This window comes from Marinilabilia salmonicolor JCM 21150, from assembly GCF_000259075.1.
GTDB lineage: Bacteria > Bacteroidota > Bacteroidia > Bacteroidales > Marinilabiliaceae > Marinilabilia > Marinilabilia salmonicolor.
The window spans coordinates 1-57,671 of the sequence record NZ_AJKI01000061.1 but is presented as its reverse complement, the minus strand read 5'-3'; the positions used below and the strand labels follow the sequence as shown (position 1 = coordinate 57,671).

Genomic DNA, 57,671 nt, shown 5'->3' with positions numbered 1-57,671 from the left:
GACAATTCCATCCATTTCACCAATTTCGGTTTGTTCGATGGTTGTGGGGAGGGTTACGGATGGCCAATTTGCTGTATTGGTTGCAGGATCGCTGCAAAATTCATCGAAAGCATCCAGGTCTTTATAGGGTTCCTTATTCCCGGCAGTGGGAAGAATATTTACAGATTCGTTGGTTGCAAGCCATCTGTCGTAGGCTTCAGCCTGTGGGGCTAATTTTTCCAGGTCTTTAATAATGTCTGAGAAGTCTTCATTTTCCGTGAGCTCTTTTGACCCTATCCAGGCTTCAATGGGTGTTCCCCCCCAGCTGCTGTGGATAATTCCGATGGGGACATTCAGTTCTTCATTGAGCTTCCGTGCAAAAAAGTAGGCAGTAGCACTGAAGTTCCCTGAATTCTCCGGATTAGCCTGAGTCCATGTTCCTGCAACATTTTCGAGCGGTTCGGACGACATATTTCTGGCAACCGTAAACATCCTGATGGCTTCATTATCAGAGTTGGCAATTGTTTGGGCTGAATTAAGGATGGTGTCGTTGGGAGGCCAGCCTTTCAGTGGCATTTCCATATTTGATTGTCCTGATGCCAGCCAGACTTCGCCCAGCATTACATTTTTAATGGTGAGCGTGGTGTCCGGGGAGCTGAATGACAATTCGTAAGGTCCGCCGGCTTCAGTGGTGGCTAGCTCTGCCTGCCAGGTGCTGTCTTCGCCCGCAGCCGCAGTCGCTGATTTGTCCCAGCTGCCCGAGATTGTTATTTCCGTTCCAGGGGTGGCTTTTCCCCAAATGGCGATGTTGCTGTTTTGCTGAATCACCATATTGTCAGAAAAGATTGCCGGAAGAGAAAGCTTTGTCTCTTTACTACACCCCGTCAGTGTTGAAATGGTGGCAATCAATAATGTCATTTTGAAAATGGTTCTCATTTTATTGCTGTTTTATTGTTGTTCAAAAAAAGGCCGGCCATTTGTGCGGCCGGCCTTCATTGATGTGAGTATTTGTATCAAAGATTATTTATCGTTTTTCCCTTTATCGTTGGACTTGTCATCTTTGGATCGTCCTGACGATTGTTGGGGTTTTGCGATAGAGTCACGCATTTGCGTATCGGCATCTATGTTTTTATACTTCATGTAATCCATGATTCCGATATTTCCTGACCTGAATGCTTCGGCGATGGCTTTGGGTACTTCTGCTTCCGCTTCGATTACATGAGCCCGTGCTTCCTGAGCTTTGGCTTTCATTTCCTGTTCTTCGGCTACGGCCATGGCACGACGCTCTTCTGCTTTGGCTTGAGCGATATGCTTATCTGCCTCTGCCTGATCGGTCTGCAGTTCAGCACCAATGTTTTTACCTATGTCAATGTCAGCTATGTCGATGGAAAGAATTTCGAAAGCTGTACCGGCATCCAGTCCTTTGCCCAAAACTACTTTTGATATGGAGTCCGGATTCTCAAGTACTGCTTTGTGTGAACTGGAAGAGCCAATTGAGGAAACAATGCCTTCACCAACACGGGCCAGCACTGTCTCTTCTCCGGCACCACCTACCAGCTGTTTGATGTTGGCACGAACGGTTACCCGGGCTTTGGTAATCAACTGAATTCCGTCTTTGGCTACTGCTGCAACAGGGGGTGTGTCAATGACTTTTGGGTTTACAGACATCTGTACTGCCTGGAAAACATCTCGCCCTGCCAAATCAATGGCAGTACCCATCTGGAACGTGAGCTCAATATTTGCTTTTGATGCTGACACCAAGGCATGCACAACATTGTCGATGTTGCCGCCTGCCAGAAAGTGAGCTTCAAGTTCATCACGTTTGATGGTTTGCAGGCCTGCTTTATGTGCCTCAATCATGGCCCTTACAATGACAGATGGTGGTACTTTACGGATGCGCATAAGCACCAGCTGAAGAAGTGAGATGCGAACACCGGTTACCAGTGCCGAGAACCATAATATTACGGGAACATAGTACAGTATTACAAAAAAGAGAACAATGATGACTGCAATGAGCCCGAGTGTTCCGAAAACTTCCATAGTAATTATTTTACTGGTTTAACAATAATGTAGGTTTTATATACTTCGGTTACTTCAATTTCTGTTTTAGGATCAAGGAACTGACCGGGACAACGGGCCTCCACATCCTGTCCGTTGATTCTCGCTTTTCCAATGGGGTTCAGGCGGGTAATTGTTTTTCCCGTATCGCCAATATTGATGGAATTTTCCACGATGGTATCCACATTGCTGTTGATGCTTGAACTCAGCATCAGTTTTTGCCAGGTTTTGGTTCTAAGCGCGTAGAAAAGGATGATTAGCGTAAAAAATATGGTAAGTGCCAAAGTGATGTGGCCTGTTGCAGTATCCAGCCCGTAGGCCATGAAAATACCACCGACAATCATTCCGAGTCCTCCAATGCCGGCAATGGTAATTCCGGGAACTACAAAAAATTCCAGAATGAGCAATAGAAGACCGGTGATAATCAGTAAGATAATAATTGTCATTGTATAGGGTTAATCAATGGTGACATTTAAGGATTTTCCGGTTAATTGTTTTTGCAAATCAGCAAGTTCGTTGAACGAACCTTTCTTTATTTCACAGTAACCCCTGTAATGGGTGAGGGTGGCACATTGTTCGGCCTGCAATGTGTCATGATTGCAGTGTTCTATTAATGCATCAATGACGTCATCGAAAGAATGGATGTCATCGTTGTGCAATATCAGCAGATGGTTGCCAATGCTTTCTTTGCTGGAACCTGAATTTTCTTTCCTCTTGTCGTAAGGTGCCATAGTTCAAAAATTTGTTGTAAAATAGGAAAATATTTCATTCCAAACAAGAGTTTTCGCCTATTCTGTGCTTCTTGTCATTCTGAACTCAGTTCCCTTGCCTTTTCAATGGATGTTTTTTCTCCATCAATGAATGCTACAATAAAAGCACCTGGAAAGCCATTGTTGCGGACTCTTTCGATGTTTTGTGCGGCTTCTGCATATCCCGACCATGCTCCGCTATAGTACCGGGTCAGATCTTTTCCCGGCACTGCCTGAGAGGTTACTTGAGGTATGCGTGACAGCGCTTCCGAATCAGGAGAATTGCGGAAAACACCAATTTGAATTTTGTAAACAGGCTTCAGGCTTGCTGCTTTTTTATCAGGTTCCCCTAAAGCTGTTTTTACAATGCTGTTTGCGTTTTGTTGTTTAGCTTTGGTTATTGATGGCTGATTATCAACGGAGCCGGGTTCCGGTTTTCGGTTGATGCTTTCATTGTTGGCTGTTGATGATGTTGCAGAAACCGTCAAATTACTTCCCTGACTGTTGAGGAGACTATGCTCAATCATCTCAATTGCCTGGCGCTTTAATCCTCCCAGATTTTCATATTGTCCCGGGTTCCAGACAGCCATTTTTTCGATGCCGTTATTGGCTTGTTCGAATCTGCTCTGTGCCTCTCCCAAAAGATTTTCCCAGTGCCCGTTGCCCTGGTTTTCGGCCATTCGCTTAAGAACCGGCTTGTAAATGTTAAACTTTTTGTCCAGGGCTTCATGATACATCGATAAAGCCTGTTGTTGCATGTATCTGCTCTTTTTGGAAACCGACTCCCCACTTTCTTCCTGGTTGTTTTTTGACAAAGAGTCAAGGTTTTTAACCCTTTGAAGAAGACTTTGTTGTTGTTCTTCTTCTGTTTCTGATGTTACAGAACTTTCCAACAGTTTAGAGGCTTCCAGTTGCATGATTTTGGCCCAGGTGTACATACTGTCGGTTTGTTGAAGTACCTGGACTTGTGACGGTGAAAAATAACTTTTATACATCGGATTTAAACGCTCCTGTCGGGTCATGAACTCTTCATCAGAATAAAATGAAAAATTGCCTGATTTCAGAGCCGGAGTAGTCAGACTATTGTTGGATGACGCCCCGGGTGCCGGTTTTTGCGCTTCATTATACATTCCCCGGCTTTTAAGTTCCGATATTTTGTCCATCTCCAGTTGCCGGGCTCTGATGTAATGTCTTTTTACCTGGTCGTCGTGGCCGTAAACTTTCTTTTCCAGTTCAAGAATCTCGTCCATAAGTCGGCTCAACTCTTCCTGATTGTAGCTTTGCGCATATTGTTCCCTTTTGTTGCGCATGACTTGTTCAAGGCTGTCCTTTTGCATATCTACGCTGCGTCCTCGCTTAAACTCCTGGCGGGCAACATCACTCAGAAACTGATCAAAGTTGGTGTAAACCAGTGTGTCATTGATGTAAAACTGAAATTGCTGTTCACTGTTTCGTTTTGCTGCTGATTGTTTTTCCTGCTCTTGTTTGATGCCATCTTCCCAGAAATTGCCTTCACTCATGGGAAGCAGGGCAAGCTCACGTACCTGGTTGACATCTTCTGTCAGGTTTTTGAAAACTTTGTTGTCCCAAACGATCTTAACAACAACTGCACTTCCGGGTTCAACTCCCCGATTGGTAGTAAACCAGGCTCTTTCTCCAAACGAATCGGCAGCAAACAGGAAGTCATCATCCGGTGAATTAAAGGGAGGGCCCAGATTTTCGGGTGCAGAGAAAGTGTCGCTCTCCGGATCAAAAATTGAACGATAAATATCCAGACCTCCCATTCCTCCGGGACGATCCGATGCAAAGAAAAATGTAGTTCCGTCCACCATCAGGAAGGGGTGACGATCATCAAAATCAGAATTAACAGGCTCTCCCAGGTTTTTGCTTCCACTCCAGCGGTCAAGCAATTGCTCCATGAAGTAAATATCATGAAGCGCGGTGTCGGGCTCTTCTAAAACAAAGTAAACATCATCACCTTTTTCGGTTCGGTACATGATTTTCTCGGGTGGGACACCTGTTTTGAAAAAGGTTTTGTTTTTGGCAATTGTACCGGCCTCTTCAGGCAAGTTGTATTGCGAGAGATATGCAGACTCCGGAACGGTGTCTTTGTCAATAACCTGAATGCTAAAGTGTTTGTTGATTAGTGTGTTGGCTCTTTTACAATCCTCGACAGCTCTGAGTGCTTTGGCTCTTCTCGGGTCATTGTTGGTTGCGTATTTCAGGAAATTGTTAAACTCCTGTTCGGCCGGTTCGAATTCATAAGCTTTTTGGTAGGCTTTTCCCAGATAGAAATGAACGTCACGGTTAACTCTTCTTGACTGCGCAAATTTTAATCTTTTGATGGCTTCACTGAGGTTTTGGCGCTGCTCAACAAGACAAACACCCAGGTAATAGTTGTATTTTGCTTCCCTTTCATATCGCTCAATAAGCTGCTCGTACATAGGGAGAGCCTCGGCATAGTTCCCTTGTGTGAACAACTCCAGTGCCCGGTCGGGAGATACGACTGATTCTTGCCCCGTGATGTGGAGAGAGAGTATGCTGAGAATAATTATGGTAAAAAACTGCTTCATGCCTTCCTGAGTTTTGTTGTTGTTTTATTATGAAAAGGGACTTGTTTTTTATTTGTGATATTCGTATATCGTTTGTTTATAGATGATTTAAGGTAGCCCATCATTAGCTGTTTGAATCCTCATGTTAATGATTTTCTAACGATATCCTTTCACCTATTCACTATTAGCTATTCACTAATACAATTTCCGGCATCAAATTTAATCATTCGAGGTGAAATCCCTAAAAGGATTTTTGATGTTCATCAAAATTTCCCGGTGGGTGGTTGGTCAATTATTTAATAATTGGTAATATTGTTCGATTTTGTTAAAAAAACACAACCCTTCCCGGTTCGATCTTTAACAAAACCGAGTCAGCAGAATAACAGAACTTGGTTACTTGTTTGTTCATAAGGTGGGGTGAATTGTAACTTTTTAGACCCCGATTATGAAGCACTTTTACCTTGTCTTTTCATTGATTCTGGCAATTTCTTTTTCTGAATTAAAAGCCGATATCCTTTATGTAAAGCCGGGTGCGGTGAGTACCGCCTGGCAAAATCAGACCAATGTTTATTCCGATTTACAAACTGCCCTGGCTGCTGCTGTGGCCGGTGATGAAGTCTGGGTGGCTGCCGGTATTTATAAACCTACAACAGATGGAGACCGAACCATCGGTTTTGATCTTAAAGATGGAGTTCATTATTATGGCGGGTTTGCTGGTAATGAAACAGAACTTTCTCAGAGAGACTGGCGCCTGAATGAAACAATACTGAGTGGTGATATTGGGGTTGAGGGGGATAATAGTGATAACAGTTATATTGTCATTAAAAACAGAGGTACAGAGAGTGAACCAATTCAATCAAATGTGCTTGATGGTTTTATAATAGAGCATGGGAATGCTCTCTACGATGGGGGAGGTCTCTATATTCGTTACTGTACAACTCAAATTAGAAATGTCTTGTTGAGAGACAATCAGGCTACACGCTGGGGGGGCGCTGTTTATACTCAAAATGGCAGTAATCCGGAATTTTTCAATGTGTTGTTTGTGAATAATAGTTCCGGTTCTGCCGGAGCTGGCGTTATGGCTTCGTCTGATGCCACTTTTGTAAATTGTTTGTGGTACGGTAATTCTACTACAGATTTGGCCGGGGCAATTTATAAAAGTACAAGCGTAGTTGTTCAGGTTTATAATTCTATAGCATGGAACAATGCTTCGAGTGATGGTAATGATTTTAATTTCAGTGCTGTAATAGAGAATTCTATTTTTAAAGATGCTAATGGTTCCAATGGAAATATTTCTCAGGATCCTGTTTTTGTTGCTCCTGATAAAGGTGTTTTTAGCCTTGGTGACGGCAGTCCAGGGCTGAATGCCGGGAATAATGAGGTAGTGCCGGAATGGTTGACAACCGATTATTCCGGTAGAGAACGCATTCAGGGAGGTATAGTAGATATAGGGGTGTTTGAGGGAGTCGTATTGAGTCCTGAATTATTCAGCCCCGCGAATGATGCCGGTTTTGAAGCAGATCAGAATAGTGTAGTTCTGGAATGGGGATGGAGCGGGACTCAACCGGATGGAGTGGAGAGTTATACTTTAGAATATCGTATCAATGAGGATGATCCTGTTTCTGTTGAAGATCCTGGAAGTTTTAGTTATACTTTAACCGGTTTGAATCCCAATAGTGTTGTTCAATGGCGTGTAGCTGGGGTGGATGCATCCGGGAATCAGAGCTGGTCACAAACTTTTTATTTTTGGATTTCACGCGGACATCCTTTGTATGTAACCCCGAATGGAACCGGGAATGGTAGTTCGTGGAATGATGCCATGAACCTTCAATCTGCTCTTGATGAAGCCAGAAGGGGAGATGCTATTTGGGTGGCTGCAGGAACTTATTATCCAACCAATACATCAGAGAGATATTCCCGATTTAAATTAAAAGAACAGGTTAAGCTATTTGGTGGATTTGCAGGAGGGGAATCAACCCTTGCTGAAAGAAACTGGAGTCTCAATGAAACAATTCTGAGTGGGAATATAGGAGATAAAGAATCAAAGACCGATAATAGCGAACTGGTTGTAGAAGCCATAGGAACTTCGGCAAATCCTCTTACTGAGGAAACTGTTTTGGATGGGTTTATTATAGAAGATGGTTATGGTAATCAAACCTCCGGAATCTTTATGGAGGATGCTTCAATTATAGTTCGGAATGTATGGATTCGGGATAATTACTCTTCTACTGCGGGTGGAGCTGTTCGCAGTAGTTATGGAAGTAATCCTAAGTTCGGAAATGTTTTGTTTACAAACAACATTTCCATGGATAATGGGGGGGCGGTTTATATATCCGGAACTGCCGAATTTTATAATTGTACATGGTTTGGGAATTATGCACGACGGGAGAGGGCTGCTGTTGTGGGAAATGCTACCATTACTAATTCAATTTCCTGGGATAATTATTCGGGTATTAATAGTAATGATTTCTCCTATACGGTAAATGTACGAAATTCTATTTTTGAAAGTTCTGATGGAACTAATGGCAATATTTCTCAGGATCCTATGTTTGTTGCTCCCGATAAAAATGATTTTAGATTACGGGTTGGGAGTCCGGGGATAAATGCCGGAGTGAACGAGGATGTTCCTGAGTGGTTGACAACGGATGGCCTAAATAATGATCGGATTCTGGAAAGTGTAGTGGATCTTGGTGTTTTTGAAGGGGGAGTCGAAAGTCCAAAGTTGTTATCTCCTCTTGATGGCGAGACTCTTGAGAGTGAAATTCTGGAAGTACTTCTGACCTGGGAGGATGGTGTTCCGGAGGATGTGAGTCATTACATGCTGGAGTATTCTATGAATGAGGGAGATCCTGTTTTGGTTGAGAATCTTCAAAATACTGCTTATAATCTCTCCGGGCTTTCTTCTGCAAGAAAGGTTGCCTGGAGGATTTGCAGCGTGACAGATGACGGTCAGCAAGTGTGGTCTGAGCAATATCACTTCTCTGTCTTGAGAGGACGTTCGGTTTTTGTTACCCCTGATGGAACTGGCAATGGTGCTTCATGGAGTGATGCAATGAGCTTGCAGGATGCATTAACTAATGCTATGGATGGAGACTCTGTTTGGGTTGCTGCAGGGATCTATAAACCAACTGAAACTACTTCTCGTGATATCTCTTTCTCATTGCCGAAGAATATAAAGATGTTTGGGGGATTTGAAGGAACAGAAACTGAGTTTAGTCAGCGGAATCATGTAAAAAATAAGACTATTTTAAGTGGGGATATTGGTGAGGAAAATGTTTCTAATGATAATAGTTATCATGTGTTATCTGCAGTTGGAACTTACAATGAGCTTGATGACTGGCGTACAGTGGTTGATGGCTTTATCGTTGAAAATGGATATGCAGATGGATATGGCCATGAAAATGGAGGAGGAATATACTTGGAGTGTGCGTCTCCTTTGTTGGTGAATATGCATTTTAAGAATAATTATGCGTTCTATAATGGTGGTGCAGTTTATGACGCAGCAGGAAGCCAGGCTGAGTTTGCGAATGTGCTTTTCACCAATAACTCTGCCGGTTATTATGGTGGTGCTGTGTATGGGCGTAAGAATCTGAGGTATTACAATTGTGTATGGTTTAATAATACCTCCACAAATGATGGTGGTGCAGCCTTTGGATATAATGAAATTTATAATTCTATATTCTGGAAGAATTCAACAGAGACAGGTATTAATAATGATTTGACGGATCGAGATCTTGTTTCTTACAGCATTTTTGAAAATGGAAATAATGTTAGTAACCTTGCAGGAGATCCGGGTTTTATAGACGCCGAAAACGGTGATTTTAGGCTTAGGGAAGAGAGTATGGCTTTGAATGCAGGGGATAATGATGCTGTTCCGGATTGGTTGGTTGCTGATTATTTTGGTAAAACAAGGATATTAGAAGAGACAATCGATTTGGGAATTTCAGAGGGAGAGATTGTTGTTGCTTCAATAATCTTTCCGGAGGATCATTCTGTTGTATCTGTGAACCAGGAGGAATCAGTTGTGCTTAAGTGGAGTATTGAGGACAGTGAACTTGCTGCCACTATATCCGGTTTTAAGCTTGAGTGGGTTTTAGGAGAAGATACAACCGTTGTTGAGAATATTGAAGGATATGAATATACTCTTTCAGAACTTGTTCCCTTCGATGGGATAGATTGGCGTGTAGGATATTACGATGAAAATGGAAATATCAACTGGTCTGATTATACTTCCTTCAATATCTATCGCGGGCATCCGATTTTTGTAGTTGTTGATGGTACAGGAGATGGAACTTCCTGGGAAAATGGTATTGACTTGAAGGAGGCTTTGAATATTGCTGTCAGGGGAGATTCATTGTGGATTTCGGAGGGAATTTATAAACCAACTGTTACAACAGACAGAACTTCTTCTTTTGTAATAGATGAGAATTATAAACTGTTTGGTGGATTCACGGGTGTTGAAACCTTCTTTGAAGAACGTAATACCTATAAAAACCAGGTAGTTTTGAGTGGAGATATTGGGGAACCAGGCGTTGAAAGTGACAACAGTTATCATGTGGTCAGGATTACCGGTTCTCAGGATCAGCCCGTTACAGAACAAATGATCCTGGATGGGGTTACCATTGAAAACGGGTTCGCTGATGTTTATGGCGATAATGATGGAGGTGGCCTGATAATAAACAGTGCTTCCCCGATAATAAAAAACGTTTGGTTTCGGAATAATTTTGCTTCGGACGATGGTGGTGCCGTTTATGTGGATAACTTGAGTAATCCTTTGTTCGGAAATGTACTGTTCTGGAAGAATGAGTCGGGAGATGACGGAGGTGCGGTCTATTCAGGTGCTCAGGTTAATTTTTATAACTGTGTCTGGTTGGAGAATTATTCTGGTTATTACGGAGGTGCGGTATATGATAATAGTCGTACCTCTATGGTTTACAATTCCATTGCCTGGGATAATGAGGCAAGATGGAGTTATGATAATTTCCATTATGGAGTTTCTTCTTTCTATTCCATATTCAACAATGCTGCTGATGAGAATGGTAATTTGAATCAGGAGCCTGGTTTTGTATCTGTTGATAAAGAGGATTTCAGACTAAAGGAGGGTAGCCCGGCAATTAATTCCGGAAATATCGACTATTTGCCTGATTGGTTGACTTCTGATTTTTATGGAAACAGCCGGCTTATTGATGATGTCCCTGATATTGGTATTTTTGAGGGTAGCGTGATTATTCCTCGATTGTTATCTCCTTTGCAGGATACTGTTTATCATATTAGCAGCGATGAGACTGTTCTTTTTGAGTGGACTCTTGAAGATGTGTCGGTATTGGAAAATGTTTCTGCCTTTCAATTGGAATATATCGTAAATCATGATACAATTTTGATTGAGGGAATTTCCGAGCAACAATTTGAAATCAGTGGTTTTCAACCAACAGACTCTGTAAGTTGGAGTGTCAGCTATACCGATGAGCAAGAATTTACTACCTGGTCCGCTCAATCTTCATTTTTTATTGGCAGGGGCCACCCGGTATTTGTGGCACACGGTGGCACCGGAGACGGCTCTTCCTGGGCTACTGCAACAAACCTTCAGAATGCACTGGATATATCTGTGGCTGGTGACTCCATTTGGGTTGCAGCGGGAACTTATAAACCGACCGATACAGACGATCGAAATATTTCCTTTGAAATAAAGGAGAATGTGAAACTGTTTGGAGGTTTTGCCGGAACCGAAACGAAATTTGCCGAACGAAATTTGGTTGAAAATCAGACTATCCTGAGTGGAGATATCGGGGAAGAGGGAGTAGATACTGATAATAGCTATCATGTTTTCAAGATGATTGGTAGCCAGGCAGTGCCTATTACTCTTAAGACAGTGGTTGACGGGCTGGTAATTGAAAAAGGTTATGCCGATGAACAATATATGGACGGTGGTGGTCTCCTATTGGAGTGGGCTTCTCCGATTGTAAGAAATGTTTGGTTGCGAGATAATTATGCCGTTGACGATGGCGGAGCTGTTTATGGAGATAATGAAAGCCATGCTCAATATGGAAATGTAATATTCACAAACAATGAATCAGGAGGTGATGGTGGAGCAGTTTATAGTCTTGGTATTATGAAGTTTTTCACCTGTTTATGGTATGGAAATATTTCTGGTGCATATGGTGGGGCTGTTTATAGTGATAATGCAATAGTAAATAACTCTATTGCTTGGGGGAATTCTTCTGAATGGTCCTATAATGATTTTACATATTGGGTAGATGTTACTAATTCCATTTACAGCGGAGGTTATAGCGGTGATGATAACATTTCCCAAAATCCTGATTTTGTCGATCCTTCGAATAATGATTTCAGATTAAAAGAGGGTAGTCCTGCCATTAATGCAGGAAGCACCGAAAGTATTCCTGACTGGTTGTCAGGCGACTACTATGGAAATTCCAGAGTGGATGAAGATATTGTGGATATGGGAGCTATAGAGGGCTATGTTATTACTCCTGTTTTGGTAAGTCCTGCTGAAGAATCCTGGTTGGAGGCCGACTTCACATCAACTACCCTTGAATGGGGTTGGAATGATTCTGTTCCCAACAATGTTAATGGATTTGTTGTTGAGTATGTCATTAACGGTGGTGAGCCACAACTGATTGAAGATCTGACTGCTTTAGAAACAGAACTGACCGGTTTTCAACCAGCCGATGAGGTTTCATGGCGTGTAGGTAGTCTGGAGGACACCGGTTTTACAAACTGGTCAGAGAGTCGAACTTTTACGGTTAACCGTGATCAGCCACTGTATGTAAAACCCGGAGCAAGAGGCAATGGTACCTCCTGGCTGGATGCGATGGATCTCAAAGATGCAATGGCGATTTCCATTGAAAATGATGAGATCTGGATCGCGGCCGGAACCTATAAACCTACTGATGACGGGGATAGAAATGCCACATTTGAATTAAAGAATGGCATGAAACTTTATGGTGGTTTTGGCGGTTTCGAATCTTCTGTGGAAGAGCGTGACTGGATGGCCAACGAAACCATACTCAGCGGAGACATTGGCGTGGAAGGAGATGTGAATGACAATAGCTACAATGTTGTGAGAATCAGGGGTGCTGAGGATCGCCTTTTTGAGGGTAATGTGGTGGACGGTTTTATCATAGAAAAAGGTAAAGCTAGGTATGATGGCGGTGGTGTATATATTCGCTGGTCTTCTCCCAGGTTGAGAAATATCTGGTTGAGAGACAATCAGGCTGACAGGTGGGGAGGAGCTGTTTATTCCCAAAATGGTAGTAATCCCACGTTTTCTAATGTGTTGTTTGTAAATAACAGTGCTGCATCAGCAGGAGCTGCAGTGATGGCATCTTCTGATGCTACTTTCAATAACTGTTTATGGTACGGAAATACAACAACCGACATAGGTGGAGCTATTTATAGAAATTACTATGGCGCTGTGAAGGTTAATAATTCTATTGCCTGGAACAATCACGATTCGTCAGATTCCGATTTTAATTTCACAACCGGTATTGAAAACTCTGTTTTTGCGGATGCTGACGGTTCCAATGGAAACATTGCCAAAGATCCTCTTTTTGTGGATGCTGAAAATGATATTTTCCATCTGCAAGATGGGTCGCCTGCTATTAATGCAGGAGATAATGACCTGGTTGCCGATGAATTATTAACAGACTTTGCCGGATTTGACCGTATTTTTGGAGATAATGTGGATATTGGTCCGTTTGAGTACGTGCAAATTCAACCTGTAGCCCCTGCCAATGGAGGTAGCGGGACGAAGGAATACAGTATGTTGATGATGCTAAATCTTGTTTGGGGAATATCAGACGGTACGATAGAACCACAGACCAACATTCCTTCCGACTTTGAGTATCAGATGAAATTGTGGAAAGTTGGTGATGAGGAGAATCCCCTGGAAGATGGTTCTTTCAGTACACGTAGTGGTATTGATGGAACGAATAACAGCACAATTATTGGTGGACTGGAGTATGGTTCCGCTTATCAATGGACCATTGGACTGGATTACGGTGATTATGTCAATTGGTCGGAGCCGTCCACCTTCTACATCGGTCATGATTACACCATTAAGGTAAAAGAGGGCAGTGCCGGAACAACAGGAGTTTCATGGGATGATGCTTTTGGAACTTTGCACGAAGCCCTTGAATTTGCTTTACCGGGTGATGAAATTTGGGTAGCTGAAGGAACATACTATCCTGTAACTCCCGCTGACCCCAATAATGTTACGCATACGGAACGTGAACAGGCCCTTTCGCTCAAACCGGGAATGATCATTTACGGTGGGTTGGCAGGTGATGAATTCAACGCATGGAATAGAAATCATGTGGAACATCCTGTCATATTGAGTGGTGATATTGGTGTTGCCGATGATGATTCTGATAATAGTATTCATCTTTTTAGAAATGAGTTTGATGCTGCTACTCCGCTTGAACAGGGAGCCGTTATTGAAGGATTTATTTTTGAAGATGCAACAGGAAGTGCCATCTACAATGTGAATGCTTCACCTTCTGTCGAGTTTTCTGTATTCCGCAACAATATGGGTGATGACGGTGGTGCTGTTTACAATGATGGATCAAGTCCCCGCTTTTTTAATGTTCTGTTCCATGACAATGAAGCTTCAGGAAGTGGAGGGGCAATCTTTGCTGATGGTGACTCTGAACCCGAATTGCTCAGTTGTACTGTTGCTCATAACAGAGCATCCAATACCGGCGGATTATATGGAACTTTTGATGTGAAGAACAGCATCGTTTATTCCAACGAAAACGGAGCCTTCTCAGATGCTGCTTCTCAGGTGGTCTATTCTTGTGTTGAAGGTGGTTACGGTGGAGAGGAAAACATCTCTTACGATCCGATGTGGACAGATCCCGGGAATCGAGACTATTCTCTTCAGATGTTCTCTCCATGTATTGAGCAGGGAAACAATAAATGGTTTACCGGACTCTTTGGTTATGACCTGGCTAAAAATTCACGTACACACTGGATGACCACGGATATGGGAGCTTTTGAAGCCACAGAAAATGGGAAGCTGGAAATTGTTGAAAGCTCTGTTGATGCCGATGGACTTACTGACTTTATTGACTCAATTACCATTCGTTTCAACCAGCCTATTGCTATTGATCAGTCAGTGTCTCCGCTAATTACTCCGGATGTGGAAGCAGAGCTGAGTGTATCACCGGAGGATCCGTCCGTGTTGATTATTTCACATCCCGGACTTCAGACTTCGACTGATTATCATCTGGAGTTGCCGGGAGGACAGGTTACATTATTCAACAATGATAAGATTATCCATTGGTTTGCTGAATTCGACTTTACCACCAGGGCTTGTGTTCCGGTTGTTTTATCTGTTGAAGATTCTGATGTTTCGGTTTGTCCGAGAACTTCGGTTACTCTTGGTGTCAAGATAGAGGGTGATGCGCTGGATTATTCCTGGGTATTTAATGATCAGGAAGCTGTTGTTGCAGATTCGGATTCTTTGTTTATCGAAACTGTGATGCCGGAAAATACAGGTTCTTACACTGTTTCTGTCAATGATTGGTGTGGTTCCTCTGATGAGATAACCCTTAATCTTGAGTATAAGACCGGAACCGAGCTGGTAATTCCTGAACCTAAATGGAATACCGTTTATTTTGTGGATAATTCATCAGGAAATCTGTCTGAATTCAGGTGGTATCTGAATGGAGAGGAAGTTTCACAAAAGCAATATGTGGATGTGAAGTCAATGAGAGATGGTGATCTGACAGTAACTGCGTTTGATGAAACGTCTCAATGTTTGATTTTCGGAGAAGTAAACAGAGTGAAGAGTGCCTCTTTGAAATCGGCTGTGGTTTCACCGAATCCTGTGGTTGCCGGAAATCCGGTTGATGTTATTCTTCCCGTTGTGTCAGAAATGTCAAGAATAAGGCTTTACGACATGAAAGGTTCTTTATTGATTGACCGGGAATATGGTGAAAGCAGTATTCTTCAGTTGAAAAATACAGATCTGAGCAGCGGTGTTTATCTGATGCAGATTGAATACAACGATGGTTTCATGGAGAATAGGAAACTGATTATTGAATAGATTTTTCAGGCAGTTGTCTGCCCTTAAACCGGACAACTGCCTGTTACTTAGATTAATTTTTTAGATGCAATACCCTATACTATGGATAAAAATATTATTTCTACTATTCGCATAAAAGGATTTGGTTTTTTTCTACTTCTGTCTATGGTTTTCTGCCCTGCTTTGCAGGGACAAAGCAACCAGGTGCCAGACACTTTAACCGTAAGTCATAATAGGGCAGAGGGGGCTTCCGGATTCAATCAGGAAGAAATCATTACAAAGCAAAAGCTTTTTACCGCTACTTTTTTTGCACATGGCGGCCAGTTTGAATGGACACACTCTAATCCCTCAGTGGCATTGGATCCTGTTCGTTCATACGGTGGAGGAGTAGCTTTTAATTTCAGAATTGTTAAGTGGCTTGAACTGTCAACTGGTGCAGGATTGTCCTTGCAATCTACAGAAGGCAAGGTCGGGGAAGTCTCAGCCTCTATGCCCTGGATAGATGATGAAGGAGATACATTTGAAAAACGTGTATCTGCAACCGGCGTGGAGGAGACACAAAAATATACCTGGGCAGAATTTCCTTTTTTGATTCGGGGTTTTGTTACTGTTGGAAAGTGGGACCTTTTTGCCGAAGCCGGTGCCGAGTACAGATTACCGGTTAAGAGTACCTATGAGCAGAATGGAATGTTTACGCATCAGGGTTATTATGAAGAATATGACCTATTGTTGGATAACCTCCCAGATCTGGGGTATTATACTGATTACCCTAAATGGGTGGATGATGCTGATTTGGAGCTTGACAATATTTTGATGCCCTTTGCCGGTATTGGGGTGGTTTTTCCCGGACAAAATTATCATCTGTTTTTTGAAGCCAGATATTATTTCCCCGGCAACGATCCTTTTACAGAGAAACAGGATATTTTATTTCCTGGGCCGGAAAACAATTCCAGTGCTGCACTTCATCAGAATCTGAGTATTATGAATCAGGGAGAAATTTCTCTTTCCGGTTTTCGGGGAATGCTTGGAATTAGGTTTTAACTGCAAAAAGCCTAAACAAAACGCGGTGTAGGCTGTTTTTTTATTGCATTTAAAAACCTATTTAATTATGGCAAAATTGGAAGAAGGACAAAAAGCTCCTATGTTTTCAGGGAAGAATCAGGATGGAAAAGAAATTTCTCTGGATGATTTTAAAGGGCAGAAAGTAGTTCTCTATTTTTATCCCAAAGACAATACTTCCGGTTGTACAGCAGAAGCGTGCAACCTTAATGACAACCTGGATCAGTTTGCTGATAAAGGATTTAAAATCATCGGGGTAAGTCCGGATAGTGAAGCTTCGCACCGCAAGTTTATCGAAAAACACGGGTTGAAATTTGATCTCATTGCAGATACAGAAAAAGAAATCCTGGAAAAATATGGTGTTTGGGCCGAGAAAAAGATGTATGGTAAAACTTATATGGGCGTGGTTCGCACTACTTTTGTGATTGATGAAGAGGGTGTGATAGAGAAAATCTTCAAGAAGGTGAAAACCAAAGAACATTCTGAACAGATTTTTTCCGAGTTGAATCTTTAATATTTATGGTTATCTTTATCGGTGGAAATACTGCAGGGTGTAGCTTTTTTTATTGGCTGTAAGTGAGCTGATTGAAGAGTCCTGTCAGTTTGCATGGATTATTAAACTGCATAACATAGAAAATTAGTATGGCCGAACAACAGGAAAAAACGGACAAGAAAAAAGAAGAAGCTAAAAAAGTGAATGCCGAGAAGCTCAAAGCGCTTCAGCTGACCATGGATAAAATTGACAAGACCTATGGTAAAGGCGCCATCATGCGAATGGGTGAGTCTGTGGCCGAAAATGTGCCTTCGTTCTCCTCAGGATCCATCGGACTCGACCGGGCACTTGGTGTTGGTGGATTTCCCCGTGGTCGTGTGATAGAGATTTACGGACCTGAATCTTCAGGTAAAACAACTTTGGCCATTCATGCTATGGCAGAAGTGCAGAAATTGGGAGGAATTGCAGCTATTATAGATGCAGAGCATGCCTTCGACCGTTTTTACGCTGAAAAACTGGGTGTGGATGTGGAAAATCTTCTGATTTCTCAGCCTGATAACGGTGAGCAGGCATTGGAAATTGCCGATCAGTTGATTCGTTCTTCTGCCATCGATTTGGTGGTGGTTGACTCGGTCGCTGCTCTTACTCCCAAAGCTGAAATCGAAGGTGAAATGGGCGAAAATAAGGTTGGACTTCAGGCTCGTCTGATGTCTCAGGCCTTACGGAAGCTAACTTCAAATATCAGTAAAACCAATACCTGTTGTATTTTTATCAACCAGTTGCGTGAGAAAATCGGTGTGATGTTCGGTAATCCCGAAACTACTACCGGTGGTAATGCCCTGAAGTTTTACTCTTCTGTTCGTTTAGACATCCGGAGGGTGAACCAGTTGAAAAACGGGGATGAAGTGGTTGGTAACCACACGCGTGTTAAAGTTGTTAAGAATAAGGTGGCACCACCGTTCCGCAAAGCTGAGTTTGATATCATGTATGGTGAGGGAATTTCTAAAATCGGTGAAATCATTGACATCGGTGTGGAGCACAATGTGATTAAGAAAAGCGGATCCTGGTTCAGTTATGGGGATGCCAAACTTGGGCAGGGTCGTGAAGCAGTGAAGGATGTGATTCGTGACAATCCCGAACTGGCCGAAGAGCTGGAACAGAAAATTGTTGCTGCTTTGGCCGAAGAGAAAGCTTAGGAGGCATAATGTTTTTCTTTTGTTTTCTATAGATGGAGCTGTTTTTGCGCTATTCAGGTAAAAGGCAGAAGTGAGAAGGCAGAAGTTGATAAAAGTTTTCTTGATAGATATTAACAGGGCTTGCTGAATTTTCGGCAGGCCCTGCTTGTTTGTGATAGTTTGGTTTTTTATATTTTGGAATGTGATGAAAGCAGACCTGAAGGAGTTATCTAAAACTCATAGAGGAAAAATATTTTCAGACGAGATTCTCCGAACATTGTATGCCACTGATGCATCGGTGTATAAAGAGAGGCCTTTGGCTGTCGCTTTTCCGGAGGATGAGTCTGATATAAGATTACTGATTCAATTTGCCAGAGAGCATGGAATCCCTTTGATTCCCAGAGCTGCAGGGACCTCACTTGCTGGTCAGGTAGTGGGATCCGGAATAGTGGTAGATATCTCCAAAACTTTCACAGAGATACCTGAAGTAAACTCTGAAGAACGATGGGTGAGGGTTCAGCCTGGCGTTATTCGTGATGAACTGAATATGTATCTGAAACCTCATGGCTTGTTCTTTGGGCCTGAGACATCCACATCTAACCGGGCGATGATTGGAGGTATGGTGGGGAACAATTCTTCGGGGGCCAATTCTGTGGTTTATGGTACCACACGGGATAATATTCTGGAGGTTAAAGGATTTCTAAGTGATGGTTCTTATGTGGTATTTACTGATTTAAGCTCTGATGAGTTTCAGGGAAAAATGGCAGGGGAGAAAGAATCTCTTGAAACCGCCTTGTATCGTCATATCTACGAAACACTGGACAATGATGAGGTGAGAAGAGAAATCAGAGCTGATTTCCCCAAACCATCCATCATTCGAAGGAATACAGGGTATGCGCTGGATAAGATTGCTGAAAGCAATGTATTTGAAAAACACGGTTTTGATTTTAATTTTTCAAGGTTAATTGCCGGATCTGAAGGTACACTGATATTTATCACCGAAGTGAAACTGAAATGTCACCCATTGCCCCCCAAACACAAAGGGTTGGTTTGTGTGCATTTTAAATCTGTGGATGAGGCCCTGAAAGCCAATTTGACGGTATTGAAGCATCAACCTACGGCCAGTGAGCTGTTGGATGATTTTATCCTGAATTGCACTAAAAACAGTCCGGAACACAGCAAAAACAGGTTTTTTCTTAAAGGAGAACCCAATGCCCTTTTGGTGGTTGAGTTTTCACGTGATTCAATAGACGAAATTGAGGAGGCTGCACAAAAGTTAACTGAAGATTTAAAATCTTCCGGATTGGGGTATCATTATCCGTTGGTAAAGGGTGATGACATTACAAAGGTATGGGCCTTGAGAAAGGCTGCTTTGGGACTTCTGTTTACCACCCCTGGAGATGCGAAACCGGTAGCCGTTATTGAGGATACATCGGTGGCTGTAGAAGATTTACCTGCTTATGTAGCTGATTTTAGAAAGTTGCTGGAAAGCCTGAATCTGACCTGTACTTTTTATGGTCATGCCAGTTCCGGTGAGTTGCATTTGCGTCCGATTATTAATCTTAAAACCGAAGAGGGGCAGAAGCTTTTCCGAAAAATCGGGGAAGAAACGGCAGTCCTTGTAAAGAAATACAGAGGTTCCCTAAGCGGTGAGCATGGTGACGGAAGGTTGCGGGGAGAGTTTATCCGGCCGATGGTTGGGGATAAGAATTATCAGTTGTTTAAAGATTTAAAGCAGACCTGGGATCCGAACCATATTTTCAATCCGGGGAAGATTGTGGATACCCCGCCAATGGATACCCACTTGCGATATCGAGCCGGAGTGGAAACACCCGAAATTAATACTGTTTACGATTTTAGCCGGGAGAAAGGTATTGTCAGGGCCGCTGAATTTTGTAACGGTTCAGGCGATTGTCGGAAAACGCATCTTTCTGGAGGAACGATGTGTCCAAGTTATATGGCCACCCGTGATGAGGAGCATACCACCCGTGCCCGGGCTAATATTCTTCGTGAGTATTTGCGTAAACCGTATGTAAAGAATCGTTTTAACCACAAAGAAATCTATGAAGTAATGGATCTATGTCTTTCCTGTAAGGCTTGTAAGTCTGAATGTCCTTCGGGTGTGGATGTGGCTAAGCTGAAGGCAGAGTTTCTTCAACATTACTATGAAGCCAATGGGGTACCGTTGCGTACCCGGATGATTGCCGAAATATCTAAACTTAATCAGCTGACTTCGTTTTGGCCTGCAATCTATAATTTTTTTGTTTCAGACCGCTTTACATCCGCCTTCTTCAAACGGATTTCGGGTTTTGCACAGGAGCGTACCCTTCCTTTATTGGGAAAAACAACTGTGAAGAAATGGTATAAAAAACGCTACTTGCCGGGTCAGAAAAATTTCCCCAGAGGGAGGGTTTATTTGTTTAATGATGAATTTACCAATTACAACGATTCGGGAATGGGCAAAAATGCGGTCATGCTACTGGAGCATTTGGGTTATGAGGTGGTGATTCCGAAGCATAGGGAGAGTGGCAGGGCTTATATTTCCAAAGGACTGTTAAAGAAAGCCCGTAAAATAGCCATTGAGAATGTCAGCGGTCTGAAGGATATTGTTACAAAAGAAACTCCATTGGTGGGGATAGAGCCGTCCGCCATTCTTACTTTCCGGGACGAATATGTTGACCTTGTAACTGATGATCTGAGGCAGGATGCCCGAAAACTGGGTGAAAACGCTTTGCTTTTTGAAGAGTTTATCGTCAGGGAGATAGAGAAAGGGCATATTACTTCTGAGTTTTTTACGTCAGAGCCAAAAAAGGTGAAATTTCACGGGCATTGCCATCAAAAAGCCATTGCTTCTCAGACTCCAACGGTCAGGATGCTGAGTTTGCCCCGAAATTATGAAGTGGAGGTAATTCCTTCCGGTTGTTGTGGTATGGCCGGATCATTCGGTTATGAGAAAGAACATTATACCGTTTCTATGAAGATAGGAGAGTTGGTTCTTTTTCCTGCCATTCGTGGCAAAAATCCGGATGAGTTGATTGCGGCTCCCGGAACCAGTTGCCGGCATCAGATAAAGGACGGAACGGGAGAGATTGCATTGCATCCCATTGATATTCTGTACCAGGCTTTAAGGTGAAAGTTATGGGTTTCGTGTTGTTTGTCATTCTGAGCTTGCGAAGAATCCCTTGTTGAAGCAATTGAGGCAGTCAGAGCCTGAGGAGCTCTTATGATTATAGCCTTAATTTCACCACAGATTATCCAACCTGTACGCCACCATAAATTCATGAGAACCACTATTCACTCTCGATAATTTATTAAGTGTAAAGTCGAAGGCATAACCGGCTTTCAGAAATTCTGTAATTTGAATATTGAAAAACAGGCCGGCAGCATCTCCTATGCGATAATGAGCCCCCATATAATATTGATCCTGATAAAGAAATCTGGTAGTTATATCTGCAGATATGGGAGCTCCCGGGACTACTGTTATCAGGGCTGAGGGAAGAAACTGCCACTCATGGTCGATATTAAATTGATAGCCACCCATTAGGAATATTGGTGCATCATAGGAGGTATTACTCTCCCGGTATTCATCCTCCAGCTTTACCCGTATCATTCTGGGAGAAGAAATTCCCGCAAAATATTCATCCGTATAGAGGTAAAAACCAATTCCAAAAATAGGTGAAGTCCTGTTCAGGTCACTCTGGAAGTGATGATCGTTACTTTCGGTAAGTTCCAAATCGGAGATTGTTGCACTGAAATTGGTTATTCCGGCGTTGAGCCCCATCGATAAATGCATCCCCCGGGCAACCTTAATCTGATAGGCATAGGATGCTTTAAAGTGGGTGTTTCTGACCGGCCCAACCCTGTCTGTCATCAGACTCATACCGATGCCAAAATTCTGTTTTTGATACGGGGTATGGGCACCAAAACTGTAAGATGCCGGATATCCGTCAATTCCCACCCATTGATGACGCGTCAGGAGATTCATATTAAGTCCTTCTAGCGTACCTGCAATGGCGGGGTTAATCTCCAGCGGGTTGTTAATGTAATTGGTGTAAAGGGGCTCCTCCTGTGCCTTGGCAGTGAGTATACACAGGGAGAGCATTATGATTGAGAAACTTCTGTATAATGGTGTCATTTTTTGATTTTTTCCGAGTGATTTGGTCCCTTATCTTGCTTATTTCTTCAGGAAAACATTGCCTTTGTATTGCTTTCCGGTATCTACAATCTTTATTACGTAGAAATAGGTGCCTGTAGGGAGAGAACCGGATCCACCCAGTGACTTTCTTGTAGTTCCGTCCCAGTCGTTTTCGTAATGGTCATTTTTGTAGATGATGTTCCCAAAACGGTTGAATACATGGATGGTCACCCTGTCAAGCTCTTCCAGGCCTTCTATTTCAAAATGGTCGTTGATCCCATCTCCATCGGGAGAGAATCCTTCCGGAATCCTGAATGTAGTTGTCGGAACAAATTCCGGTTCTTCAATCCGGATAATAATCCAGGCACTGCTGCAATCGTTGCTGTTGTCTTCACTGCAAACCTGGTATGAGATGGAATCATTACCTACGAAATTAAACATGGGATCGTAGGTAAGGACGCCTGCACCTTTGAATCCGGCAATCCCGTTTTCCGGATGCTTCAGAATGGAGAACTGAACCTGTCCGTTGATGCCCAGATCGTTTTTCAAAGGTGAGATGTTCACTGTTTCATTCATCTCAAGGACAATGGTGTCGTTGACCGCTGTCAAACCGGGAAGAACTTCAACGGTAACTGTAGCCATATCCTGATCCCCATTGGCATCTACTATTGCATAACGGAAAGTTACCTGACCGATGTAATTTGTTTCAGGTGTAAAAGTTATGGTGTTGTCGCTTTCAACAATCGCTGAACCTCCTTCTGCTATTTGGCTTACACTTAGGGTTAAAGGAGAATCTTCGAGTCCCTGGTCGTTGTCCAAAACAGCAATGTTTACAGCAACATTTATTTGGGTTTCTGCGAAATCATCAGCTGCTATCGGCACATTGTTGATCTCTTCATCGCTGTCTTCAACAATATTAATCGCTACTTCGGCATCATCTGAATCTCCGTTGGCATCGGTAACAGTGTAACTGAAAGAATCACTACCGGAGAATTCATCGTTTGGTGTGTAGGTAACGGTGTTGTCACTTTCTACCACTACACTTCCGTTGGTCGGGTTTGTGCTGATAGTAACCACCACCGGAACATCTTCAAGTCCGGTATCGTTGCTCAACACATCAATTGAAATAGCCGTGTTCTCAGCGGTTGAAGCCTCATCGTCAGTTGCAACTGGTACAATGTTGGTGTCTTCAGTTACAGTCACCGAAACATCCGCTTCGTCCGCATCTCCGTTGGCATCGGTAACAGTATAGCTGAATGAATCACTACCGGAGAACTCATCGTTTGGTGTGTAGGTAACGGTATTGTCACTTTCTACCACCACGCTTCCGCTGGTCGGGTTTATGCTGATGGTTACTGTCACCGGTACCTCTTCAAGCCCGGTGTCGTTGCTTAGTACGTCGATTGAAACAGCCGTATTTTCTGTGGTTGAAGCTTCATCGTCGTTGGCAACAGGCACAATGTTGGTGTCCTCAGTTACAGTTACCGCAACATCCGCTTCGTCGGCATCTCCGTTGGCATCTGTAACGGTATAGGTGAATGAATCACTACCCGAGAATGCATCGTTTGGTGTGTAGGTGATAGTGTTGTCGCTTTCCACTACCACGCTTCCGTTGGTCGGGTTTGTACTGATGGTTACTATCACTGGTGCATCTGCCAATCCGGAATCATTGCTCAGCACATCAACTGAAACAGCCGTATTTTCAGTGGTTGAAGCCTCGTCGTCGGTTGCAACAGGGATGCCGCTAGCAGCCTGAGTAATGGTCAATGAAACTGTTGCTTCATCCGCGTCTCCGTTGGCATCGGTAACGGTGTAGTTGAAGGTATCATTACCGAAAAATTCGCTGTTCGGGGTGTAGGTGATGGTATTGTTATTTTCTACCACAACAGTTCCGTTGTCTGGTTGCTGATTAACACCCACTGATACCGGTGTGTCATCAAGACCAGTGTCATTGGCCAGTACATTAATATTTATCGAACTGTTCTCTTCAACAGTTGCCTCATCGTCGGTTGCAACAGGTACAACATTTTCGTCTTCTGTGACACTTACAGTTACCAGGGCCATATCCCAGTCCCCGTTTGCATCAGCCACAATATAAGAGAAGCTGATGTCTCCAACGAAGAAATATCCGGGTGTGAATGTTACCGTATGGTCGGCGTTTACCTGAACGCTACCGGATGCCGGGCTTGCCGGAATGGTAATACTTCCCATTCCGTCTTCCAGCCCGGTGTCGTTGGACAATACATCAATGGTAACGGGTGTATTCAGATAAGTGGTTGCCAGGTCATCATTGGCAATTGGCGAATGGTTTTCCACGTTTTCTTCAAGAACAGTTACTGTGATGTCTGCTGATGCACAATCACCGTCCAGGTCGCAAACCTGGTAACCAAAAGTTTCGGTGCCGCTGAAGCCTGCATCAGGCGTGTATGTGATGGTGAAATCTGCATTTACGTTAGCAGTGCCATTGACGGGTTGAGGCGATATGGTAATGCCTGCCACTCCATCTTCCAGACCGGTGTCGTTGGACAGGAGGTCGATGGTTACCGGTGTTTCAAATTCTGTAGCAACAGCCACATCATTGGCAACCGGGGTGGCATCGGGTGTTTCCACTACCTGGATATTGACCACGCCAAGGGCATAATCACCGTCCACATCTTCAATTTGGTAAATCAACAGGTCATTTCCTGTGAAATCTGCATCCGGAACGTAATGTGACGTCCGGTTGCTGTTTATGCTGATGGTTCCGTTGGCTGGTTGCGCAAAGATGCTGAAGTTTTGCAAACCGTCTTCCAGGCCGCTGTCGTTGCCCAATACGTCAATGTTTGCCGGGGTATTGGTGTAAGTTATCAGCTCGTCATCATTGGCTACCGGCTGGTGGTTTTCTTCTCTCACCTGGATGGTTACAGTTGCTTCATCGGTATCGCCTTCATTATCTGTGATGCGATAGCTGAAAGTGGTGGTTCCGGTGAAATCCTGTTCGGGAGAGAATATGATGCTGTTGGTTGGTGAAACCGATACTGTTCCACTGGTTGTTGATGCATCAGCAATGGTTACGGTTATCGGGGCATCATAGAGATTTTCATCATTACTAAGCACATCCACTTCCACCGGGGTGTTGATACTTGTACCTCTGCTGTCGTCGTTGGCCACAGGTGTCACATTGATGTGTGTAACTGTAAGATTGACCATTGCAGTTGCGGATTGATTGATGGAATTGGTGATTGCATATTCGAATGAAAATGCTCCATGGTACATCCTGTCCGGTGTATAAGTGATGGTGTTGTCTGGATTGACCGTTGCTTCCCCATGCCCGGGTTGCGAAACAATGGCAATGGTGGCACCATACTCCAGCCCTGAATCGTTGGAAAGGACCTCAATGTTAACCGGTGTTTCCTGATCGGTTGTAGCCGCATCATCCTGCGGGCGGGGGATGAAATCGTCAATGTTGGTGACAGAAACATCACTAATGTCAGTTTTGTAGTTTTCATCCTCGGTCAGTGCATTATCAAAAGAGGTGCTGATGTTGAAAGTTTCATCCCCATCCTGCTCTTCATCGTCCACACCTGTAATGGTAACAGTTGCAGGGACATCCCAGTTGGTGGTATTGAATGTAACAGTGGCTTCGTTGGTGGCCACATTTACAGTGCCTCGTCCTTCGGTGATCGCCGTAATCACTCCTTCGCTGGTGTCGTCCGAAGAGAGGTTGACGACCACATTTCCTTCAGGTTTAGTGTTCAGCGATATGTTGAAATCATCACTCTGACCGGCTTCGGTAATTTCCAGTCCGCCTGATGGACTAATCATGAACCCCGGCGTGTCATTATCCTGGTTTACAAAAATAACAGATTCGGGAGTTAGGCCGTTGTATATGCTTGTTCCACCAATGATGGGGGCAAACTCAATTTCATAGGTCTGAGTTCCGTCTGCGATATTGTCTGCCTGACCTGTGACTGTGACAGTAACTTGTTCCGACCAGTTGGTATCGTCAATCGTTACATAAACTTTGTTCTCGCCATCGAATGTTCCTCTGTTGTTGGACACCCGGGTGATTTTTCCTTCCGAGGTATCTGAAGAGGACATTTCTAGCAGAACCTGGTCAATGGGAGCGCTCTTGAGTGCCATGGAGAAGTGTGCTTCTCCACCACCTTCGGTTGTCGGTCCTGATGGTTCTGAGATATCGAAATCGGCGATGTCTTCATTCGCGATGGTGACCGATACGCTGGCTGGTGAATGATTCTTGTATTGAGAATCGTCGGTGTCTCCTTTTCCGGGAACCACTGTGAATGTCAGGTTGCCGTCATCAATGTCATTGTTGACCGGGGTGATGGTAACCTCTTTGGGCGTCTGCCAGTCATTTCCGTCTGTGGTAAAGGTTACAGAAGCCGGTGTAACAGTGGCACGTCCTTGTGTTTCTGCCGTGAAATTATAGGTGACCTCCGAGGTGGGACGACTCTTCAGGACAATGGTAAAGCTTTTGGCTTCCCCGTTTTCATCAAGTGTGATGTCCTGGGGTGTGACTGTCGTTCCGTAAGCATCGTTGTCCTGATTGGTAAGGGAAACGTCGGAAACAGAATGATTATTGTAATCCGTATCAGTGCTTTCTGCAGCTTGCGTAATGATGCTGTATGCCACATCCGAATCATCAATGTCGTCATCTTGTCCGGTAACCGTGATTTCAACCGCATTGTTCCATTCATTAGGCTGGAAAGTAATAGTGGCTGTATTGGCATCTGTATCGACAGTACCACGGGAAACAGCAGTAATGACTCCTTCGGTGATATCTGATGATGCAAGAGAAATGCTGACTGCCTCGGTGGGCTCACTGTTGAGCGATATTTCAAAGCTGGCTGTTCCTCCGGTCTCTGTGGTGTACAGTCCCGCGGTGGGAGTTACCGTTATGCCGGCATTGTCGTCATCAAGGTTGGTGGCGGGTAATTCCTGATTTTCGATGTTGTTATACTGTTCATCACCTGATGATACGGCATAAGAAATGGTGTATGAAATATCTCCATCCATGACTGCATCATCCTGTCCGGTTATGATTACCTCCTGATCAACATTCCAGTTGCCTGCCTCGAAAGTGAGCGTTTCCGGCGAGACGGTTCCTTCCGATTCATCAGAAGATTCAAAGGTGATGGTAACTGTCGATGTTGGTTCTGATTGTAATCTGATGAATAACTGGTCTGTAACATCAGGTTCTGAGGTCTCGAAAGCGGTTTTGGAGAGCACAATACCAGCATCGTCGTTGTCCATGTTGGTCAGATAAACATCATTGATGGACAAGTCGTTGTAGTTGTTGTCGCTGCTGCTGGTGGAAATGCTGGCCACATAATCCTGGTCTCCGTCATCCACATTGTCGTTGACTCCGGTAACTGTAATGGTTTTTGGTGTATTCCAGTCGGAAGACGAGAAACTTACACTTGAAGTGACTGTTCCTTCTCCGGTGTTGTCGGAAACAAAGTTGAAAAAAACCTGGTGGGTGGGCTGGCTTTCAAGAACCACAGTAAAAGTTGCTTGCCCGCCGTCTTCACTGGTTTCCAGTCTGTCGGATGCCGAGGTAACCGGTAAGAGGGTTACCCCGAAATTATCATCATCTTCATTGATCAGAGAAAGCGAGGTATTCAGGTTACTTTCGTAATTTGTATCACTGCTGCTGACTTCGATGTCAATCTGATAAATCTGATTTCCATCGTCAATAGCATCATCCTGACCGGTGATGGTAACTGTTTGCGGTGTATTCCAGTTGGATGCAGTGAATGTTAATGAGTTTCCGCTGGTTACGACTCCTTCGCTTGTTTGGTTGGATGAAGAGCCTATGGTCACATTTGATATCGGTTCTGAATCAAGCACCACGGTATATGTGGCTGTTCCTCCTGCCTCGGTGGTTCCAAACGGGGTGTTTTCCACAATGGTCAGACCTGCAGTGTCATCGTCTTCGTTGACTAAGGCTACAGATGTGTTGAAAGCAGAACCATAATTGCTGTCAGCGCTGCTTACTTCCACATCAATATTGTAATTCTGATTTCCATCATCAATGTCATCGTCCTGACCGGTGATGGTAACCGTTTGGGGTGTATCCCAGTTTGCCGGGGTAAAGGCAAGTGAATTGTTGGTCACCTGGCCCTCGGTGGAATTATCAGAAGTTGCCGTGATTCCCACATTTGACGTAGGTTGGGATTCGAGTACCACAGTAAAGGTGGCTGTTCCACCGGCTTCAGTGGTATTGCCTGAAACAACCGATGTGGTGACACCTGCTGAATGAACATCAGTAATGTTTACATTGATGTCATCTACAGTCATTCCATCGTAATTGGGTTCACTTCCTGATGCATTTGAGGTAGTGATGGTGTAGCTGTGGTCTCCGTCATCAATCTGGTCGTCGATGGCAGTGACTGTTACGGTTTTAGTGGCCCAGTCGGTGGGTGAAAAAGAAACACTGCCGGTTGAAATGGTTACCTCATTTTCATCGGAGGATGAAAGGGTGATGGTTACATCAGAGGTGGGTTGCGAATTCAGTGAAATGCTGAAAGTCTCGTTTTCTCCTTCATTTAGGTTGATGTTACGAGGAGAGACACTGATACCCGCTGTATTGTTATCAAGGTTGGTTACTTCAATGTCATCCGAGTTAATGCCATTAAACGGGGTGTAGCCGCTGCTCGATGTTCCTGACAATGTATAGGAAATATTTCCGTCAGCAATCTCATCATTAACACCCGTCAGGGTGACTGTCTGGTTGGTATTCCAGTTGCCGGGGGTGAAAGTCAGCGATGAGGTGCTCAGACTTCCTTCCGAGGCGTCCAGCCCGTTTAGGGTAACGGTAACATCGCTTTCCGGCTGAGCCGACAATCGGATGGTAAAGTTATCAGATGCTCCGTCCTCACTTGTTTGCAATGTGGTTTTGGAAACAATGATAGCTGCCACATCATTGTCTGTATTGGTGGCATTAATGGTAATATCACTTAAGGCCTGATAATTGGCATCTCCGCTGTTTACAGAGAGGGTAATAGTATAGTTCTGGTCTCCGTCAATGAGATGGTCATCCACGCCCGTAACAGTTATTTCCTGTGTGATATTCCAATCGGTCGGTGTAAAGGTTAGCTGTGAGGCAGAAATCGTGCTTTCGGCGGCTTCTGTATCGGAAGAGGCAATGTCAATGGTAACATCACTAACCGGTTCGGAATTTAAAACAACTGAGAAGGTCGCAGTGGTTTCATCTTCGGAGGTTTCGATGGAATTATCAGAAACGCTGATGCCTGCCTGGTCGTCATCCACATTGGTGGCATTAACAGCGGCTGAAAGACCGTTGTAATTGGCATCCGTGGCTGTTGTTGAAATATTAATGGAATATGTCTGGTCTCCATCCTCGATTTCATCATCCACTCCGTTGATGGTTACTGTTTTGGGTGTGTTCCAGTTGGTGTTGTTAAAGGTTAGTGTTTGAGATGTTGTGGGTAGCTGACCTTCACCTGGTTGGGTGGAAGAAATATTGACCGTGACCGTAGATTCGGGTTCACTGTTTAAGGAAACCTCAAAAGTAGCGGAAGGTTGTGTCTGGTCTTCATAAGTTGTTACGGCAGTTTCGCTGATGTTGAGTCCTGCGGTATCGTCATCTTCGTTATTGACGGTAATGCTGCTAATGGAAATGTCATCATAATCAGCATCTCCACTGAAAGCCGTTCCCTGAAGCATATAGGATTGCAGACCGTCGGCGATGTCATCGTCCACTCCTGTGACGGTGATGGTTTGAGGTACATTCCAGTCGGATGCATCGAAAATCAGTTCGTTGGCACTCATGCTTCCTTCAGAAGCGTCAAGTCCAGAAAACTCAATCCTGACTGCTGCTGATGGTATTGAAGTCAGCACGACTGTGAACCCAGAAGTAGTTCCGGTTTCAGAGGTGGTCAGTTCTGAGTGAGAGATGTTGATGCCGGCAACATCCACATTGGTATTGGTCACGCTCACATCCTCAGGATTCATGTCGCTGTAATAAGTATCATCGCTGATAGCCGGTTCCAGGATGATGGAATAATTGATGTCTCCATCCACCTCCCGGTCTCTGACAGGAGTTACCGTTACGGTCTGCGGAGTATCCCAGTTCCCTGCATCGAATATCAGTGTTTCGGGAGCTATGGTTCCTTCTGTTTCGTCATCAGAATAAAGATTGATGCTCACAGTATTGAGAGGGGCGGTGTGAAGCACAACAGAAAAAGTACTGGTTTCACCATCCTCTGCTGTGGTGAGCTCGGTGGGTGCAACCGTTATTCCGGGTTCGTTGACGTTAATGACTCCCGGATTGGTCAGCGGGACTTCACAGTTGATGTTGTCCACTGTCAGTTCGAAAGTGTTTTCGCCAATTTCCAGGTATTGGGCCGGAATGGTCATGGTGAGTTCTTCTCCGGTTGAGGTTGCTGAAGCAATTTCAGCTCCCTCGGAATAGGCCTTGTAAAGAAAACCGTTTTCTGTGCTGTTGATGACAAATTCACCGTCACGACCTGGGTCAACAGTTCCGGGAGTGATGGATAGGCCTGTTGACGGCATCACCACTACAGAGATGGCGAACGGAGCAGATTCCCACTGGCAACCATCTTTATTCACCCAAAGTGTGTAGTCGTTGCCGTCGTCGGCCAGAGCAGCCTCTTTGGAAAATGTACCGGTGTTTTGTGATTCGATGTCCGTTCCGTCTCTGCGCCACTGGTAGGTGGCATTTACTTCATCGGCCACCAGCGAAATTTCTTCCCCAACGCATACTTCCTGGTCACCCGTGAAATTGGTGTTGGGAGAGTAGGTGACATCAAAATCGCGGGTTGAGGTACAAGTGATGTCGTGTTCTTCGATGTATTTTTCGATGGAGAGAGACCATTCGCCATAATTTACATTACCTGAGGTTTGTGCTACAGTGCGGTCGCTCGATATTTCTGAACCATCGAATTGCCAGGAGTAGCTGTCAGCGCCAAATTCTTCTGCGGTGAGCTGAAGCGGGTCGTTCACGCAAAGAGAAGTGTCCCCCGAAAACTGCAGGCTGGGGGCGATGGTTACGGCAAACTCTTCGATGGTCTGACTAAGGCCGTCTTCTACCATCAGGTAAATGATGGCGTGGCCCGATTCGTAAGGAACAGGCTTGATGGTAACGGTTCGGTCGCTTCCGGTTCCCTCGATTTCTATGCCGTTGTGAGGTACCACAGACGGGTTGGCTGAGAATCCTGTGATGGTCAATTCATCAGGGGCTGTGTCGTCGTCGCCAACAGTAAAGTTTAATGGGTGAGTCTCGCTGTTGGTACAGAGGACCTGGTCGTCAATTTTGGTAATGGTAGGGGCTGAGTTGATGATGCAGTAAACGGCTTCATCGTTGTTGCTCCATAACGTGCCATCATAGGCTTCCCAGGTAAAAGAAGTTTTGCCAATCCAATCGGTGGGAGGGGTGTAGGTTAGATTTGTGAGATTTCCCCTCGTAACCTCCAGGGGTACAGAAATTGGGCTTCCATTGTAGTGAAGTTCTCCGATTTCAGGAAGAGAGGTAATGTTGATGGATTGAAACTGCGTGCCTGCAGGATGCGAGAATTTGGGGTCAAAATCTGAGGCTTCAAATACGAGGTCGTTGTTTTTGGGACCTTCTTTGTAAACGTCGCCCACCCAGGGAGCTTCTCCGTTGAGGCATTTGGTATCGCTTTGTGCCACTTCGAAAACGATGTCGCTGTACCCCAAATCTATGGCATTGAACCAGGTGTTGAGCGTGTTTACCTCACCGTTATGAGGAACGTTGACGTGATTATCTCCTTCATAAATCCAGGTTCTTGGAGTGTTTTGACCTATTTTGAGTTGTTTTTGACTAGTGGCATCCATTCTTCCGAGTCCTTCAATGTCTCCCCACTCCATAATCTGACTGTCATCCCAGTAGATGGTAGTGTTTAGACGATTAAATGGTCGGATGGATGAGGTCGTAATCCCATCCATTTGTTCCACATCGTACATGGGGAAATGGGCCGGGCCCCGTCCGAAGAAAGTTGCTGATGCGGAGTATTCTCCATCGGCGACTTCGGCTCCACCATCTGTTTTGAAATCCCACAGCACATAGTTGAGCCCTTTTTTCAGCTCCCGGTAGATGACCCGGTCGCTGCCTTCTGCAGAATATTCTCCGTCACCATCCAGATCCAGCATGATGGCGGTATAGCCTTCTATATTGGTTTCGATGCTGAAAAAAGTGATGTCTTCATGTGGGCAGGATTCATTGTTTTTTTCCAGAAGGATGGTTCCCCGTTCGATGTCGCTGTAGGCCGGATATCGGTTATACTGATAATCCATATAAAGCTGATCCTCGGCTTTTACCTGTACCGTAGGAGGTGCCAGCCGTGTGTTGGGCCACACGCTGCGGTCGGGATCATTTAGGAATACTTTATATTCTGCCAGGTCTTCCCCGCTTACCTGGTCGCCTTCCATACTTTGTACCCGTTTGATGTAGTTTTCCTCCGAATAGGGTGTAATCCCAAATCGGTTGGCCACAAAAACAAAGGAATAGGGATACATCCGGAAGTTAACCTTGTTGATAAACTCATCGGAAGTGAATACATAGAAGTCAGCGTTCACAGGGTATTGATCAAAACTGAGGTTGGTGAGCTGCCAGCCGTAAGACCATAGGCGACCGGCCGATTTATTGGGCTCACCGGGATTGGTGATAATGTTGTTGTCGCTGTCAGTGACGGTTACGTCAAAATATTCGAGAGAGAAACGGTAGTTCGCTGAGAATTCAATATAAAAATTACCGGTTGTGTTGGCTGTTATTGATAGTGGATTATAACCATTGGTAATAATGGTGCCGTTCAATCTTACCCCATTTGGACCGGTTACAGCTTCGTTATAATTATTGATATAGCCTGCCTGATTATAAGTTCTTAAGGGAGTTTCGTTGAAGATAACATTTCCATTGGGGGCTTTTATTCTGAAATCGGTATAATAAGGTGCCCAGAAGCTAGAACCTGCTTCATTCAGGTTCATCCCAAAGAACATCTTTTCCCCTTCATTCAAGAAGATGTTGATGCGCTCTTTTTCATCACAATTGTAAAGGCCGAAGTTATTACCATCAAACACATTAAACTCGATAAAAAGTCTGTCGTTGGAGTTCGGCATCAGTTGTTTGGTGCCTTCCTGGGCAAAGGTTGCAGAAAATGTTGTCAGGAAAATGATCAGGGGTAGAAGTTTCTTCATGGTATGTGGTCTTTTGGGGAATTGGTATCAAATTAGTGTCGGGATTCAGAGAATGGTGCTATAGCTTCGCTTCACTCACAAAAACAGAAACATTATGAGATGCAAATGCAACTTACCGGGGATAATAATGGGAATGTTAAAAATACGAGAGGTCTCTCTGTAATCGGAATGTTTTTGGGCCCTTTTCATAATATTGTCGTTTTAATTATAACTCTTCAGAGTATGACAATCCAATGCACTTACCGGTAAAATACCGGGGTGCGCATTTATGGCCCTTAAAAATTGTGAAAATCAGGAGTGATCAGGAAATAATCTTTTATGGAAGATGTGTTTTTCCAAAAATGTTCACTCTTATCTTTTGAACGCCAAATATAATTAATATGTTACCTGATTTGGAGGTTAATCTATCTGGTTTTCAGAAAAATATGGTGAATGCGTTGTATTTGTAGATAAACGAGGTTCTGAATTAGATTAAACAAATGTTTTTTAAAAAAATCTTAACTGGTGAGGTTTATGTTTTGGGATGTGTTTTTCAGCTATTTCCAGATGTCAATCATCCACTTGTCAGGAATCTTCTCTTCAATTATGTAAGCAGAAAGATTAAACCATTTTTTGCAGTGCAAGAGGATTTGAGAGTCTGATGAGATAACAATTCCATGGGCATGTGCAATTTTACTGTCAGTCTGGTCCTCAAGGGAGGTGCTCCAGTTAATGCCTGTTTTTTGGCCGATTTCAGCAACCAGTTTGGCAAGTCGTCCACTGTTGCTTACCGGCTTGTCGAAAACCCAAAAAACCTGCTCTGGTTGATAAATTATAAAAAAGTCAGCCACCAACTCAATGGCCTGTGGGGTTTCAGTGATTTTTCGATACGAGCCATGTAGCCCGGATATATCCCGGATTAGGGAATCTCTGCCTCTGAATAAAGGGGCTCTGCTAAGAGCAGCTTCCAGAATGATCAGCAGATTAAATCCATCTATTACAATAGTTTGGTGCTTGAGTGAGGTGGGCTTTTTAATTTCTTTTTGTTTGATAGGTTCCGCCAGACTTAGGGGTTGACAGCAGCGGTCAATGGCTTGTCTTTGTCTTTCCTGTAATTTGAATTTGTCACCTACTAATTTAAGGGCAGCTTTGGCTGAATAGTTCCGGTCGAGTAACCAACAGTAATCTGCCGCAGCCTTTTTCAGGATAATAACCTGTTCCGGTGAAAAAAGGAGGTGGTCCTTTGGTGCCGGGCCTCTGTGTTTTCGTTTGTCAGGAGACATATTGAAAGTGCATTTAATTTTCTGCAATTTAGTATCTAAAGTCCTTTAAAAAAAGCAAAAATGCAAAGACGCAAAGTTTATCCCGTCAATTGGCACAATTATTCACCCCCTATCCCTATGAGCAGAATATTTCGGTGATAACATTTTTTTTGCAAATACATAAAAAATCAGCAGCTCCTATGTTAACCTTCCTTATGCCTGCTTGGAGGATATCCAAACAGATTTTTAAACTGCTTACTGAAATACTTCACATCGTTGAAACCAATCCTGAATGAGACCTCAGAAACATTGTAGCCTTTTTCTAAAAGCTGAGCAGCAATTTTGAGTTTCATCTGGCGAACAAACTCCACCGGACTCATACCTGTAAGACCTTTCACTTTATTGTAGAATACTGTCCGGCTGACGCACATTTGTTCGGCCAGTTCTTCTATGGAGAATTCATTGGAATAATTGTCCTGAATAAACGTAACCAGTTGCTGCAGAAACTCTTCATCTTTGCTGGTCACTTTCAGTGTTTCAGGATCGATGGTTTTGTTATCCCTGAATTTTGCAATAATACGCTTACGTTGCTCAATGAGGTTTAGTGCCACCGTTTTGAGCAACTTTGTATTAAACGGTTTGGGCAGATATGCGTCGGCACCACACTGCAGACCTGAGATTTGATCTTCGATGTCTGTCTTGGCTGTGAGCATAATGATGGGTACGTGACTGGTGCTAAAGTCTTTTTTCAAACGTTCCGTAAGTTCCATGCCGTCAATTCCGGGCATCATTACGTCGGTTAAGATGAGGTCCGGATGAATTTTTCCGAGAATCTCCAGGGCTTCCTCTCCATTGAATGCTTTTGTTGTATTGAACCATGGTCTGAGGGCCTGATCGATGTAATCCAGTATTTCGGCATTGTCTTCTATTATAAGCACTCCGGGCTTGCCGGCCGTCGAGGGATTTTGAAGATTTTGGATATCAGGGACCTGCGGAGTGAAGGTGTCTTCTGTTACCGGGTGATGGTGAGATGTTTCTTCTTCAACAAAATCCACGTCACTCCTTCCCAGCAGATGTTGTTTGCCTATGGGAAGTGTAATGCTGAAGGTACTTCCGGCACCTTCGGTGGAATCTACCGATAGTTGTCCTCCATGCAGTCGGGTGATTTCGTAGGCCAGAGAGAGACCTATGCCGGTGCCTGACATTTCCTGATCGCTCAAGATGGTATAGCGAGAGAAAATATCCTGCAGGTTTTTTTCGGGAATGCCTTTGCCTTCGTCTGTGATGGAAAGAGTGAGCTCTTTTTGATTGGTCTGCCGGATGTTAAAAATTACCTTCTTCCCTTTTGAGGTGAATTTTATGGCATTGCTTAATATATTGTAGAGCACTACATCAATTTGGGTGGCATCGGCCCATATGTCTGCCTCTTCCTGGTCGGATTGAAAGATAAATTCAAGATCTTTGTGGTGAGCGATAGGACCAAAGCTGTCAAACACTTCGCGGGCGAACTTTATAATATCGAACCGACTTACTTTAAGACGCATTTTGTTGTTCTGGATTTTTCGGAAATCCAATAACTGATTAATGAGCTGAAGCATACGCTTCCCGTTTTTGTGCACAATCTGCAACTCTTTGTAGATTTCAGGAGATATCTGACGGGTTTTGCTTTTGATGTCTTCCAGCGGTCCCAGAATCAGGGTCAGTGGAGTTCGGATTTCATGCGAAATATTGGTAAAAAACTTCAGTTTGAGTTCATTAATCCTCTTTTCAACTGTAAGTTCGTTTCTGTAGCGGTTAATTTTGATAACAATTTTTCGGATTCCTGCCAGAAAGCCTATGAACAGGATGATGTAGCCGAGATAGGCCCAGTTGGTTTTGTACCATGGCGGTAAAATGGTAATTTTCAGTTCACGTGGTGCTTCAATCCACCCACCCATCCGATTGGTCGATTTAACTTTGAAAACATAATCACCCGGAGGAAGATTGGTGAAAGTGGCCTTGTTTTGGTTGCCGATCAGGTTCCAGTTGTTGTCAAAATTTTTCAGGAAGTAAGCATATTGAACAATGCCCGGATCCTGATAATCCAGTGCCGAAAATTCAATGCTGAAGCTCGATTGAAAGTGTTTCAGGTTGAGGTGATCGGTGTAAGTAATGGTTTTATTCAGAGGTGAGTTAGACTCAAGAGTTGATACATCTTTGTTAAACAGCTGAAAGTTGGTGAGTTCTATTTTAGGACTGTAGTTTTTTACGCTGATTTTATCACTGTCCAACGCTTCAATGCCTTTGTAACCTCCAAAGAGTAAAACACCGTTTTTACGCTTCAGACAGGTGTTCTCCATAAACATATTAAAACTCAGGCCGTTGTTAGCATTGAATGCCTCTATGGTTCCGGTGTTTTTATTGATGCGGTTTAATCCATTTTCGGTACTTACCCAGATGTGTCCCGGTTTTCCTTCCTGCATGGCCAGTACTACATCGTTGGCCAGTCCATTGTTGCTGTTGTAGTGCATAAACGATGCAACCGAATCTTTAATGTTTTCCAGCTTATTGAGTCCTCCTCCAAGAGTCCCGAACCATAAGTCTTTGTCGGAATCCTCAAAAATGTGTACCACGTCGTTGTAACTCAGACTTTGATCTTTGTCGGGTGTGTAAAAGAAACTCATGAACGGGCCCTTTTCATGTTGGTTACGCATATACAATCCAAAACCTGTGGCCACCCACATGCGTGCCGTGGAGTCAAAAACAATGTTTCGAACCATATTACTCCCCAGGCTGCTGTTTTGACTGTGTATATTCCGGAAATACCGGGATCCGTCAGATTTTGTTTTTACCTGACTTAATCCGTTGCCATAAGTGCCAATCCAGATTTCTTTTTCCTCATTTTCCACAATACAATAAACATTGTTGTGGGTAAGTGAGGTGGAGTCTTCCTGGTTGTGCTGATAATTGTAAAATCTGAGTCGTGCAGGGTCAGAATAATTATTTAGGGGCTTTTGGCTCACCAAAAGACCCTTTCCTTTGGTGCCCAGCCATAAGTAGCCATTGGAATCGGTAAGGATGGAGTATATATTGGCTCCTGACACCACCGTGTCATCGGTCATGAATTCATTGTAAACAGCCAGCTGATTGTAGAGGGAATCCATTACATGCAAACGACCTGCTTTGGATCCAACCCAAAGACGACCTGTTTCATCTTCATGTAATGCCCTGGTGACATTGTCTGATATTTCTTTGATCTCTTTCTGAGGCAGGATATGATTAAAGCCCGGTGTTCTGAGGATGACTCTCTCTATACCGCCTAAGTATTGTCCTGTACCCAGCCATAACTGTCCGGAGTTGTCATGGATAATGCTGGCAACAATGTTGGAATTAATGGAGTTTGGATTGTTGGGGTCGTTGAGATAAAAGCTGAACTGATCGTTGGGTCTGTTATACAGGGCTAATCCTCCTTCGTGCAATCCAATCCAGAAATTATTGTTATTGTCTTCAAAGAACACATGACGTTCGAGATCAGTGGAATTTTCTCTTGATGATGGTGAAAGGCGGTAATGCCGGGAGGATTTATCCAAAGGATTAAACCGGTCAACACCAAACGTTTCTGTGGTTATCCAGATTTGGTGGTGGTTATCTTCATAAATCCTATCCACATTTTTTCCGGCAATGTCAATTTTTCGCCATTTCTTCTGATTGGTGTCATATTGCATTATTCCGTTGTCCCTGAATCCGGCATAAATATCTCCCAATTCTGAAATAAATAATCTGGTCAGTTGGTTACTGATTAGATCAGAGGTGTTTTCCTGATTAACCTGAAGAAAAAGATTGTCATCCTTGTCCTTAAGTATAAGCCCATTGTCGTTTGTCCCCAGCCACACATGTTCATCAGTTTCACAAAAAGCAGTAAATGAGTAATCAACAAAAAAGTGCTGGAATGTAGGAGTGCCGGAATCAATATCCTTTTTTGCAACAAAATTGATTCCCCGGTGAGTCCCAATCCACAAATTGCCTTTGCTGTCTTTCTTTACAAACGAGACATCATTGTTGGATAATGCAAATTGCCCCCGGTTGAGAAAGTGTGTTACTTTGTATCGAAGCTGTTCATCATCTTTTTTCAGTCGGAAAACACCCTGGTATTTCAATCCCAGCCATATTTCATCATCGTTGTATTGTTCAAAATCAGTAATAATTAAATTATCATCCGAAACTTTTTCCAAATATCCCGGGAGAGTATGAATTTTCTCCAAAGCAGGATGAAAATAATGATAATATCCGTCGTGGGTCATAAACCAGATAAATCCCTGCTTGTCTTGCCAGATGTCTGTAACCCGGTTATTTATGAGCATTCCGGAGTCATCGTCATTTCCCTTAAACACTTTAAAAGTGTATCCATCGTAACGGTTAAGACCGTTGTTGGTACCAACCCAGATAAATCCATCTTTATCACAATACATTGCGGATACTGTGTTTTGAGACAACCCTTCCTGTGTACTGATGTGCTCAAAACGAAAAATTTCCTGTCCCAATAATACTGATGGAAATGATAAAGAGAAAATTAAAAAAGAAGTGATGAACCTGAGTGCCGGCATATTTTAATTCGAATAATAAATGGTTCCCTATGATATTTTTTCTGAAAGTTATATTGCACATGTCCTTGTAACAGGATGCTTACAAAAATGCAACATTTTTTTGATTTTATATAATTTAATTAAGTAGATGAGTGGTTGGTAAAACAAAGTTAATCAGTGTGTTGATAGAATGACCCCGATAAAAAAAACAATTAAGAATAGTTTTTTTGATATTTTGCGTCTCTTGATTATTCTTTATTGAGTTTATATTGTCACAACCTGCTTTAGTCGGAAAATTAAGAAAAAAAAGAGCAATTTTTTATAATAAAAATGGAAAACTATGAGAACACCAGCGTTCTTAATTAAAGGAAGCCTGGCTGCTTTGTTAATTTTTACAATCAGCACGGGTTGTATGGGAGTAGAAAAATCTCCTGAAACTGAAATACACTCTGTTTATAGCGGAGTTGAATTTGAAATGCCAAAGGTTCAAGAACCTTCGTTTGCCGATTATGCTGTTTCGATAGTAGAATTTGGAGCAGTCGGAGATGCTGTTACTCCAAATGGGGAAGCCTTTACCCGGGCCATTGAACAGGTGAGTGAAAAAGGGGGGGGACGCGTAATTGTTCCCAGAGGTATTTGGTTAACTGGACCAATTCAGATGAAGAGTAACATTAATCTTCATTTGGAGGATGGTGCGGTGATTCGCTTCAGTTCCAATTTTGATGAATATCCACTGATTAAAACCAGCTTCGAGGGCTTGGATACCTATCGCTGTATATCGCCCATTCATGCGCATAATCTGGAAAATATCGCCATTACCGGGAATGGTGTGATTGATGGTAACGGTGATGCCTGGAGGCCCGTCAAGAAAAGTAAAATGACCCCTTCACAATGGAAAAAACTGGTACAATCGGGCGGTGTCCTTAGTGATGATGGTAAAATCTGGTATCCATCTGAGAAATCAAAAGCCGGGGATGGCAGGGATAATTTTAATGTTCCTGATTTTGATAACCGTGACGCGTTTGAAGAGGTGAAGGATTTTCTGCGTCCTGTGATGGTGAGTATTAAAGAATGTAAGCGAATCTTGCTCGACGGCCCAACGTTCCAGAATTCTCCTGCCTGGAATATCCATCCTTTGATGAGTGAAGATGTAACGATCCGGAATCTGACCATTCGAAATCCCTGGTATTCGCAAAATGGTGACGGATTGGACTTGGAGTCCTGCAAAAATGTGGTAATTTATAATAATACATTTGATGTGGGAGATGATGCAATTTGTTTCAAATCCGGAAAAAATGAAGACGGCCGCCGGCGTGGCATTCCCACCGAAAATGTTATTGTAAAAAACAATATTGTGTATCACGGACATGGTGGGTTTGTGGTTGGCAGTGAAATGTCGGGTGACGTTAGAAATGTTCATGTTTCTGATTGCACCTTTATGGGAACCGATGTGGGACTTCGTTTTAAAAGTACCCGTGGTCGGGGAGGCGTTGTTGAAAATATTTATATCTCCAATATTGATATGATTGATATTCCTACCGAACCTATTCGCTTTAACTTGTTTTATGGTGGAAATGCTCCGGTGATGGATGATGGAGACAACAGTGCTCCCTCTGAAGAGCCTGCTGAAGCTGTTTCTGTAACTGAAGAAACGCCATCGTTCAGAAATATTTTTATGAAAAATATCCGTGCTAATGGTTTTGGGAATGCTGCATTCTTTATGGGACTTCCCGAAATGAATTTGCAGAATGTGCACCTGGAAAATGCTGTTTTAAGGGGGGCGCAAGGGATAAGTATAATTGATGCGGACGGGATAAAAATGAGAAATGTGAAAGTTACTGCTGACGAGGGACCGGCTTTCTTGATTTACAACGGGAAAAATATTGATGTTGATGAGTTGGAATTCAAAGTTTACGGCAATACTGCGTTTGCTGTCTTTGGGGAACTTACTGATAATATCAATATTCAGCAAAACTCCTTGCCTGTCGTGGAAAAGGTCGTGAATATTGGTAGTGAAGTTGAGGCTGATGAGGTGAAGATTAAATAAGGACATTTTTATTTCGCAGATAGTTTAGGCATTGTTACCGGTAAATTTGCGAATTAATAGGGTAAAATGGGGTTGTCCAAAATATAATGGGCAGCCCCTGCTTTTGTTGCCGTAATATTGACCGTTTATTGTAAGAATTCTTCATTTTATCAATAAATAATTAGTCTAAGTTGTTGGTATGATGGAACTCGCATGGTTGACTATGGCCGATTAGATCTCTAAACTTTAAAACTAAATGTAAGGTTGTCTTAACTGCCTGTCAGGGGCAGCAATCCGATATTTCCAGGATTCTGTCATGGCCGGGAAACTGCGTTTAAACAGAAAGGAAAGCTGACTTTTCAGAAGAATTTGTAAAGGTGAGCTCTGGTTCTGCTTTGTAACAGTTTCATCTTTGATTTGGCTTTAGAATGACTCAATAATGTATATTTTATTTATTTGTATTGAAGCTACTGCCAAGTTAGTATGGATCAGAACAGTTTCAAACCCTCTTTATTTTTTAAGGGTCTGGGATGAATGGATATTTCCCGGGGAGAGTTTATCTTTTTTTGAGTTCTTACGAGTAAGTATTATTCATCGTTTTAAGTGGACCATTGTCTCATTAAACAACCCTCCTGCCTTGAAAATTTGCAAATCCTTATCTCTTGGAGGTTTCAGATTGTGTTTGCTGATAATAAGATGCGTTGTTCTATGAATTTTATTTTTGGCAAAATGTGATTAAGTGTCTTTAAGTCAATGTTTAGATGATTTGCACCCCCTCGAAATTAACAATTTGCAACACCTATTTAGATATTTATTCGGAAGTTGGCTGTGATGGCTTAATGTAATTTAGCAATGTGAAAAAGTATTCAAACGAATGTGCAATATGGTTGAATTTTTTAAATTTCTATTTAAATCAGATTTGTTATGAGAAAAAAGTCTTTTTTTAAAACTTTATTTGCTTTGGGACTGCTCGTTTGCATTTCCGCTACGACATGGGCCCAGCAACAATTGTCCGTCCGGGGAACGGTTACTGATAATTATGGTGACCCACTTCCGGGTGTCAATATTATAATTAAAGGAACAACCACAGGAACAGTTTCCGATATCGAAGGGAATTATTCATTGGAGGTTGATGATGCTCAGAATACCATACTTGTTTTTAGGTTTATCGGATTTTCTGACCAGGAAATCCAGGTAAATGGGCGGTCTGTCATTGATGTAACAATGGAGGAATCTTCCATTGGTCTGGATGAGGTTGTTGCTATCGGTTATGGAACTGTTAAAAAACGGGATATAACCGGTTCTGTTGCTTCAGTAAGTGGTGAGTCATTACAAGCCATTCCTGTTGCAAGCGCCACAGAGGCTATTACCGGTAAATTGGCAGGTGTTCAGATTTCTGCTACTGAAGGATCTCCTGATGCAGAAATTAGAATACGTGTTAGAGGTGGTGGTTCTATTACAGGAGATAATACCCCTCTTTTGATTGTTGATGGCTTTCCGGTGGAGACCATTTCCGATATTGCTCCAAATGATATTGAATCTATTGATGTGTTGAAAGATGCTTCTTCTACTGCAATTTATGGTTCACGTGGAGCCAATGGTGTAATTATCGTTACAACCAAAACAGCTTCAGCGGGAAAAGTTTCTGTGAATTACAATGCTTATGCAGCATGGAAAAAACTTGCGAATAAGCTTGATGTATTAAGTCCATACGATTATGCTAAGTTTCAGTATGAACGAGCTCAGTTAGCAGAGAAACCTGAAAATTACACCGATTATTTCGGGAATTATCAGGACATGGATTTGTACAGAGAAGTAGAACCAAATGATTGGCAGGAACAGGTTTTTGGACGTACTGGGTTCACTTTTAATCACAATATGAGCATAAATGGAGGTAGTGAGAAGACAAAGTACTCTTTCAGTTATAGTCATATTGATGATAAAGCTATTATGAAGATGTCAAGTTTTAAACGTGATAACCTGACTTTAAAGATGAATAATAAACCTCATGAAAAAGTAACTCTTGATTTTTCCCTTCGTTATTCTGATACTGAAGTTGAAGGAGGAGGAGCTAATGAGCAGAATGAGGTTTCTTCTGCCGATTCTCGTCTGAAATATGCAATGATTTATCCTCCGTTCCCTGTTGGTGGATTAACCAATTCGGGGGAAACAGATCCGGACTTCAATTTGTACCATCCTGTAACAGCTTTGGCCGACAATGATCGCTTTCAGACAAGGAGAAGGTATAATATGAATGCAAGTGCAAACTGGGAAGTGATTGACAACCTAAATTTGAAAACAGAAGTTGGCCTGGATGATTATAAGTACGATGATGAGCGTTTTTATGGATTGACCACTTATTATGTAAAGGATCGTCCTTCAGCGGATAATAGCGGAATGCCTGCCATTATCTTTACCAAACGGAATCGGGATTCTTTTAGAAATACCAATACTTTAAATTATGACTTTGGTAACCTGATTGGCGGAACTCATAGTCTGGATGTTTTGGTTGGACAAGAATATTTTCTAAGAAAAAATGAATCGCATACAACAACGGTTCATGGTTTACCTGAGTCTTTTACCCTGGCCGAAGCATCTGCTTTGTCCGCTCAAGGATCTGCACATTCTATCGAAAACTATTACAGTCCTGATGACGTGTTGCTTTCCTACTTTGGTCGTGCCAATTACTCTTTTGATGATAAGTACTTATTAAGCGCCACTTTTAGGGCCGATGGATCTTCAAAATTTGCAGATGGCAATAAGTGGGGATATTTCCCGTCAGCCGCATTTGCATGGCGTGTGACTTCAGAACCGTTTATGGAAGGGGTACGTGGATGGCTTAATGATATGAAGTTGAGATTTAGCTATGGTACTGCGGGTAATAATAATATTCCATCCGGTCAGTTAATTCAGACCCTTGAGGTAAAAACCACCAACTATGTGAATGGTTTCGATAGCTACTGGGCGGGTTCAAAAACCATGGCAAATCCCGATTTGAAATGGGAAACTACAGTTACCCGAAATCTTGGACTGGATTATAATATCTTAGGGGGTCGAATTAATGGTAGTCTGGAAGCCTATATCAATAATACCAAGGATTTATTGATTCAGTTCCCCACACCGGGTACCGGATATGATAATCAATACCGCAATATGGGAGAAACTCAAAATAAAGGTTTTGAGATGTCACTGAACTGGGTGATTCTTGACAAGCGTGATTTTGGTTTGAGCTTTAGTGGAAACATTGGATTCAACCAAAATGAGATTATTTCTCTTGGTTTGATGGATACGTTTACTCAGGATTCCGGCTGGGCATCAACTGAAGTGGGTGCTGATTTTATTGTAGAAGAAGGAGGCTCTGTAGGTGAGATGTACGGATATAGAAATGCAGGAAGATATAGTGTTGACGATTTTGATGGATATGTTGATGGAGCATGGATTCTGAAGGAAGGAGTGGTGGATAGCTCTCCTGTAGTGGGAAGTCTTCGTCCCGGAACAATGAAGCTTTACGATGAAACCAATGATGATCTGGTGGATGTTGATGACAGAGTAATTATTGGAGATGCTAATCCATTGCACACTGGTGGTTTTACATTGAATGCGCGTGCTTATGGATTTGATATGTCTGCAGCTTTTAACTGGAGCTATGGAAATGATGTTTACAATGCCAACAAAGTTGAATATACATCAACAAGTAAGTATCACTCGCGTAACATGTTGACCATTATGGAAGATGGGAAGCGTTGGACCAATCTTCGTGAAGACGGAACTATAAGTAATGATCCTCAGGAATTGTCAGAGATGAATGCCAACACCACAATGTGGTCCCCATATATGCAGCGTTTCGTTTTTTCTGATTGGGCAGTAGAGGATGGATCTTTCCTTCGTTTGAACACTCTGACTTTAGGATATACACTTCCTTCCGATCTCATATCACGTGTCGGACTGAGTAATTTCAGGGTTTATGCAAGTGCTTACAATGTATTTACATGGACCAATTATTCCGGGTTTGATCCTGAGGTATCGACCAGAAGAAGGACAGCATTGACACCTGGTGTAGATTATTCAGCTTATCCGAAGAGTCGTTCATTTGTTGTTGGTTTGAATTTAACATTTTAATTGAGAAATTATGAAGAGTATTTTATATAAAACATTTATGGCACTATTGCTAGCCGGGGTGATGGTCTCATGTGAGGATACACTTGAGGTGGAATCAAAGTCTTCACTCGATGAATCTGTAATTTTTTCAAATCCCAGTTTGGCAGAAGGTGCAGTGGCGGGAGTAATCCATTCTTTTGGGGAGACAAACTCCTATAGAGGCCGTTTTATCCTTTATTATGGTATGAATACAGATATTGAGGTTACGCATTCTTTACGGGATGTGGACGGTGATAAAGCCCGGTTGTCTAATTATAATACAAATGTGAACAACGGTCAGATGAATTCTGATAATAATGCCTGGGCGAAATTCTATGAAGGCATTGAAAGGGCAAACGTGGCTATTCGTGGATTACGAACTTACGGTGATGTTGAAAATGATCCTTTTATGGCACAGTTGCTGGGAGAGGTATTGACTTTACGTGCAGTAGTTTACAACGATTTGTTGCGTGCATGGGGTGATGTACCAGCCCGATTTGAGCCAGTAAGTGCAGAGACTGTATATTTGCCCAGGTCTGACAGGGATGTGATATATAAACAATTACTTGCTGATTTGGATGAAGCTGCAGATCTTGTGGCCTGGCCAAATGGAAGTAGTATCACTCAATCTACTGAGCGCATCAATAAAGCTTTTGTGAAGGGATTGCGAGCCAGGTTGGCACTTGCAGCCGGAGGTTTTGGTCAAAGACCTGATGGCATCAGAAGAAGTAATGATCCTGAGCTTGCCGCCGAAAAAATGTATGAAATTGCAAAACAGGAGTGTCTGGATGTTATCAATAGCGGAACTGCTCAGTTAGAATCTTTTGAAGGTGTTTTTCGCTCTTTACATCGTGAAGATTATGTTGCAGGAAAAGAAATTCTTTGGGAGATTCCTTTTAACGATGGTCGTGGCAGGGTTATTTTTGATTTGGGTGTAAGGCATACCAACGCTGATAAATATACAGCTCAAAACAGAGGTGGAAGTAATGGTGCCAATCCAGCCATTTTTTATGATTATGATGTGGAGGATGTTCGCAGAGACATCTCTTGTGTGCCTTATGAGTGGACTGATGGGGTGCAGGTTCCAACCAATATGAATAAATTTTATTTTGGTAAATACCGCTATGAATGGCTGTTTGAGGAATCAAAACGAAGAGTGGATGCGCCAAACGATGATGGTTTGAACTTCCTTTATATGCGTTATTCGGACGTTTTGCTCATGGCTGCCGAAGCTATTAATGAGTTGGATGGTCCGGCTGCTGCAGCTCCTTATCTTCGTCAGGTTCGTGAAAGGGCATTCCCTGACAATCCTGATAAAGTTGATGCTTTTATGGCTGATGTTACTGCAAGTAAAGAAGCTTTCTTTAATGCCATTGTTGATGAACGGGCTTTGGAGTTTGTGGGAGAAAAACTGCGTAAAGCTGACCTTATCCGTTGGAATTTGCTGGGACAAAAGCTGGAAGAATCTGCCCAAAAACTTGAAATGCTGGAAAACCGTCAGGGAAAGTATGCAGATTTACCCCAGAAGATCTACTTCTCAACAGCCGATGATGGAGAATCGGTTGTTATTTACGGATTAAATTATGGGGATACGGATGCAGAAGGAACTTCACTTGGTTTTTCTGAAGAAAAAACATGGTCCCTCAATGAAGAAGGAGATGTAATCATGTATTGGGATGCCTTATATAGGGCCGATCCTGATGAAAGACAATATTGGCCTATCTGGCAGGTATTTCTTGATTCTAGCAATGGTCAGTTGAACAATGATGGTTACGGATACTAATGCAGTATCGTGTTATTATGTTAATTGTAGTCTAATGGGGAATTTCCGGATGTTTTATTGTGAAGTCCGGAAATTTCCCGGAGACTTAATAAAATTGTAATTCAATGAAGAAGGTTTTTAAATATACAGCAATAATGTTTGGTCTGGTCGGATTGATTGGGTTTAATGCCTGTTCTGATGATATAGATCCGGAATTGACCGAACTGGAGGTGAGCCGCTTGTTCTCTCCTACCGATTTGGAAGTGCGTATTCTTAATCAAACAACTGCACGTCTTACCTGGGAGCCTGTCAAGAATGCAACTGGTTATACTGTTGAGTTTTATGAAAATGGAGAAGAGGATTTTTCCGGAACGCCTGTCAAAACAGGTACAGATATAAAGTTTGCTGACCTCCCCTACATTACTCCTGGTTTCAGGGGAGAAACCCTGTATTCTGTAAGAGTAATGGCAATTGGTGAAGGAATTTCGGAATCATTATGGACAACAGCTACTTTTGAAACGGGTACAGAACAGATCTTTTTTGATGTAGTGGTGGATGATCTGACACATGAATCAGTGACACTACGCTGGCCTGCAGGTGAAACAGCAACTACCATCACTGTTAACCCCGGAAATATTGTTCATGAAATCACGACCGAGGAAATTGAAGCAGGAGCAGTCTCTATTTCAGGCTTAACCAGTGAAACTGATTATACAGCTGTTATGACACGAGACGGTGATACACGCGGAACCATGGAATTCCGGACTTTGATTGATCTTGGAGGTGCAACGCAGGTATTCCCCGAAGATGATTTGCAGGCTATGATAGCGGCAGCAGATCCAGGAGCCGGTTTTGCATTGATGCCAGGCGAGTATGTTATCGATGGAGACCTGACCATCAATAAAACTTTGTCAATAAAAGGAGTTTATCCTAATGATAAGCCTGTTGTTAAAGGTGCCATTGTTAAAATGAGCGGACTGGCAGGGTTGGAGTTGCGTAATTTAATTCTCGATGGAGCTACATCTGACGGTAATCAGACTATTGTCTATGATGAAGAGATTTCAGAAGCTTATGGTGATGTTGTAATTGATGCATGTGAAATTACCAACTATACCAAAGGCGTATTCTATGCAAGTAACGCTGTATTGATCGAATCCGTTTCAATTAGTAATACAGTTTACTCTAATATTATTTGTGATGGAGGTGATTTCATTGACTTCCGTGGCGGAATGACCAAGCGTTTGGATTTTATCAATAACACCATTTACAATAGTGCTAATGATCGTGATCTTATCCGGATGGATTCCGGAGGTTCAACAAACTTCCCCGGGAATGCCTGTATTGTCAATTTTGAAAACAATACCCTTTACAATGTAATAAGTAAGGAAGGAACTACCCGCAGGATAATGTATGTTCGCCATGCAGATCATCAGATTACTGTTAAGAATAACTTGTTTAGTAATGTGCTGGCAAATTATTCACGTCAGTCTGAAACAAATATAGTTGAGTACAACAGTAATAACTATCACAATTCACCCAACTTATACAGTGATGGTTTTTCTTCTTACGATTATACGACTACTTTTTATACCCTGGATCCGGGCTTTGCCGATCCTGACAATGGTGATTTTACCGTTAGTGATGAGGATATTATCTTCTATCAGATAGGAGACCCTCGTTGGTTGAATTAAAACAAATTATTGGGATGCACCTGATGTGGTGCATCCCTTCTATTATTAATTACGGGGAGTTTATCTATTTTTTGTAAGTGTATGCTTAAGATGTTATTATACCTTTTGTTGTTTTCCTTTTTTGTCTTTTCTTTTTCCGGTTGTGGGGAAGATGAACTTAGTGATACAGATGAAGAGCAAATTGACGACAATAATGAGGATAACGAAAATGAGCTTGATGACGAGGAAGAAAAAGCTGTTATAGCTTTTCCCGGTGCAGAAGGTGGGGGTATGTACACCACTGGTGGTCGTGGAGGCGATGTATATGTGGTTACTTCGCTGGAAGATGGAGTTTCTGAAGGAACGCTTCGTTACGCAATTGGTCAGTCAGGTGCACGTACTATTGTTTTTGCTGTTGGAGGGACAATTTTTCTTAATTCTGAGTTAAAAATATCGAATGGTGATCTTACTATTGCAGGGCAGTCTGCACCCGGAGGTGGTATAACGCTCGCCGGATATCCGGTTACGGTGGCAGCTGATAATGTAATTCTTCGATTCCTTCGCTTCAGAATGGGGGACGAGAATGCCGTGGAGGGCGATGCCATTTGGGGGCGCCGTCATGCGGATATTATTATTGATCATTGTAGTATGAGCTGGAGCACCGATGAATGCGCTTCTTTTTACGACAATGAAAATTTCACCATGCAGTGGTGCCTGATTGCTGAAAGTCTGAATGAATCGGTTCATGGCAAAGGAGCACATGGATATGGCGGACTGTGGGGTGGTTACAATGCCACGTTTCACCACAACTTGTTGGCTCACCACAAAAGCCGTAATCCCCGGTTTTATGGGGTGCGTGACGGAATAACCCGCGAAATGGCAGAGATGGTCAACAATGTAATTTACAACTGGGGAGACAATTCTTCTTATGGGGGTGAAGGAGGACAATACAATATTGTTAATAACTATTACAAAGCAGGGCCTGCTACGGGAAGTCATCCCGACCGTATTTTTGAAGCATACTATGAAGAGGCTTATGGTAAATTTTATGTTTCCGGCAATTATGTAGATGGATTTCCTTCGGTTACTGCCGACAACTGGTTAGGGATTGATCTGAAAAGCGGTGGTGATAAAAATGCTTTGGTTGCTGAATCCAGATTTGATATCACAGAGGTTAACCATACTTCTGCCGAAGATGCCTATAGCACAGTGCTGGAACATGTGGGTGCAAGTCTTGTTCGTGATGTGGTTGATGAACGGATTGTGGGTGAAGTAAGAAATGGAGATGCCACTTATGGCGGGAGCTATGGAGAGGCACTGGGGATTATCGATACTCAGTCCACTGTAGGCGGATGGCCCGACATTGAAGCCGGAACTGCTCCGGATGATTCAGACAAAGACGGAATGCCGGATACATGGGAAACAGAAAAAGGGCTTAACCCAAATGATGCTTCGGATGCATCAGGTAATAAACCGGATGACACATACACGAATCTTGAAATATATTTGAACGAACTGGTAACATCAGGAATTGGATTTGGAAGTTGAGTCCTCTCTTCTTGTCTTATAGAGATAGCCTTAGGAGGATTGATTTGAGTTGTCTGATTAAAAAATGAAAAGAGGCAAGTATTATTAATGCATCAAAAAGTGGAATCATGAAGATTTTAATATACATATTGGCCGTGTTTGGCATCCTTTCTTCTGTGGGATGTAACAATGAGAAGCCTGCCGAAGAAAACGGGAAATGGTCTGTAAAAATGGCCAACTCGGTTATTGAACGTCACGACAGCCTGGTAAATTATCTGAATCCCGATAAAATAAAATGGCAATACGATATTGCGATGGTGGGACAGGCAATTGACAAATTGGGACATGTGGACTCAGTTTATTCTCAGTATATGGAGGATTATGTGGACTATTTTGTTACAGAGTCCGGCGATGTTAGAAAGTATGATCCTACCGATTACAATATTGACAGGATAAATCCCGCCAAGAATATTATTACTGTTTACAAGCGGAAAGGCGACGCAAAATACCGCAAGGCCATTGAAATGCATGTGGAACAGATGCGCAATCATCCCAAAACAAAAAGCGGCGGGTACTGGCACAAAAAAATCTATCCCTGGCAGATCTGGCTTGACGGAGTTTATATGGCTACTCCATTTCTTGCCCAGTACGCGCGGGAATTTAATGCTCCTGAATGGTTTGATGAGGTGGCTCACGAAATTCTGCTGACCTACCAGGTTACTCATGATGATGAGACCGGGCTGCTTTACCATGCCTGGGACGAGAGCAAAGAGCAACAGTGGGCCGATCCGGAGACCGGGCGCTCTCCTCATTTCTGGAGTCGAGCTATGGGTTGGTATATGATGGCCATTGTGGATGTTCTGGATTATTTCCCTGAAGATCATCCCAAAAGAGATTCTATGATTACGGTTTTTCAAAATACAGCCGATGCCTTGATGAACGTTCAGGATGAAGAAACAGGTCTGTGGTACCAGGTGCTGGATATGGGGGATCGTGAAGGAAATTACATTGAAGGTTCCGGTAGTTCAATGTTTGCTTATGCTTTTGCCAAGGGAGCCCGTAAAGGATACCTGGATAAATCTTACCTGAAAACTGCCAACAGTATTTTTGATGGCATATTGGAGCATTTGATCACAGTAGATGAAAACGGCCTTGTAACCATGCATCATATTTGTGGAGCCTGTGGATTAGGCGGAAATCCATATCGCGATGGTACTTTTGAATATTATATCAGCGAAACGCAGGTTGATAATGATCCCAAAGGTGTTGGACCATTTATTCTCGCTGCCATTGAGTTAAACAGATAACTCTGGGGCAATGGGTGAAGAATATATTTTACGTGTTGATAATAAAAAAAGAAATAGATGATTCAAAGAATAAAGGTCGTAGGAACACTCCTCCTGCTGATGATTTCCGGATGGGCGTGTTCTCAGCAGAAGTCCGGTGAATCCACACTCGCTTTTCCCGGAGCTCTTGGTGCCGGGAAATATACGACTGGTGGTCGCGGAGGGGAAATAGTAATGGTAACCAATCTGAATGATGAGGGACCGGGCAGCCTTCGTGAGGCTGTTCGGAAGCATGGCCCGAGGATTGTGGTTTTCAAAGTATCCGGTAATATTGATTTGAAGAGTCCACTTGATATTAACAATGGTAACTTAACTATTGCAGGACAAACAGCTGCGGGAGACGGAATATGTTTAACAGGTTATCCTGTAAAGGTCAAAGATGATAATGTTATTATTCGTTACATCAGAGTTCGTGCGGGAGATGAGTCCGGTGATGAAGTTGATGCTTTCACATCCATGCGAAACCGCAATTTAATTGTGGATCACTGCAGCTTTAGTTGGGGAAACGATGAGGTTTGTTCCATTTACGACAATGAAAACTCAACTCTGCAATGGTGTATTATCAGTGAGAGCATGAATTCTTCAGCTCACCACAAAGGAGATCACGGATATGGTGGCATCTGGGGTGGAAAAACAGCTTCCTTTATTGGTAATCTGATGGTGCATCACACCAGTCGCAATCCCAGATTGCATGGAAGCAGATATCATAAACAACCTAAGTTGGAAAGAGCTGAACTGGTAAATAATGTGGTTTACAACTGGAAGTCGAAATGTATGTACGCCGGTGAGGACGGAAACTATAATATTGTAAATAATTATTTTAAGCCGGGGCCGGCAACTTCAAAGAGCTCATCAAAGGAGTTCCTGGAGCCTTATCAGCCCTTCAGCAATTATTATATTTCCGGTAATGTGATGCACGGAAATGCTGAAATAACTGAGAATAATATTATAGGGATAGACATCGATGATTTTCCTGCTGATTCTGTTTTTGTTTCAGAACCACATCAAATCTCCGATTATTCTCCGCTTAGTGCCGAAGATGCCTTTAAAGAGGTTGTTTTACATGCCGGAGCTTCTCTGAACCGCGATGCTGTTGATAGCAGGATAATGGAAGAAGTTCAGCAGGGAACTTTTACATACGGAGACAACGGAATAATCAATTCACAGACCGATGTTGGCGGCTGGCCCGAACTGAAATCCACAGAATACCCGAAGGATTCCGACAATGACGGAATGCCGGATGCCTGGGAAAAAGAAAACGGCCTGGATCCGAATAATCCGCAAGACGCAGTTTTAAAATCAATCTCTGATGATTATGTGAACATCGAGGTTTGGTTCAATAGTCTGGTAGAGTAGTGTTTCATAACCACAGGACTTACCGGAGTATTGCAAATTAGTTGTCAAAATTTTTTTTATCCATGAAACGATCTTTTTTCCTTTTTATACTGATTTTATTAATAACAGGATGTTCCAATCCTACTGTTTTTAGCGTTTACCTTGCCGGAGATTCCACAATGGCCGATAAGAAACCGGATGCCTTTCCGGAGACCGGTTGGGGACAGGTTTTTCCTGAATTTTTTGATTCTGCTAAAGTTAAGTTTGAAAACCATGCAAAAAACGGGCGAAGCTCCAAAAGTTTCATTTATGAAGGACGATGGGACTCCTTAATGGGGCGAATCACTCCGGGTAGTTATGTGTTCATTCAATTCGGCCATAATGATGAAAGTCCATCAAAGGGAGAAAGATACTCAACACTCCCGGAATTTAAGAATCATCTCAGAAAGTATGTTACGGATGTTAGGAGCAGAGAGGCTTTTCCTGTTTTGATGACTTCTGTGGTTCGTCGAAAATTCAATGAAAACGGAGTATTGATACCCACACATGGAAATTATCCGGATGCCACCAAGGAGGTCGCTGAGGAAATGAATGTCCCGTTAATTGATCATCGCGCATTGAGTGCTGAACTGGTAAGTGAAAAAGGAGATTCCCTTTCTAAGGTATTGTATTTATGGGTAGAAGCTGGACATCCCAATTACCCTCAGGGAGAAAAGGATGACACCCATTTTTCTCCTCTCGGAGCCCGGGAAATGGCACGTCTTGTTGTAGAAGAGCTTGAGAGGATGCAACTTCCCCTGGCAGACGCTTTAAGGGAATGATATTTTTCGACTGAAAAATTTAACCTGCCTTATACATAAAACAGGTAAGATGTAAACAGGCTGAAAGCCTGAGGGCAATACCCCAGGGCAACCTCCTGGGGTATTGAGGTATTCCTCTCCCTCCTCTCATTATTGGTCGCGTCGCGACCAATAATGAGAGGAGGGAGAGTTGTTACAATTTCCAGGCTCTTGCTTATAGACCTTCGGCCTTTTAAAAACGCAACACCATTATGGATTCCATAACGAAAACTCATGAAACGAAGTTCGAAGAAATCAATAAACCAGGCTTAATAATTATGATGAATGCTTCTAAAAAAAAGTGATATGAAAAGAATTCTTATTGTTCTACTGACTTTTGTTACAATAGGTAGTTTTTCCCAAAACAAAACCGACATCAGCCTTAAATGGAAAGATGCGGCCGAACAGAAATCTGAAATTTCTTCTGAAACCGGTAATTTGTATAAGCAACTGGCGCATCACGGACCTGCTGTTGAGAACGAGTGGATGGGATTGCGGCTCTATTTTGACCATAAAGTGGCGATCGATGTGTATAATAAAACACGTCCCGGGCTAGAACTGGCCGAAGCAGGCTGGTATCCTACCGAAGAGCAGCAGAATGAGGGATGGGGCGCAGATCAGTACAAAGTAGGTTCCACTGTTGGTATGGGAGGTGTTCGATTATGGAATCCGGAGACCAAAGAAGAGATGTTTCTGGATCCTGTCACTAAGAGAACAGCCCGGGTAAAAAAAGAAGCCGGAATTTCTTATATGGAGATGTTATCGGAAGGTATTCCCTATATGGGCGATACCATTGATGTGTTGGTGCGGGTTACCGTTTTCTCCGGACACCGGGAGGCTAAGGTCGAGGCTTTTGCATTGAGCAGTAACCCGGTTTATTTTCTGACAGGCATCAATTATCATGATAAAACGGAGGTCAGACAGTCTGATAATTTTATTTGTACATGGGGCATCCATCCCGAAGATGTGGCGGCAGTTCAATTGAATATTGGAGGAGCTTTGTTGTTTAATCCTGATGATTTTGCGAGTATTACCAAGGCGGATAAGCAGTTTGAATTAGTTTCAGAGCCAACAAAGTATCTTTCGCTGTGGGTGACTTCAGCCTGTGAAAAGGAAGAAGAAATTAACAGTCTGGAATCTTTTGTCAGATATATTGAAGGGCTTGAGTTGATCAAGTGATTTGCGCTATGCCAGGGATATTGTGATGGAGGATGTCTCTGTTGGAGGTCAGGCAGAACCTTCCTCGTGGGCTATGTACTGTATGCCGGTTCTTTAATCGGACACCAATGGATAATATTATTTTTTCAGGAAGGTCTGTACAAAACACCTTGTACAGATCTTTTTTGTTTTCTGGTTTTTGATGACAGATAATCCTCTAAATATTGTTTTAGCCTGATTAATTCATGAATTTTTGTGATGAGACGGTCAAACAGCAAGAAATATGGACAACCGCAGTTGGTTGATCATCGTAATAAATTATTTATGAATTATTCAGGTTAGATAGAGTTTGTCTATAAACTAGCCAAAATTTGTTTTTGGTCATGTGTTTGTCAAGAAAGTGCCAGTTACAAGGCTTGCGAAGCCCGAAAATACGCAGTTTACTTGAGTAAATGAATGATTTTCGGGCAAGCGTAACGCAGTAAATGGTACTTTATGGACAAACACTAGATAGATTAAAAGTTAACAGGGGTAAAAAAAATTCTTTTATTTCGGGTTTTTGAAGTTTCGGAATCAATGATTTGGTTATTAGATTGTTGTTGTAATGAATGTGATGGTGAGGTAAAATTGAATATTTTTATTTTTATAGCCGGAAACATTTATCCCCCTAAAAAAAACTAAAGTCCTCATGTTTGAAATCATCCGGAGTTAAACTTGCATATGGCTATCGCAGACCTTTAAGGGACAGGCAGGATAGCACAATGAAAGTATTAACTAATTATAGAGAATATCCGGTTTTGTAGCAATTATATCCTTCCGGTAATCTTTATGACAAAATGAAATTATATGAGATCGTTTAGTTTTTTTCTGGTGGTAATCATGACCTTCGTCTATTCCTCCTCAATTTTCGCGCAGAAGATTGAATTTGATAATCCTATTGCTGAGCAGCGGGCAGATCCATGGGTGTATAAAGGTGATGATGGTACCTATTACCTGATTGCCACTGTTCCGGAGTATGACCGCATTGTAATTAGGAAGGCCAGAAGCATCAATGGTCTCAAAGATGCGGAAGAAAAAACTGTGTGGCGAAAACATGAAACCGGCGTAATGGCAAGTCACATTTGGGCTCCCGAACTGCATCGAATCGACGGTAAATGGTACATCTATTTTGCTGCAGGTGAATCTGGGGACATTTGGAATATCCGGATGTATGCCCTTTCTAATGAGGCTGATGATGCTCTGGAGGGAGAATGGAAAGAGGAGGGCCGTATAATGACCGAACATGACTCGTTCTCTCTTGATGCTACCACCTTTGAGCATAACGGCAAGCATTATATGATTTGGGCACAGAATGTTCTGGATGAAGGACATGGAACCGGACTCGTGCTTTCCGAAATGAAGGATCCTACTACGCTCACAGGTAAAGAGGTTGTTATCACTAAGCCGGAGTATAGCTGGGAGAAAGTGAAGTACAATGTGAATGAAGGTCCGGCAGTTATAAAAAGAGACGGGCGAATTTTCGTTTCTTATTCTGCCAGTGCAACCAATCACAATTATTGTTTAGGGCTTTTGTGGATTGATGAAGATGCTGATTTGCTGGATGAGAAGAATTGGCAGAAGTCTCCCGGTCCCGTTTTTTACTCAAACCCTGATTTTAAGAGATATGGGCCAGGACATAATTCATTCACAGTAGCCCAGGATGGCGAAACTGTGGTAATGATTTATCATGCCCGCGACTACAAAGAGATTGAAGGTGAAGCCCTGAACGATCCTAACAGAGCTACACGCGCCCGCGTTGTGGCGTGGACAAAAAGTGGCTTTCCTGATTTTATGCAGAAGCAGGATGATTGATTTGTATATATTTTAAAGTTGAAGAGGTTGCTGATTACATTGGCAACCTCTTTTTGAATTATAATTGCCTTATTGTTTGTATTCCTTATATTTGCAGAAGATATAAAAAATGTAAAAATTGAAAAACAAGGTACTGTCTTTTCTTTTTCTTTATTTTCTGTTGTTCCAGATATTACCCGGTCAGAAATTGGAATTTAGAAAAATTACCATGGAGGAGGGGTTGTCGCATAATTCTGTTTTGTGTTTACTTGAAGATCATGATGGAATAATGTGGATTGGAACCCGTGGTGGGTTGAACAAATATAATGGGATTGAAACACAAGTTTATGAATATAGTTTAAATGATTCTTTAAGTCTGTCGAATAACCATGTGAACTGTCTTTTTGAGACCTCCAAACAAGAGTTGTGGATAGGAACTGCCAATGGACTGAATCGTTATCTGCCGACAAAAGATGGGTTTAACAGTTTTTTTGTTGCGACGGATTCCACCGGAATTAGTAACCGATATGTCAAATGCATAACAGAGACTGAGAAAGGAGAGATATTAGTAGGTACATCTAACGGACTTAATCTATACTCACCGGAATCAAATTCTTTTGAGCATCTCTTCATTAAGGAACCTCCAACTTATTCCAATAATATTATATCTCTTTTCGCAGATGATGAGGGTAGAATATGGGTTGGAACAAAAGGAGGATTATATCTAATGGCTTAGTACATGACAAAACAGTTAAATAATTGAAAATCAATAAAATAACAGTCTAAAAATTTGG

General features: G+C 42.8%; 25 protein-coding genes (1 of these 25 running past the window's edge). 16 read left to right on the top strand and 9 right to left on the bottom strand.

What is annotated here, in order from left to right; translation table 11 throughout:
* The 5 genes from W7W_RS0120370 to W7W_RS0120350 form a co-directional block, all read right to left on the bottom strand.
* Positions 1-915, bottom strand: partial view of a sialate O-acetylesterase gene (locus W7W_RS0120370; RefSeq protein ID WP_010665468.1) — the start only. It extends 1,125 nt beyond the left edge of the window; 915 of the gene's 2,040 nt are visible here — the first part of the coding sequence; it begins with the start codon at positions 913-915; its stop codon lies beyond the left edge, outside the window.
* 84 nt (positions 916-999) lie between these two features.
* Positions 1,000-2,019 (bottom strand): flotillin-like protein FloA, encoded by a 1,020-nt coding sequence (gene floA, locus W7W_RS0120365; protein WP_010665467.1) that lies wholly within the window; start codon positions 2,017-2,019, stop codon positions 1,000-1,002.
* Positions 2,020-2,024: 5 nt separating this feature from the next.
* Positions 2,025-2,483 carry an NfeD family protein gene (locus tag W7W_RS0120360; RefSeq protein WP_010665466.1) on the bottom strand — a complete coding sequence of 153 codons (459 nt, stop codon included), beginning with the start codon at positions 2,481-2,483 and terminating at the stop codon, positions 2,025-2,027.
* 9 nt (positions 2,484-2,492) lie between these two features.
* The gene (locus tag W7W_RS0120355; protein WP_010665465.1) at positions 2,493-2,768 is read right to left on the bottom strand and encodes an ATP-dependent Clp protease adaptor ClpS; all 276 of its coding nucleotides are present in this window, start codon (positions 2,766-2,768) and stop codon (positions 2,493-2,495) included.
* 74 nt (positions 2,769-2,842) lie between these two features.
* Positions 2,843-5,359, bottom strand: coding sequence for a tetratricopeptide repeat protein (locus W7W_RS0120350; RefSeq protein ID WP_010665464.1), 2,517 nt, complete (start codon positions 5,357-5,359; stop codon positions 2,843-2,845).
* Between the two features lie 424 nt (positions 5,360-5,783).
* Between W7W_RS0120350 and W7W_RS0120345 the strand changes: the two genes are divergently transcribed.
* The 5 genes from W7W_RS0120345 to W7W_RS0120325 all read left to right on the top strand — a co-directional run bounded on the left by W7W_RS0120345 (position 5,784) and on the right by W7W_RS0120325 (position 21,243).
* Positions 5,784-15,404 carry a choice-of-anchor Q domain-containing protein gene (locus W7W_RS0120345; RefSeq protein ID WP_010665463.1) on the top strand — a complete coding sequence of 3,207 codons (9,621 nt, stop codon included), beginning with the start codon at positions 5,784-5,786 and terminating at the stop codon, positions 15,402-15,404.
* An 81-nt stretch (positions 15,405-15,485) separates the two neighbouring features.
* Entirely contained in the window at positions 15,486-16,424 is a 939-nt protein-coding gene (locus W7W_RS0120340) for a hypothetical protein (protein WP_010665462.1), read from the top strand.
* A gap of 67 nt (positions 16,425-16,491) precedes the next feature.
* On the top strand, positions 16,492-16,956 hold the full coding sequence (gene bcp, locus W7W_RS0120335; protein ID WP_010665461.1) for a thioredoxin-dependent thiol peroxidase: 465 nt from the start codon (positions 16,492-16,494) through the stop codon (positions 16,954-16,956).
* 128 nt (positions 16,957-17,084) lie between these two features.
* Positions 17,085-18,131: a recombinase RecA gene (recA, locus tag W7W_RS0120330; protein WP_010665460.1), complete on the top strand. Its 1,047-nt coding sequence runs from the start codon at positions 17,085-17,087 to the stop codon at positions 18,129-18,131.
* 184 nt (positions 18,132-18,315) lie between these two features.
* Positions 18,316-21,243: an FAD-binding and (Fe-S)-binding domain-containing protein gene (locus W7W_RS0120325; RefSeq protein WP_010665459.1), complete on the top strand. Its 2,928-nt coding sequence runs from the start codon at positions 18,316-18,318 to the stop codon at positions 21,241-21,243.
* Between the two features lie 108 nt (positions 21,244-21,351).
* Here W7W_RS0120325 and W7W_RS0120320 read toward each other — a convergent pair whose 3' ends face one another.
* The 4 genes from W7W_RS0120320 to W7W_RS0120300 all read right to left on the bottom strand — a co-directional run bounded on the left by W7W_RS0120320 (position 21,352) and on the right by W7W_RS0120300 (position 39,268).
* Positions 21,352-22,245, bottom strand: coding sequence for a PorP/SprF family type IX secretion system membrane protein (locus tag W7W_RS0120320; protein WP_010665458.1), 894 nt, complete (start codon positions 22,243-22,245; stop codon positions 21,352-21,354).
* A 39-nt stretch (positions 22,246-22,284) separates the two neighbouring features.
* Positions 22,285-33,444, bottom strand: a complete 11,160-nt coding sequence (locus tag W7W_RS0120315) for an Ig-like domain-containing protein (RefSeq protein ID WP_010665457.1) — start codon at positions 33,442-33,444, stop codon at positions 22,285-22,287.
* A 536-nt stretch (positions 33,445-33,980) separates the two neighbouring features.
* Entirely contained in the window at positions 33,981-34,706 is a 726-nt protein-coding gene (locus W7W_RS0120305; RefSeq protein WP_010665456.1) for a DUF434 domain-containing protein, read from the bottom strand.
* A 182-nt stretch (positions 34,707-34,888) separates the two neighbouring features.
* Positions 34,889-39,268 (bottom strand): hybrid sensor histidine kinase/response regulator, encoded by a 4,380-nt coding sequence (locus W7W_RS0120300; protein WP_029510699.1) that lies wholly within the window; start codon positions 39,266-39,268, stop codon positions 34,889-34,891.
* 319 nt (positions 39,269-39,587) lie between these two features.
* Between W7W_RS0120300 and W7W_RS0120295 the strand changes: the two genes are divergently transcribed.
* The 11 genes from W7W_RS0120295 (at position 39,588) to W7W_RS0120240 (ending at position 57,613) form a co-directional block, all read left to right on the top strand.
* Entirely contained in the window at positions 39,588-41,294 is a 1,707-nt protein-coding gene (locus W7W_RS0120295; protein WP_010665454.1) for a glycoside hydrolase family 28 protein, read from the top strand.
* 903 nt (positions 41,295-42,197) lie between these two features.
* Positions 42,198-45,392 (top strand): SusC/RagA family TonB-linked outer membrane protein, encoded by a 3,195-nt coding sequence (locus W7W_RS0120290; RefSeq protein WP_010665453.1) that lies wholly within the window; start codon positions 42,198-42,200, stop codon positions 45,390-45,392.
* 37 nt (positions 45,393-45,429) lie between these two features.
* Positions 45,430-47,193: a RagB/SusD family nutrient uptake outer membrane protein gene (locus tag W7W_RS0120285; RefSeq protein WP_010665452.1), complete on the top strand. Its 1,764-nt coding sequence runs from the start codon at positions 45,430-45,432 to the stop codon at positions 47,191-47,193.
* A gap of 104 nt (positions 47,194-47,297) precedes the next feature.
* Entirely contained in the window at positions 47,298-48,863 is a 1,566-nt protein-coding gene (locus W7W_RS0120280; protein ID WP_010665451.1) for a fibronectin type III domain-containing protein, read from the top strand.
* A gap of 90 nt (positions 48,864-48,953) precedes the next feature.
* Entirely contained in the window at positions 48,954-50,390 is a 1,437-nt protein-coding gene (locus tag W7W_RS0120275; RefSeq protein ID WP_010665450.1) for a pectate lyase family protein, read from the top strand.
* Between the two features lie 107 nt (positions 50,391-50,497).
* The gene (locus W7W_RS0120270; RefSeq protein WP_010665449.1) at positions 50,498-51,676 is read left to right on the top strand and encodes a glycoside hydrolase family 88/105 protein; all 1,179 of its coding nucleotides are present in this window, start codon (positions 50,498-50,500) and stop codon (positions 51,674-51,676) included.
* Between the two features lie 57 nt (positions 51,677-51,733).
* Positions 51,734-53,071: a pectate lyase gene (locus tag W7W_RS0120265; protein ID WP_010665448.1), complete on the top strand. Its 1,338-nt coding sequence runs from the start codon at positions 51,734-51,736 to the stop codon at positions 53,069-53,071.
* 62 nt (positions 53,072-53,133) lie between these two features.
* A complete protein-coding gene (locus W7W_RS0120260) occupies positions 53,134-53,871 on the top strand; it encodes a rhamnogalacturonan acetylesterase (protein WP_010665447.1) in 738 nt (245 codons plus the stop codon).
* A 324-nt stretch (positions 53,872-54,195) separates the two neighbouring features.
* Positions 54,196-55,068, top strand: coding sequence for a DUF4861 family protein (locus W7W_RS0120250; RefSeq protein ID WP_010665446.1), 873 nt, complete (start codon positions 54,196-54,198; stop codon positions 55,066-55,068).
* An 825-nt stretch (positions 55,069-55,893) separates the two neighbouring features.
* Positions 55,894-56,898 (top strand): glycoside hydrolase family 43 protein, encoded by a 1,005-nt coding sequence (locus tag W7W_RS0120245; RefSeq protein ID WP_010665445.1) that lies wholly within the window; start codon positions 55,894-55,896, stop codon positions 56,896-56,898.
* 118 nt (positions 56,899-57,016) lie between these two features.
* Positions 57,017-57,613, top strand: coding sequence for a ligand-binding sensor domain-containing protein (locus W7W_RS0120240; RefSeq protein ID WP_010665444.1), 597 nt, complete (start codon positions 57,017-57,019; stop codon positions 57,611-57,613).
* The last annotated feature ends 58 nt before the right edge of the window (positions 57,614-57,671 follow it).

Excerpts from the sequence above, each read along its gene's own strand:
- floA (WP_010665467.1), bottom strand. The coding sequence starts at position 2,019 with ATGGAAGTTTTCGGAACACTCGGGCTCATTGCAGTCATCATTGTTCTC.
- W7W_RS0120360 (WP_010665466.1), bottom strand. The coding sequence starts at position 2,483 with ATGACAATTATTATCTTACTGATTATCACCGGTCTTCTATTGCTCATT.
- W7W_RS0120355 (WP_010665465.1), bottom strand. The coding sequence starts at position 2,768 with ATGGCACCTTACGACAAGAGGAAAGAAAATTCAGGTTCCAGCAAAGAA.
- W7W_RS0120350 (WP_010665464.1), bottom strand. The coding sequence starts at position 5,359 with ATGAAGCAGTTTTTTACCATAATTATTCTCAGCATACTCTCTCTCCAC.
- W7W_RS0120345 (WP_010665463.1), top strand. The coding sequence starts at position 5,784 with ATGAAGCACTTTTACCTTGTCTTTTCATTGATTCTGGCAATTTCTTTT.
- W7W_RS0120340 (WP_010665462.1), top strand. The coding sequence starts at position 15,486 with ATGGATAAAAATATTATTTCTACTATTCGCATAAAAGGATTTGGTTTT.
- bcp (WP_010665461.1), top strand. The coding sequence starts at position 16,492 with ATGGCAAAATTGGAAGAAGGACAAAAAGCTCCTATGTTTTCAGGGAAG.
- recA (WP_010665460.1), top strand. The coding sequence starts at position 17,085 with ATGGCCGAACAACAGGAAAAAACGGACAAGAAAAAAGAAGAAGCTAAA.
- W7W_RS0120325 (WP_010665459.1), top strand. The coding sequence starts at position 18,316 with ATGAAAGCAGACCTGAAGGAGTTATCTAAAACTCATAGAGGAAAAATA.
- W7W_RS0120320 (WP_010665458.1), bottom strand. The coding sequence starts at position 22,245 with ATGACACCATTATACAGAAGTTTCTCAATCATAATGCTCTCCCTGTGT.
- W7W_RS0120315 (WP_010665457.1), bottom strand. The coding sequence starts at position 33,444 with ATGAAGAAACTTCTACCCCTGATCATTTTCCTGACAACATTTTCTGCA.
- W7W_RS0120305 (WP_010665456.1), bottom strand. The coding sequence starts at position 34,706 with ATGTCTCCTGACAAACGAAAACACAGAGGCCCGGCACCAAAGGACCAC.
- W7W_RS0120300 (WP_029510699.1), bottom strand. The coding sequence starts at position 39,268 with ATGCCGGCACTCAGGTTCATCACTTCTTTTTTAATTTTCTCTTTATCA.
- W7W_RS0120295 (WP_010665454.1), top strand. The coding sequence starts at position 39,588 with ATGAGAACACCAGCGTTCTTAATTAAAGGAAGCCTGGCTGCTTTGTTA.
- W7W_RS0120290 (WP_010665453.1), top strand. The coding sequence starts at position 42,198 with ATGAGAAAAAAGTCTTTTTTTAAAACTTTATTTGCTTTGGGACTGCTC.
- W7W_RS0120285 (WP_010665452.1), top strand. The coding sequence starts at position 45,430 with ATGGCACTATTGCTAGCCGGGGTGATGGTCTCATGTGAGGATACACTT.
- W7W_RS0120280 (WP_010665451.1), top strand. The coding sequence starts at position 47,298 with ATGAAGAAGGTTTTTAAATATACAGCAATAATGTTTGGTCTGGTCGGA.
- W7W_RS0120275 (WP_010665450.1), top strand. The coding sequence starts at position 48,954 with ATGTTATTATACCTTTTGTTGTTTTCCTTTTTTGTCTTTTCTTTTTCC.
- W7W_RS0120270 (WP_010665449.1), top strand. The coding sequence starts at position 50,498 with ATGAAGATTTTAATATACATATTGGCCGTGTTTGGCATCCTTTCTTCT.
- W7W_RS0120265 (WP_010665448.1), top strand. The coding sequence starts at position 51,734 with ATGATTCAAAGAATAAAGGTCGTAGGAACACTCCTCCTGCTGATGATT.
- W7W_RS0120260 (WP_010665447.1), top strand. The coding sequence starts at position 53,134 with ATGAAACGATCTTTTTTCCTTTTTATACTGATTTTATTAATAACAGGA.
- W7W_RS0120250 (WP_010665446.1), top strand. The coding sequence starts at position 54,196 with ATGAAAAGAATTCTTATTGTTCTACTGACTTTTGTTACAATAGGTAGT.
- W7W_RS0120245 (WP_010665445.1), top strand. The coding sequence starts at position 55,894 with ATGAGATCGTTTAGTTTTTTTCTGGTGGTAATCATGACCTTCGTCTAT.